The following is a 56351-nucleotide window of genomic DNA, read 5'->3' as shown; positions in this document are numbered from 1 at the left end:
ACAAGCCGTCGACAAACACCGGCGTCCTCGACCGCGACGTCACCTCCGCCTACCTGGCCTCCTTCGGCGACCAGCCCGTCAAGGCCGGCTACTCCAAGCGGCAGACCGGGATGACCGTGGGGCCCGTGTACATCAGCTCAGGCGGCGCACGCAGCACCAACATGGTCTCAGTGACCCTGGACTCCCTGGCCTATACCAACGCCTCCGAGCAGGCCGCCGGTGCCCGGCGCGTGCGCGTGAGCTCGGGGGACAAGGAGATCCTGACCAAGGATCTCGACCTCACTGTCGACCCCGCCGGTCCGACCACCGGGCGGGTCGACTTCAACCTCACGTTCCCGACCGACGCCCCCACGCGCGCCTGCCGCACGGTCCAGGCCACCACCTGCCGCTGGGTCTCCGTCGAGACCCTCGACTCCGCAGGTACGGTTCTCAATCGCTTCTCGGTGGAGATCGAGGGTGAGGCCGCGGCCGACCCTGGTGCTGATGCGGGTGGTGCCGCAGGCGACGGTGCGGACATGGGCGACAGCGCGGCAGAGGGCGCTGACAGTACGGCGGACGAGGCCGTCGGCGAGGCGGCCTCCACCCCGCCGGTCGGCCGTGATGCTGATGAGTCGTCCGTGGGCGGCGGCACCGAGCCGTCCGCAGGTAACGGCGCGCAGTCCGCAGCCACCGCCGCTCCGGTCGTGTCCGGAGTGCCCGGCCGGGCGGCTGGGCCCGACCGTCCGGGCGAGGCGGCAAGTGGTGGGCCTCTGGCCCGTACTGGCGCCTCGCTCAGTGCGGGAGTACTCACCCTCGCCCTGCTCGCCGTCGGCGGCTACCTGATCCTGCGCGGGCGGCGTCAGGCCTGACGCCGACCCTGCGTCGCGGGCGCTCGCACAGCATTCGCACAGTACTGGTGTCCACATCTGCCGCAAAGAGGCTTCCGGGCCTACGAGAACGCCGATAGAACCGAGGAATCATACGGTTCTCTCTCGCCGGTGCGTTCACGTTCGGGGCCTTCGCGACAGATGTGGACACCGCTGTCTCTGCCGTCACTCCTAGTGATCTCCGCCGGGTGAAACCTGTTCTCAGAACCGCCTATGAAATGTATTGTGAGTCACTCAAGGGTAGACGTGGGTGACCGAACGGGCATACACTTACGCCTGTTCAGACATTCAAGATCGAGATAATGCCCGAACGGACATGATCGGTCGTCGACACCGGCGTCAGGGGGTGAACATGCGCATCGAGGACAGGCACCGCCAGATCGTGGAGCAGGTGCGTGGTGCTGGGCGCGTCCTCGTCGTCGAGCTCGCCGAGCGCTTCGACGTCGCCCCTGAGACGATTCGCCGTGACCTGACCGCCCTGGACCGCAGCGGCTCCCTGCGCAAGGTTCACGGTGGCGCGATTCCCGCCCCCGCTCTGCCGGAGACCGGGGTCGCCCAGCGTGAGCAGGTCAACCCCTCGGCCAAGCAGGCCATTGCCTGCGCGACCCTGGAACGGCTGGCCCTGGAGCCCGGCACCACCCTCCTGGTGGACGCCGGCACCACCACCGGGGCCGCCGCCCGGCTCCTGCCCGCCGACCGTGGACTCACCATCATCACCAACTCCGTCCTGACCGCGGCCTCCCTGGCCGCCGCCGGGCACACCCGGGTGCGGATCCTGGGCGGCCAGCTGCGCGGACTCACCCAGGCCGCCGTTGGCCCCGAGGCGCTCGAGACCCTGTCCACCCTGCGCGTCGATGTCGCGCTCCTGGGCGCCAACGGCGTCAGCGCCGCCCACGGGATGTCCACGCCCGACCCCGACGAGGCCACCGTCAAACGCGCCATGGTGCGCAGCGCCCGCCAGGTCGTGGCCCTGGTCGACTCCACCAAGATCGGTCAGGAGCACCTGGTCTCCTTCGCCTCCCTCGACGACGTCGACCTCCTGGTCACCGACGTCGAGCTCCCGCCCGCACTCACCGAACATCTCGCCACCACTGAAACAGAGGTCCTCGTCGCATGATCCTGACCCTCACGCCCAACCCGTCCCTCGACCGTACTGTCTCCCTGCCCGGCCCCCTCCAGCGTGGCACCGTCCAGCGTCTGACCGGTGTTGTCATGGAGCCCGGGGGCAAGGGCGTCAACGTCGCCCGCGTCCTGTCCAACTCCGGACGCGCGGCCACCGCCGTCCTGCCCGCCGCCGAGCACGACCCCATCCTCGCCGCCCTGGGTGCCCTCGAGCTGCCCGGACTCACCGTCCACCCGGTGCTGGTGACCGGAGCCGCCCGCATCAACACCGCGGTCACTGAGCCCGACGGCACCACCACCAAGCTCAACGAGCTGGGAGCGGGCCTGAGCGAGCAGGAGATCGCCGCCGTTGAGCACGCCCTGCTGGAGACCCTGGCGACCACGCCGCTGCCGGTCGGAGCCTCGCCCCACCACTGGGCGGTCCTGTCCGGCTCCCTACCGCCGGGCATCCCAACCAACTGGTACGCACGGCTGGTGGGGCTCCTGCGCGAGGCCGCGCCGGGGCTGCGCATCGCCGTCGACACCTCCGACGAGCCCCTTGCGGCCCTGGCCGCCGAGCTGCCCGACTCGGCCCCCGACCTCATCAAGCCCAATGGTGAGGAGCTCGGCCAGCTCGCCGGCCTGCCGGCCGACCGCGCCATGGTCCTTGAGGAGGGTGCCGTTGAGGGGAACTACGACCCCGTCGTCGACGCGGCTCGCCTTCTGGTGGGCCTGGGCATCGGCGCCGTCATGGTGACGCTCGGGCCCGCAGGGGCCGTCCTGGTGACCGCCGACGGCGCCTGGCACGCCACCGCTCCCGAGGTCCCGGTGGTCTCCACCGTCGGGGCCGGGGACTCCTCGGTGGCCGGCTACATCCTGGCCGATGTCAACGGCGGCGACGAGGCCGAGCGCCTGAGCACCGCCATGGCCTACGGCTCGGCCGCCGCCTCCCTGCCGGGGACCACCCTGCCCACGCCCGCTGACCTGCCCGAGCATCCCTCGGTCGTCACCCGGCTCTCCTGAGCCGGGGCGCCCGGAGGCACCAGGAACGCAGTCCTGCCGCATTCTCCGGCCCCGCACACATCGCCGGCCGCCTGCCGGTCTGCCCGACCACCCCGACCGTCCACGCCAACCACCCACCACATGACAGCCGCCCACCACCCTTGACCACCTCTGACACACCGCCACCGCCCACCGGGCGGCAGCCCCTCGGACACCAAGGAAGACCATGACCGAGAACAAACCACTGATCATCCCCGAGCTGGTCGCGCTCGACGCCGCCGCAGGCCCGGGCAAGGAAGACGTCATCGAGTTCCTGGCCACCACCGTGGCCGGTGCCGGCCGGGCCTCCAGCCCCGACGGCCTGGCCGCCGACGCCAAGAAGCGCGAGTCCACCGCCCCCACCGGGATCCCCGGGGGCATCGCGATCCCGCACTGCCGCAGCGCCCACGTCCTGGCTCCCAGCCTCGGCTTCGCCCGTCTGGCCGAACCTGTCGACTTCGGGGCCGCCGACGGCCAGGCCGCCGACCTCGTCTTCATGATCGCGGCCCCCGACGGCGCCGACGACTTCCACCTCCAGCTCCTGGCCAAGCTCGCCCGCGGGCTCATGCAGTCCGACTTCACCGACGCGCTGCGTCAGGCCGCCGACGCCGAGGAAGTCGCCCGGATCGTCACCGGGCAGGTCCAGCCCGAGCTGCTCGAGGGCGGGGGAGAGGCCGAGGATGGCGCGGTCAGTGAGGCCGCAGGTTCCGCTGACTCGGCCGAAGGGGTCGGTGCCGCGAAGTCCAGGGCCGCGGCGGCGACGTCGGCCCCAGCGGCCGGCGAGACCGTCATTGTGGGGGTTTCCTCCTGCCCCACCGGCATCGCCCACACCTTCATGGCCGCCGAGGCCCTGGAGCAGGCAGGCAAGGACCGCGGCATCACCGTGGCCATCGAGGGACAGGGCTCGGGCAAGATCGACGCCCTCGACCCTGACCTCATCAAGCGGGCCACCGCCGTCATCTTCGCCCACGACCTGCCCGTCAAGGGTCGTGAGCGCTTCGCCGGAAAGCCAGTCATCGACGTCGGCGTCAAGGCCGCCGTCAACGACGCCGGGTCCCTGGTGGACAAGGCCCTGGCCGCGGCCGATGACCCGAGCGCCGCCCGCGTGCCGGCCGGCGGCGAGTCCAGCGAGGAGAGCGAGGAGGGCTCCGAGCACTGGGCGCGGCGCCTTCAGCGCTCGGTCATGACCGGCGTGTCCTACATGATTCCCTTTGTGGCCGCTGGTGGTCTGCTCATCGCCCTGGGCTTCCTCCTGGGCGGGTACGACATCGCCCTGACGCCTGAGGGCGCCGACAAGTCCATGGCCGAGGTTGTCGCTCACGACTACACCCTGTGGAGCCTGCCTGGATCCGTGGAGGGCGCCGCCGGCTCCGGACTGACGCTCTATCTCGGCTCTGTGTTCTTCCTGCTGGGGCAGGCGGCCATGAACTTCCTCGTCCCGGCGCTGGCCGGCTACATCGCCTTCGGCCTGGCCGGTCGGCCCGGCATCGCCCCCGGATTCGCCATGGGCGCCATCGCCGTGTCGGTTGGCTCCGGATTCATCGGCGGCCTCATCGGCGGCATCCTCGCCGGCTACGTAGCCGCCTGGTTCACCGGACTCAACGTTCCGGCCTGGCTGCGCGGGCTCATGCCCGTTGTCATCATCCCGTTGGGCACCACGCTGGCCGTGGGCGCCGTCATGTACATGCTGCTGGGACGGCCGCTGGCCTCCCTCATGACCGCCCTGCAGGACGGGCTGACCTCCATGTCTCAGGGAGGCTCCGCCGTGTTCCTGGGGATCATCCTCGGACTCATGATGTGCTTCGACCTGGGCGGGCCGGTCAACAAGGCCGCCTACCTGTTCGGTACGGCGGGCCTGTCCGCCGCCAGCGCTGCCAACACCGCCCCCTACGAGATCATGGCCACCGTCATGGCCGCCGGCATGGTGCCGCCGCTGGCGATGTCCGCCGCGACCTTCCTGCGCTCGCGGCTGTTCACCAAGGCTGAGGTGGAGAACGGGCGCAGCGCTTGGCTGCTGGGGCTGTCCTTCATCTCCGAGGGCGCCATCCCCTTCGCCGCCGCCGACCCGTTGCGCGTCATCCCGGCCACCATGGCCGGCGGTGCGGTCACGGGCGCGATGACCATGGCCATGCACGTCGGCTCGCGCGCGCCCCACGGAGGTGTGTTCGTCGCCTTCGCCATCACCAACTTCGGCGGCTTCCTCCTGGCGATCCTGGCCGGGGCGGTGGTGAGCACCGCGCTGGTCATCCTCCTCAAGGGACTCGGTCGTCACCAGGGCAGCAAGGACGGTGCCGCGGCGCGGCCCGCCGCCTGATCCGGCTCCCGGTTCCTGTCACGAGGACGGTCCGCCATCTGGGCGGGCCGTCCTCGTCGTTATGAGCTCACGCGCTCGGACTCGGCGCTGGTCGCGGCATAGGCTCCGCATCATGGCTGCTAGACGACGCATCGAGCCCGCCGCGGGTGCCCAGGCCCTGCGCCAGTGGGTCCAGGAGCAGGACGAGTCCCAGGATGCTTCGGCGAACGGTGTCGGGGACGGTGCCGGAGCCGTCAGCCCGGCCGACCGGGCCGCTCGCCGTCGGGTGACCGCGACCGCCGTGCGCTACACCCTTGAGGAGCTCGCCGCCTGCACCCCGGGACGCTCGGTCGAGGTGCGGGTCCCGCCCTTCGGCGTCACCCAGGCCGTCGCCGGAACTGTCCACCGCCGGGGGACCCCGCCCAGCGTCGTCGAGACCGACGCCCCCACCTGGCTGGCACTGGCCACCGGCCGCCTGACCTGGCAGGATGCTCTGGACAGCGGTGCCCTGCAGGCCTCCGGTGAACGCTGCGACCTGTCCGCCTACCTGCCCCTGGTCCGGATCCCCGCATGAGTACCAGCATCTTCGTCACAGGCAACGCGGCTACGCGTCGAATGTGAGGATCACGTCGGTGAGTGGGGTCCGCGCCGGTAGGTTCGTCCCATGAGTCGCAAGCGCCTGAGCACCTACACCGCCCCGCCCGCCGAGGTCGTCCGCGCCCTGGACGAGCTGCGCGCTCGCTACGAGGTGCCCACCGCCTTCCCGCCTGAGGCCCTTGCCGAGGCCGAGGCCGCCGCCACCTCCTGGGCCCAGGACGGACCCGCCCGGCTCCTGGCCGACGGCGCCCGCGACGCCCGTGACCTGGAACTGGTCACCATCGACCCGCCCGGCTCCATGGACCTCGACCAGGCAGTGCTCCTGGAACGACTTCCTGCCTGGAGCGAGGCTGCGGGCACGTCGGTCGGGGACGCGCCCGGATCGGCGGCCACCTACCGCATCCACTACGCCATCGCCTCGCTGGCCACCTTCGTGCCCCCCGGTGGTGCCCTGGACGCCGAGCTGAGCCGCCGCGGCGAGACCATCTACGCCCCAGACGCCGCCACGCCCCTGCACCCCGAGGTCCTCTCCCACGGCGCCGCCTCCCTCCTGGAGGACGTGGATCGCCCGGCTTGCCTGTGGACCATCGACCTCGACGCCCGCGGCGAGGTCGTCTCCGCCCGCGTCGAGCGCGCTCTTGTGCGCTCGCGGGCCCGCCTCACCTACGGTCAGGTCCAGGCCGCCATCGACGGCGAGGGCACCCTGCCGTCGTCGGCTCCCACCGACCTGCCCGGGCTCCTGGCCGAGATCGGCCGCCTGCGTCTGGAACGCGAGGTCGCCCGCGGTGGCATCAGCATGACGACGCCTGAGCAGGTCGTCGAGGTGACCGAGGCGGCAGGGTCGGCGGAGGACTCGGAGTCCGCCGAGGCTCCTGGCCCGTCCGGTTACCGGCTCGCCTACCGCGTGCCCGTGCCCGCCGAGCAGTACAACGCCCAGATCTCCCTGCTCACCGGTATGTGCGCTGCCCGGATCATGGTCGAGTGCGGCGTCGGCATCCTGCGGACCCTGCCGCCGGCGCGCCCTGAGGACTACGCCCGCCTGCGGCGCGTCGCCGCGGCCCTGGGCATCGACTGGCCGGCAGCCCAGCCATACTCCGAGCTCGTGCGCGGCCTGGACCATGCCGTGCCCGCTCATGCCGCCTTCATGGACCAGGCCATGTCCCTCTTCCGCGGCTCGGGCTACCTCGCTTTCGGTGCGGGCGGCGTCGGCGTCCCGGCTGACGACGAGGCCGCCGACGCCGAGGAGGCCGTCCACTCCGCGATCGCCGCCCGCTACGCCCACGTCACCGCGCCGCTGCGACGTCTCGTGGACCGCTACGGCGAGGAGGTCTGCATCGCCGCCTGCGCCCAGGCGCCCGTGCCCGAGTGGGTGCTCCAGGCCCTGCCCGACCTGCCCGACGTCATGGAGCAGACCGGCAAGCGCGCCCGGGCCATCGGTCGCGGCGCCCTGACCGCTCTGGAGGCCCTGGTCCTGCGTGGCCATGAGGGCGAGGTCTTCGACGGCGTCATCACCTCCGAGCGCGAGGGACGCGGCGAGCTCGTCCTGACCGAGCCCGCCGTCGTCACCGAGGTCCGCCGGGGAAGCGGGCAGTCCGGTGACCGCCTCCCGGTCGGTGAGCGCGTGCGGGTCCGCCTCCTGTCGGCCGACCCCGCCGCCGGTATCCGCTTCCAGCTCCTTGCGGCGAGCTGACCGCGGCGGGGCCGGGAACGGGCGAGGAGACACGCGGGCAGGGCCCTCCGGGAACCTTCAGAATTCAATTGCCGTACGCGTCGACATTCTCCAAGACCCCGGAATCACGCAGTTGAAGCCGCGTGCCACAGGCACCTGTCAGTGCCCGCCGATGGGCAGGACCCCTCCGGTCGTGACAGACTGTGCGCGTGCGCACCGGTGAGAACCCCTCGCAGACCGCCTTCGACCATCCTGAGACCGTCCCCGGCCTGACTGCTCTGCCCGATGACCACTCCGACGAGCTCGAGCCCTCGCCGCGAGAGGAGTGCGGTGTCTTCGGTGTGTGGGCCCCCGGCGAGGACGTCTCCCGCCTGAGCTACTTCGGCCTGTACGCCCTCCAGCACCGCGGCCAGGAGTCGGCCGGCATCGCCACCTCCAACGGCTCCCAGATCCTCGTCTACAAGGATCTCGGTCTGGTTTCCCAGGTCTTCGACGACCAGGCCCTGTCCAATCTCACCGGTCACATGGCCGTGGGCCACGTCCGCTACGCCACTCAGGGTGCCACCACCTGGGAGAACGCCCAGCCGATGCTCGGCCCGGCGGCCGGCTCCACCCTCGCCCTGGTCCACAACGGCAACCTCACCAACACCCGTGAGCTCATGGACGCCGTGCGCACCACCTCCGGGGAGGACCTCAGCGGTGAGCTGGGCCGCGGCTCCTCCACGGACACCGCGGTCCTGGCCGCCCTGCTCAACCTCGTCTCTGAGCACGGCGCCCTGGAGGGTTGGGACTCGGCCGCCGACATCCTCACCTCCGGCATCACCGACGACGCCGAGCTCGACGCCGCCTACTCCACGCAGGCCCCCTTGAGCGTCCACCAGGCCGCTCGCCGGGTCCTGCCCATGCTGCGCGGCGCCTTCTCCCTGGTCTTCATGGACGAGGGCACGCTCTACGCCGCCCGAGACCCGCACGGGGTGCGGCCCCTGGTGCTCGGGCGTCTGGAGAACGGGTGGGCCGTGGCCTCCGAGACAGCCGCCCTGGACATCGTCGGCGCCACCTTCGTGCGCGAGGTCGAGCCCGGCGAGCTCATCGAGATCGACGAGGACGGCGTGCGCTCCTCGCGCTTCGCCACCGCACGCCGGGCCGGCTGCGTCTTCGAGTACGTCTACCTGGCCCGCCCCGACACCCGCATCGCCGGACGCAGCGTCATCGCCTCGCGCAACGAGATGGGTGCCGCCCTGGCCCGTGAGTACCCGGTGGAGGCCGACCTCGTCATCGCCACGCCCGAGTCGGGCACCCCGGCCGCCATCGGCTACGCGCAGGCCTCCGGCATCCCCTACGGTCAGGGTCTGGTGAAGAACGCCTACGTGGGGCGCACCTTCATCCAGCCCACCCAGACCCTGCGCCAGCTCGGCATCCGCCTCAAGCTCAACCCCCTGCGCGAGGTCATCGAGGGCAAGCGCCTCGTCGTCGTCGACGACTCCATCGTGCGCGGCAACACCCAGCGGGCCCTGGTGCGGATGCTGCGCGAGGCCGGCGCCGCCGAGGTCCACGTGCGCATCTCCTCCCCGCCGGTCATGTGGCCCTGCTTCTACGGCATCGACTTCGCCACCCGTGCCGAGCTCATCGCCACCGGCATGAGCGTGGAGGAGATCGGCGAGTCCATCGGCGCCGACTCCCTGGGCTTCCTGTCCGTCGAGGGCATGGTGGCCGCCAGCGGTCAGAAGGCCGACGACCTGTGCCTGGCCTGCTTCACCGGTGACTACCCGATCCCGCCGCCGGTGCGCAGCCTGAAGTCCGCCACCATCCCGGTGCGCCGCGTCCCGACCGCCTACCGCGGGCGGCGCCGCGCGAAGGCCGAAGACGCCGAGCGCACCATACCGCCGGGCAGCATCACCCGCCCGGACCTGGCCTCCGGCAGCCCCCTGGGCTCGACGACGTCGTAGCCCGGGGCGGCCGGCCGTGCGCTGACTGGCCGGCCCCGGTCAGCCGCCGGGGACCTGTGCCAGTTACCTGCTCCAACCTCGCCACCGTCCACCACCGCACCTTCCGACCCGAGTCCTCAAGGAGCCACCACATGACCCAGCAGCCCGAGCAGTCCGCCCCGGGAATCACCTACGCCGCCGCCGGCGTCGACACCGCCGCCGGGGACCGGGCCGTCGCGCTCATGAAGGACGCGGTGGCCGCCACCATGACCCCGGCCGTCGTCGGCGGCGTCGGGGGCTTCGCCGGGCTCGTGGACGTCTCTGCCCTGCGCGACTACCGCCGCCCGCTGCTGGCCACCTCCACCGATGGTGTGGGGACCAAAGTTGCCATCGCCCAGGCCCTCGACATCCACGACACCATCGGCCAGGACCTGGTGGGCATGGTCGTCGACGACATCGTCGTGGTCGGGGCCCGGCCCCTGCTCATGACCGACTACATCGCCTGCGGGCACGTGGTCCCTGAGCGGATCGCGGACATCGTGCGCGGCGTTGCCCAGGCCTGCGCCGCCGTCGGAACCCCGCTGCTGGGTGGGGAGACCGCCGAGCACCCCGGCCTCATGGCCCCCGACGAGTACGACGTCGCGGGTGCCGCCACCGGGGTCGTCGAGGCCGACCGGATGCTCGGTGCGGAGAAGGTGCACGCCGGAGACGTCCTGGTCGCCCTGGGCTCCTCCGGCCTGCACTCCAACGGCTACTCCCTGGTGCGCCGGGTCATCGAGCACGCCGGCTGGGACCTGGAGCGCGAGGTTCCCGAGTTCGGGCGCACCCTGGGCCAGGAGCTGCTCGAGCCCACGCGCCTCTACACCCGCGTGTGCCTGGCCATGCTGGAGACCCTGTCCTCGCCGGCCGCCCCGGGGCCGGTCCACGCCCTGTCCCACATCACCGGCGGGGGACTGGCCGCCAACGTCGCCCGGGTCCTGCCAGCCGGGCTCATCGCCGACGTCGACCGGGCCTCCTGGACGGTGCCGCCGGTCTTCTCCACCGTGCGCGAGCTCGGCTCGGTGCCGTGGGAGGACCTCGAGGGCACGCTCAACCTCGGCGTGGGGATGGTTGCCGTCGTCGACCCCAGCGCGGTCGACGCTATTCTGCGGGTGGCCGAGGGATCCGATATCCCCGCCTGGGTGCTCGGCGAGGTGCATGAGGCCAGGACGTACGAGGCGCAGGACCGCGTCGTCTCCGGCACCAAGGGCGTCGACGGGGGCGCTGTCGACATCCACGGCGCCTACCGGACCTCCTGAGAGGCGGGGTGCCGTAAGCGCGAGCAGCGAGGCCCCCGCCGGATGCGGAATGCGTCCGACGGGGGCCTGACGCCACGAAGTGTCACGCTTGGCGACTATTCAATCCCGACTGGGTCGGTTCCGGAGCGGGGCGCCAGGGCAGCACCGCCCTGACCTGGGTCGATGCGACGCAGGCGAATCGGGGCAGGAGTGAAGAGTCGCCGAGAGTGACACGGATGGCTGCCGACAGCCTCGACTCACGCGCTGGTAGGCGCGCTGAAGGGCCGGTAGGTGCGTCCCTCCGGCCCTCCTAGACTGGGGGTGGGGCTACTTGCCGCCCTCGTCCCAGTCGTCGTCGTCGACGGCATACTTGGCGGCCAGTTCCTCGTAGTCGATCTCGTCATCAGGCTCGGATCCCGAGGACGCTGAGACGAGCTCCCGCTCCAGAGCCTTGTAATCGGTCTCCGGGCTGAAGTACTTGAGCTTACGGGCAACCTTGGTTGCCTTGGCCTTCTGACGGCCGCGCCCCATAGGCTCGACCCCCTCCAACGTGTCACGGCGCGCACGTGGGCGCGCTCTTCCTGGTCAAATATGTCGTGGGCCAACCGTACAACGTCAATGCGCGCGAACACCATTCGGACACCGGATGAGAGTCGTGGTGACGCACACCCCACATGCAGGACGTCAGGCCCACATGGCTCTCAGGGGTTGCTCGGTTGATTTTGGGAATTTGTTCAGTGCTCCTGCGGGTTTTGCCCAAGATCAGCCCGAAACCCCTCCTGAGAGGCTGGGGTGCCCGGCGTAGCGGCCTCGAAGGCCCCTGGGAGGGGGCGGGGGAGGATATGGGGCGAGCGGGTGGCAGCGCTTCGCCTGGGGCGTACGTGGCGGGCCTGACGGACGTGTGGGTGGCCTGGCTGGCCGAACCGCGAGGACGCACGACAGGAAGAGGACGCACCTTAAGTGCTGAGAACTGATCCCGGGGGCGCAGTTCTCGAGGCTTATGGTGCGTCCTCGACAGGTGGCCGGTGTGGCCGCTGGGAACGACGTGCGGTCCGGCGGGTGGGTGGAGCCTGGCGCTCGGCGGGCTCGGGAGCCGTCGGTGTCAGCGACGGACGAGGCGGGACAGGACGATGCCGGCGGTCACCACGCCTCCGGCGACGGCGGCCGCCTTGGCGAGCGTGGAGGTCGCCTCGGAGTCGCCCTGCTTGGCGCGCTCCCAGGTCTCTTCTGCCTGCTCGGTCCACCGGCGGGCCTCCTCGCGCAGTCGGCCGGCGCTGGCCTCTGCTTGCTCACGCAACCGGCCGGCCCCGGCGACGGCCTGCTCACGCAGGTGGTCGGCCCGGGCACTCGCCTGCTCGCGCAGATGCTCCCCGGCCTCCCTCGCCTGCGTGCGCGGGTCGACCCGGGATGCGAACTCATCGACGCTCGCCGCCAGGGCCGCGCGCTGGGCGCGCAGCCGCTCCTCGATCTGCTCGGGGCTCAACGACCCGGAGCCGGCAGCCCCGGCGCCATCGGCGCCGGACGCGCCTGCCTCCTGACCGCTGGTCATGCCCGGCCCGCCCGAGCACGGAAAACCTTGACCGCGGCGACGGTCGCCGTCACACTCAGACCCGCCAGGGCGAGCCCCGCCGCCGTGACGATCCCCAGCGAGGCGGGGTCGCCGTCGCGGGCGTCATCGAACAGGCGGGTGACGCGCTGGCCGAGGGTCAGCGTGCCGGGTTCGTAGGAGTCGACACCGCCGTTGGGGTCGGTGCCACCGCCGACCAGCGAGGTCAGACGGCTCTTGACCTGCCCGACCCTTTCCTCGACCTTGCTGACGGCCTGGCTGCGCAGGTCCTGGACCTGCTCGCGGGCCTTGAGCTTGGCGACCTTGGCCAGGTTGTGCGGCGCCAGGCGGGCGGCGAGCTCGTCGACGTCGGCGGCCAGCGCCAGGCGCCGGGCCGCCATGTCGGACAGCACGGCATCGGCCGACGGCGCGGCCTGCGCAGCGGACGCGGGCGTGGGTGCGGTGTGGGTGCTCACTGGGCGTTCCCCCTCTCCAGGCCGGAGGCGACGGCGCCCTTGACGGCGTTGACCGACTCCATCAGACCCTCCTGCGGCGTGGGTGTGTCCGCCTTGGCGGCCTTGAGCCGCTTGATACCGATCAGGGCCATCGGCACGGCGATCACCGTGAGGATCAGTGCCACCACGAGGAAGGCCGCCCACAGCGGCATGACGTTGGACAGCGCCGCCGTCATCGCCCCGAGCAGCAGCCCGAAGATGAACAGGGCCAGAACCCCGGCGGCGCCGAGCAGCCCGGCTCCCAGGCCCATCTCCTTGGCCATGCGCTGGCCCTTGGCCTTGGCCAGATCGATCTCACCTCGCACCAGCGCCGAGATGTTCTCCGAGATACGGGCGATGAGCTCACCGAGCGTGGGCTGGGACCCGTTGGTCCCCCGAGGAGGCGTGGTGGAGGCCGACGGCGTCGCCTGCGACGGCGGGGGAGGTGGCTGGTTGTTGGGCATGAACGGACCTTCTTGTGTGAGGTGCAGCGTTGGGTGCAGTCGACTGACTGCGAGGCGGCGGGATCGCGACAGTGGGACGACCCGCCGACCCAAGAATCTCACAGCGCGCGCCATCGTGGAACAACGCAGGCCTGGGCGGGTTTGTAGGTTAGGGATATGGGGCCCGGCTTTCGCCACCGGCGATCTACGAGGGCGAGCGCTCGGACCCGGACCGCTACTCCTGGTTCCATGCCTGCCACAGGCTCGCGTACTCCCCGCCGAGGGCCACGAGCTCGTCGTGGGTGCCGAGCTCGACGATCCGCCCGTCCATGACGACGGCGACCCGGTCGGCGTCGGCGGCCGTGTAGAGACGGTGGGCCACCTCGATGACGGTGCGCCCGGCCAGCGCCGTGGACAGGGTCCGCTCCAGGGTCCGCGCGGCGCGCGGGTCCAGCAGCGAGGTGGCCTCATCCAGGATGAGCGTGTGCGGGTCCAGTAGCACGAGTCGGGCCAGCGCCACCTCCTGGGCCTGGGCCGGGGTGAGGTTCAGGTGCCCGGAGCCGACCATCGTGTCCATCCCCTCGGGCAGCTCGTCCACCCAGGCGTCGGCCCCGATGGCCTCGATCGCCTCGCGGATCGTCTCATCCGAGGCGCCCGGACGCCCCAGGCGCACGTTGTCCGCCACGGACCCGACGAACACGTGGTGCTCCTGGGTCACCAGGGCCACGTGGCGGCGCAGCTCGTCCTCGGTGAGGTCCGTCAGCGCCACCCCGCCCACGCTCACGCGCCCGGAGGTGGGCGGGTTGATGCCCGCCAGCATCCGCCCCAGCGTGGACTTCCCGGAGCCCGAGGGCCCGACGACGGCCAGCCGCTCCCCGGGCACGAGCTCCAGGTCGATCCCGTGGAGCACCTCGACGCCCTCCCGGTAGGAGAAACGCACGTCGTTAAGCACGATCCGCGTGCCCTCGGGCTCCTCGCCGGTCGGGGTGCGGTCGTCGGGCACCTCCTCAACGCCCAGGATCCGGGACAGGGAGGCCTGGGCGATCTGGACCTGGTCGATCCAGAACATGAGCTGCCCCACCGGCTTGCGCAGCTCCATCGAGTAGAGGGCGACGGTGGTGATCGCCCCCAGGGTCGCGTAGCCGCGGGAGGCCAGGAACCCGCCCCACAGGAGGATGACGACGACGGGCGCCCGCCAGGCGACGTCGAGCACCATGAACAGGCGCACCCGCAGCATGGCCGTGTAGCGCTCCAGGGACCAGGCCTCCTTGATGGAGGCCATGATGGCCCGCTCGCGGCGCGCACCGATGCCCAGCGCGTCCACGGTCTCGGCGTGCTCGACCGTCTCGGAGACCACGCCGTTGAGGCGGGCCTGGGCGGCCGACTCGGCCCGGTAGGCGGGGATGGAGATCGGCAGGTACCAGTGCATCATCGACCACACCGGCGGGGCGATGATGAGCAGCCCGAGCGCCAGGAGGGGGTCGGCGAAGGCCGCGGCCAGGAGGGTGAAGACGATCGTCACCACGCACACGAGGATCTGTGGGATCCCCACCCGGACGAGGAACTCGATGCGGGAGACGTCGGTGGTGGTGCGGCCCACGAGGTCGCCGGTGCCGGCGGACTCCACGGCGCTCAGCGGCAGGTGCACCACCCGGTTCATCATGCGCTCGCGCAGGTCCGCGAAGACCGACTCACCCAGGGTCCGGGCGTACTTCTGGGCGAAGCGGTTGATGAGCGCGCCCACGAGCGAGACCGCGATGATGGTCAGCACGATCCGGTCGACATAGCCGGCGTTGGCCCGCCCGGCCGAGACCCGCCCGACCAGCCGCCCCAGCAGCTGCGGGGCCACGAGCGTGGCCAGGACCGCCGTGATCTGGAGGGCCAGGACGACGGCGAAGTGCCCCCGGTAGGAGGCCATGATCCGGAAGGTCTTGCGCAGGGCGACGGGCCCGGGTGCGACGGGAAGCGCCATCAGCAGCTCACCTCCGCGTCCTCGCCCATGGCCCGGGAGACGACGGCGCGGTAGTCGGCCGCCTGCGCGTCACCGGAACGGGCCATCGTCATGAGCTCGCGGTGCGTGGAGTGCAGGAGCTCGGTGCCGCCGGAGTCGAGGAGGATGACCTCGTCGCAGGCCTCCAGGACCAGCGGCGAGGCGGTGACGACGACGGTCGTGCGCCCGGCGCGGGCCCGGTGCACCTGGGCGGCCACCCGGGCCTCGGTGTGGGAGTCCAGGGCGGAGGTCGGCTCGATGAGCACGAGCGTGGGAGCCTCGGTGAGCAGGGCCCGGGCCAGGGCCACGCGCTGGCGCTGCCCGCCGGACAGGGACCGCCCCTTCTCAGTGATCATCCCGGCCAGGCCCTCGCTGAGGGAGGTGAGAACGTCGCCGGCGTCGGCGATCTCAATGGCCTCCAGCAGCCGGTCGTCGCCGGGCATATCGCGCTCCTGGGCGCGGACCTGCTGGTCGACGTCGGCCCCGGTGGTGCGCTCGGACTCGGCGCGCACGAGATCCGTCAGGCCCGCCGGCTGCGGGTCGGGACCGCCGCGCACGTCGAGGGCCTCGCGCAGGGTCCCGGTGAAGAGCTGGGCGGTCGCCCCGGCGACGACGATACTGGCCCGCACCTGGTCCAGGGGCATGGTGGTCAGCGGCCGGCCCGCCAGGGTCACGGTGGGCCCGGAGTCGGTGAAGCGGCCCAGGCGGGTGGCCAGCTCGGCGGAGACCTCCGGGTCCGGGCACACGAGGGCCGTCATCCGGCCCTCCTCCAGGCGCAGGTCGCTTCCGGTGTCCACGAGGTCGCCGCTGACGGGGTGGGCGGCGGCGGGGTCCAGGTCGAGGCGCTCCACGAGGCTGCCGGCGGCGGGCGTCACCTCAAGCAGACGGCTCAGGCGCCGGGCGCCCACGACGGCTCGGGTGTAGTCCTGCACGGAGTTGGTGAAGACCCACAGTGGCCAGGACAGGTAGGCGGTGTAGCCGTAGAAGGTGATGAGCCCGCCGGGGGAGAGGCTGCCTGCCACCGCCATCCGGGCCGCGACCCACACGACGATCGCGGCGAAGAGCCCGGGCAGCAGGACCTGGAGGGTCATGAGGGTGGCCTGGGAGGAGGCCACCTCGACGCCGCGGCGCCGCAGCTCCTGGGAGGCGTCCCGGTAGCGGCGGGCGAAGACGTCCTCCCCACCGATGCCCCGCAGGATCCGCAGGCCCGCCACCGTGTCGGTGGTGATCGTGGTGACCGCGGACTGGGCCTCGCGCTGGACGGCCTGGCGCTTCTGCAGCGGCCGGATGACCAGGGTGACGATCGCCGCGACCAGCGGCATGCCCAGGATGACCACCAGTCCCAGACTCACCGAGGTGCGGAGCATGAGGACGGCGACGACGATGAAGCTGGCCGCGGCCCCCAGCAGGGCCGGCAGGTGCTGGATGAGCTTGCCCAGGTAGTCGGCGTCGGAGGCGATGATGGTGGCGACCTCGCCGGTGGAGACCTGCCGGGACAGGTCCGCCCCCGTGGCCGAGACCTGGCGGCCCACGAGCCGGTCGACGTCGAAGGCGGTGCGCATCCAGGCCTGGACCCCGAAGTAGGACAGCATCGTGTCGCCGACGGCGTAGACGACGAACAGCACCAGCAGCAGCGCGCCGATCCCCCAGATACGGGCATTGAGGCCGTTCTCGATCCCGGCGTCGAGGGCCTGGCCCAGGAAGGCCGGCACGATCGCCTGGATGATGTTGGAGGTGCAGGCCGCCAGGGTTGCCAGGGTGACCGGGACGGCGGCGCGGCGCAGCAGCCAGCGCAAAAGCGCCCCGGCCCCGAAGGACGGGGGCTGGGGCAGCGCGGTGTCGGGGGACATGGACGCAGGTGACAGGACGGTCCGGGACGACGGGGAGGACGGTTCGGGCATGATCGACCGAGGCTATCGGAGCTGAAACAGGCGCGGCAGGGGGGAGAGCCGGTGATAAGGAAGATATCGGGCGTGGGAATATCCGGTGAGTGCGGCTCGGGGCGGGTTTCAGATGGACCAGGCACACACCGGCGCCCCGGTCCGCCCCCGTCGGGGGATCGGGCCGGGGCGCCGGCGTCAGCGGGTCCGTCACTGTTCCAGTGCCGGCTGGATGATTCAGCCCCGCCGGCTGCCGCCGTGAGGCGCCAGCAGATGTGTGGACGGTGCCGGGCGGAGCCGGCGGACCGCGCTCCCACCTACCGTCTGCTCAGTGCTCACTCGGTGGCGATGGCATCCAGGACCGGGAGCCGGGAGGCCCGCAGCGCCGGCCACAGGGCCGCGACAATGCCGACCACCACGGAGAGCGCGAGCATGCCCACCATCTGGCCCCAGGGGACGCTCAGAGACGTGAGCCCCTGGTCCTCCAGGATCTTCTTGAGCGCCGCTGCCAAGACCACTCCGGTCGCCCCGCCCAGCACAGTGCCGTACAGGGAGGTGAGGACGGACTCGGTGATGATCTCGCCGGACAGCTGGGTCTTGCCCAGTCCGACGGCGCGCATGAGCCCGATCTCCCGGGTGCGCTCCGAGACTGAGAGCACCAGAGTGTTGACGATGCCCAGGATGGCGATGACGATGCTCAGCCCGAGCAGCCCGTAGAGGACGGCGAGCATCTGATTGACCCGCTGGCCGACCTTGTCGGAGAGCTGGCTGGCGTCGTTCACCGAGTACTGGTAGGTGTCAGCCACGATGTCCTCCGCCTTGTGGCGCACGGTGTCGAGGTTCGCACCGTCCTCCAGGGTGAGGAGCATGCCCAAGGGTGCGTCCAGGACGTGGTCCGGGTCGGTGCTGGTCCCCGGTGAGGTCCAGGACCCCACCGCCGCCGCCACCTTGGGGGAGTAGAAGTAGGTGCCGCCGATTCCCTTCGGGTCGACGATGGCGCCGACCGTTGCCTCCACGCTCCCGTTCGGGCCGGTGAGGGTGACCTTGTCGCCCATCTTGAGGTTCTCGGTCTTGTTGACCGCCACATGCGTGGCATCGAGGTCGCTCAACGATCCGGAGGTCACCCGTATGTCGTAGGCACTGGAGTAGGTGGCGGGGTCGATGACGAGGGATGTCGCCGCAGGATTCTGAGAGCCATCGGGTTTGGTGACGGCGTTGACGTAGAGGGTGTAGGAGGAGGTCTCCTTGACGCCGTCGATCGCGGCGAGCTCCTTGGCCTTCTCGCTGGAGAGCTTGGTGTTCGAGCTGCTCATTGTTGCGGGCTGGACCAAGAAGTCGGCCTTGAGGGACCTGTCGATCTCGTCGGCGGTCGAGGCGCTGAAGGAGGCGGCCAGTGTGGCGCCGGCGCACACCAGGGCCATGCCCACCATGAGGGCGCCGGAGGTGTTGGCCGTGCGGCGCGGGTTGTGGACGATGTTGCGCAATGCCAGGCGTCCAGACGGCCGCAGCATGCGGAATGGCAGTCCCAGGACGGCGACCACCGGGCGCGCCAGGGTCGGGGAGACGATGAGCAGTCCCAGGACCACTCCTCCCGCACCCAGGCCCATGATGAGCTGGCGCTGCTCCAAGTTCTCGTTCACCCAGGCGGCGGCGACCGCGGCCGCTCCGGCTGCCAGCAGCAGCCCGCCGATGATCGTGCGCAGCACCAGCGACTTCTCCCGAGAGCCCGAGACCCCGCGCATCGCCTCGACCGGGTGGGTCAGGGCGGCCTCACGCGCCGGTAGCAGGGCGCCGATGATGGTGACGGCCAGTCCCACCACCAGTGAGATCACGATGATCGGCGCGGTCAGGCCGGTGCCCTCCAGCAGCGGCATGCCCATGTTGTCCAGCAGCTTGGCCAGTCCGGCCAGGAGCCCGGCCCCTGCGGCCACGCCCAGGGCGGAGCCGACGATCCCGATGACGACCGCCTGGAGGAACACGATGCCGAACACCGATCCGGGCGATGCGCCCACCGCCCGCAGGAGGGCGAACTCCTTGACCCGCTGGCGCACACTCATCGCGAAGGAGTTCATGATGATGAAGGAGCCCACGAACATGGCGACGACGACGAAGACCATGAGGAAGGTCTGAACGAAGCCCAGCTGGGACTCGATGGTCTTGTTCTGCTCCTTGATGAGCTCGGCGCGAGTCTTCACCTGAGCGTCGTCGGGAACGACCTTGGTGACCTCGGACTTGACTGTGTCCAGCGAGGCTCCTTTAGCAAGGTCGATCGTGATGTTGGAGACCTTCCCGTCCGGGGCGGCGATGGGCATGAGCCAGTCCGGGTCCATTCCCACGACCGTCGCGCTGGCCATGGAGGACTCGAAGTGGAACTCACCGACCACGGTGACCTCGGTGGGCTGACCCTGGATGACGATGTGCGTCTTGTCCCCGACCTTGAGTCCGGAGTTCTTCAGGGCCCCGGACTCCAGGGCGATCTCGCCCCCGCCCTGGGGCATGTGACCCTGGGCCCAGGTCCGGCCCGGCTCCTTGTCGTACAGCGGCAGGAAGAGCGTGGGTGCTCCCATGTTCGAGACCGGGGTGTCGTTGGCGCCCACGAGGACCCCGGTCGTCTGGGCGTCGGGCTTGGCGGCCTCGACGCCGTCGATCTGCTTGATCTGATCGGCCAGGGAGCTGTCAATGGGCTGGGTCTGCGTGGAGTCGGAGGAGCCGTTGTTGCCGTCGGAGGCGATCTTGGCGCCCTCGACGTACAGGTCCGAGGTGATGGTGGAGGAGGTCAGCTTGGAGAAGGTCTCCGACATGGAGGCGCGCAGGGCCAGCGTGCCCGACAGGAATGCCACCCCCAGGACGACCGCGAAGGTGGTGAGGAAGAACTGCTTGGCATGGGCGCGTACGGAGCGCCAGGCGACTCGGTTCACGGCTCAGGCCCCCTTGGTGGCGGGCGCGGAGTCGGCCTCGCTCAGCTCGCGCAGGGCGTCCAGGACCCGGTCGCGGTTGGGGTCGGCCAGCTCGGCCACGACGTGCCCGTCGCGCAGGAAGATGACGGTGTCCGCCCAGGCGGCCGCCTCCGGCTCGTGGGTCACCATGACCACTGACTGCCCCAGGTCGTTGACGCTGCGGCGCAGGATCTCCAGGACCTGCTCGGTGGAGTGGGAATCGAGGTTGCCGGTGGGCTCGTCGGCGAAGACGACTGCCGGCTCGCCCACGAGCGCTCGGGCGCAGGCCACGCGCTGGACCTGGCCGCCGGAGAGCTCGGCGGGCCGGTGGGACAGGCGGTCCTTGAGGCCGACGGCGTCGACCACCTGGTCGAAGCGCTGCCGGTTGACCTTCTTGCGGGCGATGTCCAGGGGCAGGGTGATGTTCTCTGAGGCTGAGAGCGTGGGGACCAGGTTGAATGACTGGAAGATGAAGCCGATGCGCTCGCGGCGCAGACGGGTGAGGCGACGCTGGCTCATGGAGGAGACCATGTCTCCGTCGAGCATGATCTCCCCGGAGGTCACCGAGTCCAGGCCCGCCAGGCAGTGCATGAGGGTGGACTTGCCGGAGCCGGAGGGGCCCATGATCGCGGTGAAGCGGGCTCGGGCGATGTCGACGTTGACGGCGTCGAGTGCTTTGACGGCTCCCGAGCCGCGGCCGTAGACCTTGGTGAGGCTGCGGGCGGAGACCACCGGGTTGTCGACGGGGCGGTGAGGAGCGAGGACGGAAGGGGCTGCTGGTACAGGAACGGAACTACTCATAGGTTCAGTCTGACAGTGGCATGGATCGGTCGAATCCTCCTGACGGAGGACAAGCCCCTGGCCGTATGGCCGAACGACCCTGATCTGCGGTAGGGGACTCCCCTGAGACGAGGGTACGTGCCCGTGACTGGGCGGCGGATTTCCTCGGCCGACATCGTTTCTTGACCCTCGTGGCCGATTCGTGACTACCATCAAGGCTGATCGGCGCCTTTGAAGGACCCGGGACGGGTTGTGACGAGCCTGATCAGTCGAGGTCACCCATACGTTCTCCCGGAAGGGCTCTGCATGGATCCGGTTCAGCTCATGATGGCGGCTCACCAGGCCGACGCGGCGGTTGCCGCCCAGACTCCGGATCAGGCCCTGCAGGCCGCGATCGCGCAGAGCCGGCCAGACCTGTGGGCTCCGTTGTCGACCAACCCGGCGGCCTACCCCGACCTGCTCGGCTGGCTGGCCAGCACCGGGAACGTCGAGGTGCTCGCCAACCTCCGGGCACGTGGCTTCCTGACCGACGACGCGGAGTCTGCTGCTGCCGGTACCGCGGGCGGCGAGCCCGTCGCGGAGCCCGCTACCGCCCAGGAGGCCCCGGCGGAGGCGGAGCCGGCTGAAGAGAAGCAGACGGACGCGGAGCAGAGTCAGGAGCAGACCGAGGCGCCGCAGGCCTCCGAGGAGACCGAGCCGGCTGAGGACGATCCCACGCCGGTGGACGAGGACGAGGCCGAAGCGGCTGAGGGCGGTGAGACTGCCACTGAGACCGCAGAGGATGCAGACGTCACCGAGGATGTCACCGAGGATGTCACTGAGGCTGTCACTGACGAGGCCGTGGGCACCGCTGATGACGGTCCTGGCGAGGCCGATGACGAGCAGGAGACTAGGGAGGCCGAGGAGGGCAAGGAGGCCGAGGAGGACGCCGAAGCGGCTGAGGACCCGGGCCCCGATGAGCCGGATGATGAAGGCTCCGATGAGCCGGCCACCGATCTGACGGCGGAGCCGACCGAGGACGACGAGGCTGCGGACTCCGACGATGATGGTGCCGGCACGGCCGATGAGGAAGCGGAGGCGGACGAGTCCTTCGAGGACGAGTCGGGTCCGGGTGATCAGGCCGTCGAGGACTCAGCAGCCGGCGAGCCGGCTGACGACTCCGGGGATGAGTCGGTCGCGGCTGATGAGGGCCGGACCGAGGACATCCCAGAGGTTGACGACAGTCAGACTGAGCCCGTCCCCGCGGCTGATGAGGGTCAGACCGAGGACATCCCAGAGGTTGAGGCCCCGGCGGTCTTCGCCTCCGCGTCTCAGTGGCCCGAGGTCGGCTCGGCCGAGGCGATGACCTCGGCGCAGTCCGCGGCCCCGGCGGCCGGCTCGGTTGCTTCTGCGGCGGGCTCGGCCGATTCGGTGGCTCTTCCGGTGGCACCGCCACCGTCGGCCGAGGACATTGCCGCCTGGGCGGAGACCCCCAGCGGGGCGCCGTCGGGCTTCTCCGCCGCGCAGCCGGCGGTGGAGCAGGACATGTTCGGGGCCCAGATGGCGGCCCAGATGCCGCCGCCCCAGCAGCAGAAGCAGCCCTCGAGATCCGGCACCGGGCGCCTGGTGGCGATCATCGTGGTTCTCCTCCTCATCATCGCCGGCGGAGGCGGCGTATGGGCCGGCAACTACTTCTCCAGCAAGGACAAGGACGACGACTCCACCTCCCAGGACAAGGCCGGCGAGGGCGGCAACCAGAACAACGGTCAGGCCGACGCTGCCGCCACGTCAACCGCGACGGCCCTGCCCTCGGGGGCGGTCAAGGCCTGCTCCAGCATGCCGACCTTCACCATCACCTCGGTGGAGGACGGCCAGGGTGAGCTGAATGTCCAGGGCAATGTGACGACCTCCTGCGCCGAGGGCGACTTCCTCGGCGGATCGTCCAACCAGGTCCTCATCTACAGCTCCGCGAGCCCGACCGGCGGTGCCGACGTCGACCACCTCGTGGCCTCGGGAACCTTCGACCTCTCCAGCGATCCGCTCATCATCCCCAACGGCGGACGGGCGGTGACGCTGCGCTTCGGTGAGCAGCACTACTTCCGCACCGCCAAGGACCTCGACCTCAAGACCCTCACGGTCAAGCCCTCTTTCGACCGCGGCTCGCAGTCCAGCGTCACCTCGAAGAGCTCGACGAACTCCCCGATGACGATGGCCTCGTCCTCGAACTCCAACGCGAACCAGCAGGAGCAGGACGAGCAGGCCGCCGGCGACGCCCTGCAGTGGCAGGCCAAGCACGACCGCTCCGCCGTCATGAGTAAGTTCCTGGGCAAGTGGACCCCGCAGCTGTCCTCCAAGCAGGTGGACCTGGTCGCCGACGGGCAGACATGGACCAACCGCTCGATCCTCGCCGAGTTCCTCAAGACGCGGCAGGCCAACCCGAATGCCGTGATCGTCAACACCAGCGAGTGGTCGGTGTTCGACGTCGGTGGTTGGTGGGTGACCCTGTCCGGCGAGCTCTACGCGACCGCCGACGAGGCCAACGCCTGGTGCGACTCCCAGGGCTACGACGCCGAGCACTGCCTGGCCAAGCGCATGGAGTCCAGCGGATCGCCGCAGGGCACCACCAAGTCCCGCTGAGGCTCCGCCCTGCGGGGCCGGCCGGGCCGGCGCGCTTCAGGACTGGAGACTGCCCTTGAGGGCCAGCACCCGTGCGGCCGACTCGTCCACCCGCGCCGCGAAGGCGGGGTCGGACTGGGCGGCGGCGATGAGGGCCTTGACCATGTCGGCGGCCACAGCCGGCTCCGCCGAGGCCAGCACGATGTCGCAGCCGGCCCGGATCGCCTGCACGGCCCGATCGCCCGCGGCCACGCCCTGGACCTGGACGGCGGCGGAGACGTCGTCGGTGATGACCACCCCGGAGAAACCCATCTCCGTGCGCAGCATGTCGGTGACGATCTTCGAGGAGAAGACGGCCGGCGCCGAGGCGTCAATGAGCGCGTAGGTGGCCGAGGAGACCATGATGACCTGCGCGCCGGCGGCGATGGCGGAGGCGAAGACGCTGACGGCAGCGTCGGGCAGGCGGCCCGTGGTGCGGTCGACGACGTCGGCGGAGGTGTCCGTGTTGGCCGTGACCCGCCCCAGGCCCGGGAAGTGCTTGTAGGTGGGGATGACTTTCGAGGCCTGCATCCCCGCGGCGAAGGCGCCGGCCTGGGAGGAGACGGTGGTGGCGTCGTGGCCGTACTCGCGCCCCCAGTGGCCGATGGGCTCATTGGTGGTCGGTCGGTCGATGTCGACCAGGTCGACGACCGGGGCCAGGTTCATGTTGACACCGACGTCGGCCAGCTCCTTGCCCCAGGTGCGCGCCGCGGCCTCCAGCTGATCGCGCGGCTGGGTCGACTGGTCCATCGCCGAGGGGATGTCGGAGAAGCCCGAGCCGGACAGGACCTGGACCTCGCCGCCCTCCTGGTCGGTGGCCACGAGCATCGGGGTGTTGTGGGTGGTGGCCGAGCCGACCCTGCCTGTGAACGAGCCGATGACCTTCTGGGTCGCCTGGCTGCCAGCCGTGGTGCGGCCGGCAATGAAGATGTTGCCGACATGGTGGGTGTCGACGGCCTCGTCGGAGGACTGCTTGGGGGCGGTGGCGTCCACCCCGACCATCATGAGCTGGCCGACCTTCTCCTCCAGGCTCCAGCCCTCCAGCGCTCCGCCGGTGGCCGTCGCTGTGGCCGACGGCGTCGCGCTCGCGGCCGCGGTGTGCGAGGGGGCGGCGCTGGGCGATGCCGGCGCCGGGGTGGTGGGCTGCGGGCTGGAGGAGGATCCTCCGGCCGACGAGGAGCCGGGGATGAGGGAGCACCCCGCCAGGGAACCAGCCCCGAGGAGCGCCAGAAGTACTGGCCGCCGACTCACGTGGTGCTGCGGGAACTCACTCGGGGCGATGGGGCTGGGAGGCTCCCCGGCACCCGGAGCGGCAGGCCGATGACGGTCATTCATGCCGGCCACACTAAGGCAGGTCCCTGGGTGCTTGCGAGGTAATGAGTCATCCGGTCTGTTCCGGGACTGTTCCCGGGGCTACGCCCAGCCCAGTTCGTGGAGGCGCTCGTCGGGGATGCCGAAGTGGTGGGCGATCTCATGGATGACGGTGACCGTGATCTCCTCCACGAGCTCCTCGCGGTCGGTGCACCAGCGCTCCAGCGGCCCGCGGAAGATGAGGACGCGATCGGGCAGCACCATGGTCCAGCCCTCGTCGCGCTCGGTGAGAGGGACGCCGTCGTACAGTCCCAGGAGCGTGGGGCGGCCGGTCTCGTCGTAGTCCTCCTCGGTGAGCATCTCCGGGTCGGGCTCGTCCTGGACGAGGACGACGACGTTGTCCATCGCCTCGGCCAGGTCCTCCGGGATCTGGTCCAGGGCGTCGCCGACGACGTCCTCGAACTCCTGATCCGTCATCCGCCCCGAGGGCTGTACCCGGGGCTGTTCCGCCCCCTGCTGGTGCGCGTGGCTCACGGGGCCAGCCTGCCAGACCGGCGGCCTCCGACTCGACTGTCCTGGATGCCCGGAATCTCGCCGGAAACCGAGCGGTGAGGAGGGTCACGTCGTCGGGATTTGCGCTGCGGAAGACTGTCCCCTTAGTGTTCATCCCGGTTCGAGGCGCGACGACGTCGAAGGCCCCTGGCCCCCATCGTCTAGCGGCCTAGGACCCCGCCCTTTCACGGCGGTAGCACGGGTTCGAATCCCGTTGGGGGTACGGATTCGCACAAGTGAATAACACAGTGAATTCACACTGGCCTCGTGGCGCAGTTGGTTAGCGCGCCGCCCTGTCACGGCGGAGGTCGCGGGTTCAAGTCCCGTCGAGGTCGCGGAAAGGATCGGTCCGATCAGAAATGGTCGGACCGATTCCATCCCAAGGCTCTGTAGCTCAGTTGGTAGAGCGTTCGACTGAAAATCGAAAGGTCACCGGATCGACGCCGGTCGGAGCCACCGCGAAAGGCCCGGAACCCACAAGGTTCCGGGCCTTCGCTCTGTCTGCGCGCGCTCCGTCTGGGTCTGTGCTGCAGGTCCGCCTCCTGATGCGCCGGAGCGGTCGTCAGACGCATGGGGTGTGGTCACGTGCGTGCGTCGGGGCGGGCACGCCCGAGCGCGCCAGGCCTCTTCTGCGGGTCGCCTGCGGGATTCCCTCGCCATATCGGTCGCCAAGCAGGCCTTCATAGTGGATGATGGCAGCCCTGCATGTGTGCGACGCCACGTTCGTGAGTGCCAAGAGCCCGTACTCTACGCGGCCCGCACGCCTCCAGACACCCCTCGCCGCGTGACGGCGCCATATTCATACTGCGCAAGGAGGACGCCATGATCTCAAGGACCGTGACTCAGCCCCCGGGCGAGCCGATGGAGGAGCCGGAGGAGACCATCCATCCCGACCCCGAGGTCGTCGCGAACGCCTGGGTCGGCGACTGGCGCGCTCTGGAGGAGCGGGCCGCCGCGGACCTGGAGGGCTACTGGGCCGAGCGCGCCGGCGAGCTGGAGTGGTCCAGGCCCTGGGACACGGTGCTCGACGAGTCCGGGGCCCCTTTCTACCGTTGGTTCGTCGGTGCTAGGACGAATATCGTCTCCAACGCCGTCGACCGGCACCTGACCAACTCCCACCGCAACAAGCTCGCCCTCATCTGGGTGGGTGAGGATGTCGAGCAGGTGCGTACCTTCTCCTACTTCGACCTGGGCCGGGAGGTCGAGAGGATGGCCAACGTCCTCAAGGCCATGGGTGTGGGCAAGGGTGACGTCGTGACGATCTACCTGCCCCGCATCCCCGAGATCTTCTTCGCCATGCTCGCCTGCGCCAAGCTCGGGGCCATCCACTCGGTGGTCTTCGCTGGCTACTCCTCCGACGCCCTGAGCGCGCGCATCGACGACTCGGAGTCCAAGGTCGTCATCACTGCCGACGGCTCGTGGATCAACGGCAAGGTCTTCCCCTTGAAGAAGATCGTCGACGACGCGGTGCGCTTCTCGCCCACCGTCCAGAACGTCATCGTCGTGCGCAACACCGCCACCGAGGCTGTCATGGACCCCATCCGCGACCACTGGTACCACGAGCTGTGCAAGCTCCCAATCGCCCAGGGCCGCTGCGAGACCGTGCAGGTCGACGCCGAGGACCCCCTGTTCATCCTCTACACCTCCGGGTCCACCGGAAAGCCCAAGGCGATCCTGCACTCTCACGGCGGCTACCAGGTGGGCACCTACGTCACCCTCCACGACTGCTTCGACGTCCATGACGCCGACCGCTGGTGGTGCACCTCCGACCCGGGCTGGATCACCGGCCACAGCTACCTCGTCTACGGCCCCCTGCTCAACGGCGCCACCGTCTTCATGTACGAGGGAAACCCGACCTTCCCCTACCCGGACCGCTGGTGGAACCTCATTGAGCGCTACGGCATCAACGCCTTCTACACCGCCCCCACGGCCATCCGCACACTCATGCGCTTCGGCGAGGCCTGGGTGCGGCGCCACGACCTGTCCAGCCTGCGGCTGCTGGGCAGCGTCGGCGAGCCCCTCAACCCCGAGGCGTGGCGCTGGTTCCACCACGTCGTCGGCGCCGACCGCTGCCCGATCATCGACACCTGGTGGCAGACCGAGACCGGCATGTTCCAGATCACGACGGTCCCCTCCATGCCTCAGAAGCCCGGCGCGGCCGGCCGGCCGGTGTTCGGCCAGGAGGCGGCCGTCGTCGACGAGGAGGGCCGGGAGGTCCCCGACGGCGTTGAGGGGAACCTCGTCCTCAAGCGGCCCTGGCCCTCGATGATGCGCACTCTCTTCCGTGACCCGCAGCGCTACGTGGACACCTATTGGAGCAAGTACCCGGGCCTGTACCTGACCGGGGACTCGGCCAAGCGCGACGCCGACGGCTGGTTCTGGATCATTGGGCGCACCGACGACGTCATCAAGGTCTCCGGCCACCGTCTGGGTACGGCCGAGGTCGAGTCGGCGCTCGTCTCCCACTCCGCGGTGACCGAGGCCGCCGCCGTCGGGCTGCCCCACGAGGTCAAGGGGCACTCCGTTCACGTCGCCGTCGTCCTGGCCACCGGGGTCGAGCCCTCGCGTGAGCTCGAGGCCGAGCTGCGCCAGCACGTGGCGGCGACCCTGTCGCCGATCGCCAAGCCGGAGTCCTTCTGCTTCCCCGAGTCGCTGCCCAAGACCCGTTCGGGCAAGATCCTGCGCCGGGTGCTGCGGGCCCGGGCGCTGGGGCAGGACGAGGGAGACCTCTCCACCCTCGCCGAGGAGTGAGCGCCTCGGCCCCGGCCGGGCCCCTGATCCGGGGCCCGGCCGGAGCCGCCGTGAGGGCCCGGGACCTGACGGGTCCCGGGCCCTCGTTCACGCCTGGGCGAGCCCCGGCTGAGGTGGGGGGGGGAGAGTCTTCACTTCCGACTGCGCCGATAGGCGTGGCCGGTGGCGAAGATCCCGAAGGCGATGGCGGCGACCGGCCAGATGATCCATGAGATGTCCCAGGCGTCGAAGACGAAGCTCCACAGCAGGTAGATGATCACCGTGGCCGGCCAGTAGATGCTGGCCACGAAGCTGATGAAGGGGTCGTCCTTGTCCCCGTCCTGCTCATTGTGCTGCCAGGCGGTGTAGTTGCTGGGGCTGACGGGCGTGGGCGCGGGGCCGGCGGGCCGACTGGGCTCGGTCGGGGCGCCGGCTGCGGGAGCGGCCTGCGGAGCACCGCCGGGCTGGATGTCGGCCGCGATGCCCAGCGTCGGGGCCAGCTCCTGAAGGTTGCCGAAGTCGGTGATGACCTGACCGACCGCCTCGTTGTGGGTCTTGCCCTGGGCGATGGCGTCGTTGTAGGCGTCCTCCATCATGGCGCGCAGCTCGCTGCGGGCCTCGGTCAGGCGCGGCGTGGCCGGGTAGGGGGCGAACATGTTGTCGAGGAAGGTCTCGATGGTGTCCATCAGTGGGTTCCTTTCGCGAAGCGGTCGACGAGGGTCTTGGTGTCCTCCCACTCGGAGACCTTGGTGGTCAGGTGGGCGGTGCCCTCGGAGGTGAGGCGGTAGTAGGTGCGGGACTTGCCGGACTCGGACACTCCTGCGTAGGAGGCGGCCAGGCCGGTGGACTCCAGGCGCTTGAGGGCGGTGTAGAGGGTGGTCTGCTTGATGGTGTACTCGCCGTCGGAGACCTCGGTGATGGTCTTGGCGAGATCGTAGGCGTAGGACGGTTGCCGCTTCAGCAGGGACAGCACGATGAGGTCGATGTAGCCGCGAATGGCATCTGCGCTGATCATGTGACCCTCCTTCCTTGGCTTGCTGTGAGGGTGACCCTGAGGTCCTTGTGTGCATCTAACGTACTACGGCACGCGTAGTACGTCAAATGGAATTTGGGCGGGGGACTTCATCGTCACTCGTGGCCGTTCGTCACAGCCGGGGTACAGCCCCGCTGCCTACGCTGGTCCCATGCTCTTCGCAGCCACCACTCCACCCGCGTCCCCCAGCGCGGATCCTTCGGCGACCCCGACTCCCACGCCCACCCCCGGTCCCACGGGCATACCGTCCCTGAACGTCGACCAGACGGTCGAGGTGGTCTCCAAGACGACGAACGACCTCGCCGCCATCGGCCTGCAGGCCGGTGTCGGCGCCGCCATCGGCATCCTGGTCGCCGTCGTGCTCATGTCGATCCTCAGCTTCATGGGCAGGCGCCGCCTCCTGTACCGCGAGATCGTGGACTTCGGGCGCCGCCCCGCCTACGCCGTCGGTGCCATGACCGGGGCCTTCCTGGGCACCCAGATCGCTCTGACCGGGCTGCGGCAGACCAAGGAGGACTCGACGACGATGGTCGTCATCGAGCGGGGGGTGACCATCGCGCTCATCTTCTCGGTGACCTGGCTCGTCGTCGCCTTCGCCAAGGCCATCGAGTCCACCGTCGTCAAAGGGGTGCAGGCCAGCGAGAACCAGGGGCGCGCCAACCGCGTGACCACCCAGAGCCAGATCATCCGGCGCGTCGCCCAGGTGGTCATCGTCATCGCCGGGCTCGTCAGCGCCATCATGACCTTCCCCAGCGTCCAGCTGGCCATGGGCTCCCTGCTCGCCTCGGCCGGTCTGGCCTCCGTCATCGCCGGTATGGCCGCACGCTCCATGCTCGGCAACGTCTTCGCCGGCCTCCAGCTGGCCACCACCGACGCCATTCGCGTGGACGATGTCGTCGTCGTCGACAACGAGCAGGGCACCATTGAGGAGATCACCCTGACCTACGTGGTCATGCGCACCTGGGACGAGCGGCGCCTCATCCTGCCCTCGACCCACTTCACCGAGAACCCCTTCGCCAACTGGACGCGCGGCGGCTCCCAGAGCACCGGCACCTTCACCCTCGAGCTGGACTGGCGCGTGCCCGTCGCCGCGCTGCGCGCCGAGCTGGCCCGGCTCGTGGCCGCCTCCACGGTCTGGGACGGGCGCCAGGCCTCTCTCGAGGTCTCCGACGCCGTCGGCGACCACGTCACCGTACGCGTGGTCCTCACTGGAGCCAACCCGGGCGACGTCGGCACCCTCAAGTCCTATGTGCGCGAGGAACTGGTCGCCTGGCTGCAGCGCGAGGCCCCCTACGCCCTGCCGCGCACGCGGGTGGAGGTCGAGCAGGTCGAGGTCACCCAGGACCTCGGCCCGGAGGAGGTCGCCCGTGCGGCCGAGGAGATCGTCGCCAAGCAGAAGGCCGAGGCCGACACTGCCATCAAGACGGTGGCCGGTGACGACGATACGGCCACCGAGGCCGCAGGGGAGACCGCGGCGCACGGCCTAGGGGCCAGGCGCGCCGTCACGCTGGGGCGTGCCATGGGCCGCTCCCTGCTGCACCGCGCCCGGCGCGGGGGCCTGGGCCCTCGGTGAGTCGGGCCGGGGCGTGCTACGTTGCCGGCACCTGAGCGGATTGGTGCGTTTTCGCTGCGTGAACGCGGTTCGCCCGGCGCCGTCGTGCGGGTGACGATGGGGCCATGAGTACTGACACGAGCGGTGAGCCCTCCGTGACGCCTGCCTCCACGCCCTCCGAGCCGGTTGTCGACCTGGAGGCCGCGGTGCGCACCGATGCGCAGTGGCGCGCCGCCCTGAGCCCCATGGAGTACCACGTGCTGCGCGAGGCCGGCACCGAGCGGCCCTTCACCGGCGCCCTGCTCGACGAGCACCGCGAGGGTGTCTACCGCTGCCGCGGCTGCGGCGCCGAGCTGTTCCGCTCCACCACCAAGTTCGACTCCCACTGCGGCTGGCCCTCCTTCTACGACCCTGCCAGCCTCGAGGCGGTCACTTTGAGCACCGACACCTCCCACGGCATGGTGCGCACCGAGGTCCGCTGCGCCACCTGCAACGGCCACCTGGGCCACGTCTTCGACGACGCCCCCCAGACTCCCACCGGACAGCGTTACTGCATGAACTCCGTGAGCCTGACCTTCGAGGAGGAATGAGCATGATCCGGGTCCTGAGCCTCAATCTCCAGCACGGTCTGCCCGGCGCCGGGGCCGGGGACGGCAGCGCCGCCACCGGCTCGCTGGCCGGCGCCGACATCTCCGACCCCGCCACCGCCCGCGCCGTCATGCGGGCCACGGCCGAGCAGATCGCCGAGCTGGCCCCCGACATCGTCGCGCTCCAGGAGGTGGACCTGGGCCAGGCCCGTTCCGGGCGCCTTCACCAGGCCGCCTTCCTGGCCGAGGAGCTGGGGATGCCCACCTGCCGCTTCGCCGCCAGCTACGCCGGACCGGCCGTGGGGCTGCGCCGTCGGCCCCTGCGCAGCGCGCTCGGCTCGCCGACCGACGATGTCTTCGGGCTGCTGCGCGCCGCCGTCGGGGCCGGGCCGATCGGTTACGGCAATGCCCTCATCTCCCGCTTCCCGGTGGCCGGCTGGCACGTCAAGCGCCTGGGGCGGGGGCCCTCCAGCATCGTCAAGCGCGGTGAGCGCGCCTGGGACCCGCGCTCCTACAAGGTCTTCACCGCCTCCAGCCGTGTCATGGTGGCCGCGACCCTCGACCTGCCGGAGGATGTCGGTGGGCCGGCTCGCCGGCTCTCCGTCGCCTCCACGCACCTGGCCACCCGCGGGTCCATGGCGGCACGTCAGCTCGCCGCCGCCTGGGCGGCACTGGCCGGGCTGCCCGGACCGCACCTGCTCGTGGGCGACTACAACCTGGGTGCCGAGCAGGTCGAGGCCCTGGGGCTGGGGCGCACCGTGGGGGAGGGGCATACCTTCCCGGCCGCCGACCCCACGAGGCGCATCGACCACGTCCTCACCGACCTGTGGCCCACCGGCCCCGACGGTCTTCCGCTGACCGATGAGGCGGCCGTGGCCGCGGCGGGAGACGGGGAAGCCGGGAGCCCGCTGCTGCGTGCCGTGGACTGGGGGACGGCCTCCTTCATCATCTCCGACCACGTCGGCACCTGGGTGGACCTCGAGCCGGTCGGCTAGCCGCTGCGTGCCCCCGCGCCTCAGCTACGGGGCGTGTACCCGGCCCCGTTGCGGTCCCGCGCCCTCATGCGGTCCTTCCTTGAGGGGCGCGTTCGAGGCGCAGAGGGTACGAAGGCGCGCTCTACCCTACGAACTCGTCGCGCCGCGTCCTATGATCTCAGTCGGATTATCTCCGTCGAAGCGGCCGATGAGAGGGGGACGCCGAGGCTATGGGCGATGTCGTCGCGGGGCTGGCCGTCTTCGGGGTGGTCATCGCCGTCGGCTGGCTGCTGGTGCGCACCCGGGCCGTGCCCGCCGACGCCGACGGGGTCCTCACCCGCGTGTGCTTCTTCGCCGCCACCCCGGCGCTGCTGGTGACCACCCTGAGCCGAGCGGACCTCACGGCCGTGGTCTCGCGGACCACCGCCGTGGCCGTGGCCGCCGAGCTCGTGGCCATCGTCTCCGCCTGGTGCCTGCACCGCCTCGTGCTGCGCCGCTCCACCGCCGAGGCCACCATCGGCGCGCTCGCCTCCGGCTACGTCAACGCCGCGAACCTGGGCATCCCGGTGGCCGTCCTCGTCCTGGGCGACGCGGCCACCATCGCCCCGATCCTTCTGCTCCAGCTCTTGGTGCTCACCCCTGTCACCTTCACCGTGCTCGACGCCGTCACCCGCCGCGGTAACCCGTCTCGCCTGGCGACCCTGACCGTCCCGCTGTGCAATCCGCTGCTGTGGGGTGTCGTGGCCGGGACCGCGGCGAACCTGAGCGGCCTGGACCTGACTGCCTGGTGCGGGGGCTACCCGGCCCAGGGCCTGGAGATGCTCGGGCGCGTCGCGGTGCCGCTCATGATGCTGGCGCTGGGCATGAGCCTGGCCGGGGCGCCCCGGCCCCTGCGGAGTCCTGAGCCGGACGCTTCTGTCCGAGGCGCGGGCCGGCGCAGCGGCCTGTGGCTGGCCGTGGGCTGGAAGCTCGCTGTCATGCCGGGGCTGGCCGTCGTCGTCGGGCTGGCGACGGGACTCAGCGGAGCACAGCTGCTGACCCCGGTCGTCACCGCCACCCTGCCCACGGCGCAGAACGTCTTCATGTACGCCTCGCGCTACGGGGTGGGTAAGGACCTGGCGCGTGACGCGGTCCTGCTGACCACCGCCGGGTTCGTGCCCGTGGTCCTGCTCGCCGCCGCGATCCTGCGCTGATCGCGGCGGCGCGGGCTCATCGTCTCAGGGCAGCTCGTCGCGGGTGGGCGGATTGGCCCCGGCCCGCGAGACCGTGATGTCGGCGATGGCCGCGGCGTGACGCACGATCCGCTCCAGGGTCTCGGCGTCCACGGCGCGCAGCGCCTCGCGCCGCTCCGCGCCCACGAGGTCCTCGCTCCACAGGGCGTCCTCCAGGCCGCCCATGAAGGAGTCGCCTGCGCCCACTGTGTCTGCCACGACGACGCTCGGGTCGGCGGGCACCTCCAGGCGCACCCCGGAGGCGGACAGGGCCAGTGCCCCCTCCTTGCCGCGCGTGACGACCACGACGGCCGCCCCCGCCTCCAGCCAGGAGCGCAGCACCGTCTCCAGGTCCGCGTCCTGACCGTAGAGCCAAGCGATGTCCTCATCGGAGCACTTGACCAGGTCGGACAGGGCCACGAGGCGCTCGACGATCCGGCGGGCGTCCTCGGGCTCACCCATGAGCTGGGGGCGGGCGTTGGGGTCGTAGGCGATGGTGGATGTGGCGCGGGTCGCGCGCAGCAGCTGCTCCACGGTGGCGGCGCCGGGGGCCAGGATCGCCGCGATCGAGCCGGTGTGCACCAATAGTGGCGCCTCACCGTCAGCCAGGTTCGGGCGCGGCGGGTTCCAGTCCAGGTCGAAGACATAGGTGGCGGCGCGGTCCTCACCGATCGTGGCCTGCGCCGTCGAGGTGCGCTCGGCGCCGTCGGCGCCCGCAGCCAGGCGGACCCCGGAGGCCTCCAGATGGGCGCGCACGGCCTTGCCGCGCTCATCGGTGCCGATCCAGCAGTGCAGCTCGGCGTCGCGGCCCAGGCGCGCCAGCCCCAGGGCGACGTTGGCGGGCGAGCCGCCGGGGATGTCCACGGGCTCCTGCCCGGGGTGGATGACGACATCGACCAGCGCCTCGCCGATGACGAGGGCGGATCCTTGGCGGCCGGGTGCGGTCATGGTGACTCCTTTGTGCGGGACCGGGGACCGGTCGCTGTGAGTGAGGTGAGAGGGAGAGACGGCGAGGCGTGATCCGGGCAGAGGGGGGACGCGTCGGCGCGAAGCTCCCCGTGGATGGTCGGCAGAATGGTCGATGAGTGGGGCCGAAGGGTGAACACTCACAGACTACCGATCCGGCACCGCCCTCAGGGCGTGTCTCGCCCGACGATGTCCGAATCCGCGACAAAGGAGCTCCAGGTCCCGGAACGCATGAAGGGAAACCTTGGAATCATGCAGTTGCACTCCGTCTGAATGAGAACGATCCGAGCGTTTGTCACAGATTTGGACATCCACGGCTCCCTTCCGGCTCCTGTTCTGGTTCCCGGTGTCGCCCGATCAGCGCACCGCTGCCAGCCGGAGCCCCGGTCCCTTCGTCGCGCGGGCGGGCACGAGCGCGGCCTGGAGCCGCTGATCCGGGCGGGTCATGCCTGTCAGTCCGTGGACTCGTCCTGAGCGACAGCGGCCAGGCGGGCGCGGGCATCGTCGAGCCAGGTCTGGCACCGCTGGGCCAGGGCCTCGCCGCGCTCCCACAGGGCCAGGGAGTCCTCCAGCGGGACGGATCCCGCCTCGAGGCGCTGCACGACGGCCACCAGCTCCTCGCGGGCCCGCTCGTAGCTGAGCGAGCCCACGTCCTCGTTGGCGCTGGAGGCACCATCACCGGAGGATGCCGAAGACGGTGAGGACCCTGACGATGCCGAGTAGGCGCTGTTCTGGGGTGAGTACTCGTCTGGGTACTGGTCGGAGTATGGGCCGGGGTTCATCTCGGAGCTCACATGCCGATTCTCGCACGGGCCGGGCTACAAGCAGAGCGGGCTGGGCGGTCTGAGGGGTGCCCTCGGTGCAAAAGTGTCCAAGAGGGACGACTTTGACGGGCCCCGTCTCAGTGGCGTTCGCATCTGTGCTGGCCAGAGCGTTTTGGTGCGGTGTCGTCTGGTTGTGGAAGCTCCAAAGTCGTCCCATATGGACAAAATCCCGGCCTGAGTCTCTCCTTGACTCCTGCTGGTTCCGGCCGAAGAGCACCGATGCGTCAGACCACACTTCTACCCCGCTGTGCCGTTGGAGGTCGTCTCATCGAGGTGTGTCAGCGCTTCCGCCAAACCTGCCTGCGCCAGTGCCTCGCGGCCGACCTCCGTAACCTTGACGGCCCGGCTCCGCCCGATGCGCGTGATCCAGGCCCGATCGAAGAACGCCTGCGTCAGTGCGGTCCCCAGCGGCCCGCCGAGGTGGAACCGCCGCTCAGTGGAGTCCATGCACGCCTCCCCGCGGGAACGAAGCGGCTTCTCCAGCCCCCAGGTGGCCAGCAGATCCCCTCCGGAATCGGTCAGCCGCCAGGAGGGATCCAGGTGGCCGCGCTCCTGGAGGTACTCGGCCAGACTCACGCCGAGTCGCCCCGCCAGGTGGCGGTAGCAGGTACGGGCTGCCAGCAGCCGCTTGTTGGCGGTCCACGCATTGAGGCTGTGCGCCGTGGGCAGTACTGATGCTGACATCGCCCCCAGTGCCTCGATGACTCGAGCCGCCTCGGGTCCGGAGATCGTGACGTAGCAGTGCCGCCCCTGGCGGACCCTCGTGATGAGACCGTGCGCTTCCAGCACGTCGACATGCTCGCTGGCCGTCGATCGCGCGGTCCCGGCGTATGAGCCGAGCTCGCCCACCGTCCAGGCACGGCCGTCCATGAGCGCCGCGCACATGGCGGCCCGCGACGGGTCGGCGAGCGCCGCGGCCGTGCCGGCGACGTCGGGAACCGCCTCGGGGAAGAAACGGCCGGGAATCCGTGACATGTGGCCAGTATGCGCCCGCGCCGGTTCGGTGAGCGCCGAACGATTGCGGCTCTAACCTGCCGGTGACCGGCATCAGCCGGCAGACGGGGCCAGGGGGCCCGAAGCGACAAGGAGACCACTTATGAGCGGATACCGACGGTGCGGCGCCCTCATCGCGGCGCTGCTCGGGTTCTTCGTCGTCATGCTCGACACGACGGTCGTCAACGTGGCACTGGCGCGGATCGGCACGGACCTGGGCGCTCCGGTCGCCTCCCTGCAGTGGGTCGTCGATGCCTACGCCCTCACCTTCGCCGCCTTGCAGCTGTCGGCAGGGGCGGCCTGCGACCGGATGGGTGCTAGGAGCGTCCACCTGCTCGGCCTGGCGGTCTTCGGCCTGCTCTCGGCGGCCTGCGCCCTGGCTCCTGCCGGCGGAGCACTCATCGCCTTCCGGGCGCTGCAGGGTGTCGGCGCCGCAGCGATCGTCCCGGCCTCCCTGGCAATGCTCTCCCTCATCCATGATCGCCCCGCCGACCGAGCCCGAGCCATCGGCCTGTGGGGAGGTGCCGGCGGAGTCGCCGCGGCCGTCGGCCCGGTGGCCGGGGGACTGCTCGTGACCTTCACCGGCTGGCGGTTCGTGTTCTGGGTGAACCTGCCCCTCGTCGCGGTCGGCATGTGGCTCACCGCCCGCTGCCTGCCCGAGCCGGCGATCCGGTCGGCACGGCGAGGAGGAGGCGGCGACCTGCCCGGACAGACCCTCTCCGTCGCCGGGCTCGCAGCCGCCACCTACGGGATCATCGCCGCCGGTGAGCACGGGTGGAGCCCACCCGTTGTCGCCTCGACCCTCGCCGGACTGAGCTTGTTGACGGCCTTCGTCCTGGTTGAACGGACCGCGAGCAGGCCGATGCTGCCGACGACGGTGTTCTCCCGACCGCGTTTCGCCGTGGCCGCTGTGGTCGGGCTCGTGCTCAACACCGGCTTCTTCGGCCAGCTCTTCGTCCTGGCCCTGTTCCTCCAGCGCTACCTGGGCTACTCACCCTGGCTCGCCGGCCTGGCCCTGGCGCCGCAGGCGTGCAGCGCCGTCGTCGCCTCCCCGCTGGGAGGCAGGATGACCGCCAGGATCGGGGCGTTCCCCACGATGCTGATGGGCCTGCTCACCGGTGCTGCCGGATTCGCGGGGCTCGCTCTTGTCACGGCCTCGACGCCGTACCCGGTGGTGGCGGCCCTGACCTTCCTGGGAGGTTTCGGCACCGCACTGACCATGCCGGCCGCGACCTCGGCCGCCGTCGCCTCCGCACCGGCGGGTTACACCGGCGTGGCCGGCAGTGTCATCAACGCGGCCCGACAGACCGGCAGCGTCGTTGGTGTGGCCGTCCTTGGCGGCCTGATCGCCTCAGGCGACTTCCTGACCGGATTCCATAGGGCGGTGACTGGGGCGTCGGCCGTCTTCGCGGTGGCCGCGATCGCCGTCGCCGTTGTCCTTGTGGCGACCGGTCGCCCGAAGCGCGCGGACGCACCGTAGGTCTCGATGACTGGCCCCGGGACGCTGTCCACGAGCCCTATGGTGCGTCCACGATGCCTCCGGATGCCGTCAGCGAGCGTCCCTAGGGCGTCGCCGGCGCCCAGCCGCTACTCAGTCGATATTGGCGGGCCGGGGCTTGGTGGCGCCGACGACCTGGGCGACGAGACGCCCCTGGGCCAGGACGCCCTCGATGAGATCGCCCTTCTTGACGTCCTCGGCGCCGGTGATGACCTTCCCACCGGGGGTGCGCAGGATCGTGTAGCCGCGATCCAGGACGCCCTGCGGCGACAGGGCCGTCAGCCGGGCGTGATCGGCGCGCAGGTCCGCGGCCGCCAGCGACAGGCGGTGGCTGACCGCCCGGCGCATCCGGTCACGGGCCTGGTCGAGCTCGATGACCCGGTCGCGCACGATCGAGGTGGGGTCGGCCATGACCGGCCGGGCCCGCAGCTGGTCCAGGGCCGCCTGCTCGGCGTCCAGCCGCGAGGTGAGCACGCTGCGCAGGCGCTCACGGGCCGAGTCCAGGCCCACGGTCTCCTGGGCGAGGTCGGGGACGATCCGACGGGCGGCGTCGGTGGGGGTGGAGGCCCGGTAGTCGGCCACCAGGTCCAGCAGGGGGCAGTCGGTCTCGTGGCCGATCGCGGAGACCAGCGGCGTGCGGCAGGCTGCCGCGGCGCGCACGAGCCCCTCGTCGGAGAAGGGCAGCAGGTCCTCGACGGCGCCGCCCCCTCGGGCCACGACGATGACGTCGATCTGCGCATCAGTGTCGAGCTCCTGGATGGCGCGGGTGACCTCGCCGACGGCGCGCGTCCCCTGGACGGCGACCTCCCGGATCTCGAAGGGCAGTCCGGGCCAGCGCAGTCGGGCGTTGACCAGCACGTCGTCCTTGGCCTTGGCCTGGCGGCCGCACACGAGGCCCACCTTGCGCGGCAGGAAGGGAAGGGGCCGCTTGCGCTCGGCGTCGAACAGTCCCTCGGCGGCCAGGACGCGGCGCAGCTGCTCGATGCGGGCCAGCAGGTCCCCGACGCCGACGGGCCGGATGTCGTCGGCCTGCAGCTGGAGGGAGCCCCGCTTGGTCCAGAAGGTGGGCTTGGCACGAATGACGACGCGGGCGCCCTCGTTCAGCTCGGCGCCGGTGCGGGCCAGGACGGCGTCGAGGACGCGCGCGTAGATCGCCACCGACATGGAGACATCGGCGTCCGTGTCCCGCAGGGTGAGGAAGGCCATGCCGGCGCCGGGGCGGCGGTTGAGCTGGATGATCTGGCCCTCCACCCACACCTGACTCATGCGGGCGACGTACTGGTCGATCTTGGAGGACAGCAGCCGCAGCGGCCAGGGGTTCTCCGCGGTGGTGAGATTCGCGCGCGGCGCCAGTTCCTGCGGGGCCCCGTCTGCGGCGGAGGCGGACGCCGGGCCGCCGGCGGGGGAGGACTGCGGGCTGGGCTGGGTGGGGCTCTGGCCTGTCACATGCACCACTGTGCCACGTCCACCACTGGGGACCTGGGTCCCACTGTGGCACAGTGGTTGCCGTGACGATGACCGAGCTCGCCAGCGAGCAGACTGACGCCGCCGCGCACACCATCAGCCCCGTGTCCGCCCCCGAGGCCTCGCCCTCCGCCGCGAAGAGCGGCAAGCGGATCCTCATGGCTGCCCCACGCGGCTACTGCGCCGGCGTGGACCGCGCCGTCGACGCCGTCGAGCAGGCCTTGGCCCACTACGGGGCGCCGATCTACGTGCGCAAGGAGATCGTCCACAACAAGTTCGTCGTGGACGCCCTCTCGAAGCGCGGAGCCGTCTTCGTCTCCGAGACCGACGAGGTTCCGGTGGGGGCCCGCGTCGTCTTCTCCGCCCACGGCGTCTCCCCGGCCGTCCACGCCGAGGCCGCCGAGCGCCGGCTGGCCACCATTGACGCGACCTGCCCGCTGGTGACCAAGGTCCACAAGCAGGCCGTGCGCTTCGCGGACAAGGACTACGACATCATCCTCGTGGGCCATACCGGCCACGAGGAGGTCGAGGGCACCCAGGGGGAGGCCCCCGAGCACATCCAGGTCGTCAACGGTCCCCACGAGGTGGACCAGGTCGAGGTGCGCGACCCCTCCAAGGTCGTGTGGATCAGCCAGACCACCCTGAGCGTCGATGAGACCCTGGAGACGGTGCGCCTCCTGCGCGAGCGCTTCCCGGAGATGATCGACCCGCCCGGCGAGGACATCTGCTACGCCACCCAGAACCGTCAGGGCGCGGTCAAGCAGATCGCCCCGCAGGTGGACCTCATGATCGTTGTCGGCTCGGGCAACTCCTCGAACTCGGTGCGTCTCAAGGAGGTGGCTCTGGAGGCCGGGGCCGGCGCCTCCCACCGGGTGGACTTCGCCAGTGAGATCGACCCGTCCTGGCTCGACGGCGTTGAGACGATCGGTCTGACCTCGGGCGCCTCGGTGCCGGAGATCCTCGTGCGCGAGGTCGTTGAGCGCCTGGCCGAGTTCGGCTTCGACGATGTCGAGGAGGTGCGCACCACCACGGAGAAGATCTCCTTCTCCCTGCCCAAGAACCTGCGCGCTGACCTCATGGCAGCCCAGGGAGGCCCGGCGACCCACAAGCGCCGCGAGCCGGGCGCCGACCACACCTGCTGAGACCGCGGCCGCCCCGGCAGCTCCGTCGACCGTGAGCGTCAGCACAGGCCAGGGCGCGTGAGACAGGCCGAACGTGAACGACGGGTTGCGTGCTCGACGATTACCCTCGGTTGGGTGACACACTCCCACGACGAGTCGGCCCCTAGCAGCCCTCCTTCCGTCGGGTCTGGCGGACGGCCCGGCGCTGGCGGCGACGTCCCTGTAGAGGCGCTGGTTTCCGGCGCCCCCGACCAGGTCTCCAACGAGGCGTTGGAGGAGGAGAGCGGGCTGCAGCGCAGCCTGACCAACCGGCACATGCAGATGATCGCCATCGGTGGCGCCATCGGTACGGGGCTGTTCGTGGCCTCGGGCGCCACGGTCTCCACGGCCGGGCCGGGCGGCGCCCTGGTGGCCTACGCGGCGATCGGCCTCATGGTGCTGCTCCTCATGCAGTCCCTGGGGGAGATGACCGCGCACATGCCGGTGGCCGGCTCCTTCCAGACCTATGCCACCCGGTTCGTCAGCCCCTCCTTCGGTTTCGCCATGGGGTGGAACTACTGGTTCAACTGGGCGATCACGGTGGCTGCTGAGCTGGTGGCGGCGGGGATCGTCATGGCCTACTGGCTGCCGGGGGTGCCCTCATGGATATGGGCGGCGTTGTTCCTGGCCCTGTTGACGACGCTCAACGCCCTGTCCGCCCGAGCCTTCGGGGAGGGCGAGTTCTGGCTGTCGGCCATCAAGGTGGTCACCGTCATCGTCTTCCTGATCGCGGGCGTGGCGATGATCGCCGGCATCGTCGGCGGCAGGCCGGCGGGCTTCGGCAACTGGACCACTGGCGACGCCCCCTTCCACGGCGGGATGCTGGCGATCGTGTCGGTGTTCATGGTGGCCGGGTTCTCCTTCCAGGGCACCGAGCTCGTGGGTGTGGCGGCCGGCGAGGCCCGTAACCCCCGCCGCGACGTCCCCAGGGCGATCCACACGGTGTTCTGGCGGATCATGATCTTCTACATCGGGGCGATCGCGGTGGTCGGCTTCCTGGTGCCCTACACCGACCCCAACCTGCTGCGCTCGGAGACCTCCGACATCTCCTACTCGCCCTTCACCCTGGTCTTCGAGCGGGCGGGGATCGGGATCGCGGCCGCCATCATGAACGCGGTCATCCTCACCGCCGTGCTCAGCGCCGGGAACTCGGGCCTGTACGCCTCGACCCGCATGCTGCACTCGATGGCCCTGCAGGGCCAGGCACCGGCCTGGTTCGCCTACGTCAACCGCCACGGGGTCCCGGTGAGGGCTCTGGGGGCGACGGCGCTGGTGGGCGCCGCCGGCTTCCTCACCGCCGTGGTGGGGCAGGACACCGCCTACACGTGGTTGCTCAACGTCTCCGCCCTGTGCGGTTTCATCGTGTGGCTGGGGATTGCCGTGTGCCACTTCCGCTTCCGGCGCGCCTACGTGCTCCAGGGCAACGACCCGGCCGACCTGCCCTATCGGGCGCCCTGGTTCCCACTGGGGCCGATCCTGGCCTTCACCCTGTGCGCTCTGGTGATCCTGGGTCAGAACTACGAGGCCGTCTTCAAGGGCCAGCTGCTGGAGGTGCTCTCCTCCTACATCGGTCTGCCGGTCTTCGGGGCCATCTGGCTGGGGCACCGGATCGTCTCCGGCTCGCGCGTGGTGCGCCTGGAGGATGCCGACGTCTCGGGCGTGGTCGTCCGCGAGCGTCACTGAGTAGCGCCCTCCTCACCCCATATCCGACGTCGGGCCACCGGTCAGCCACCGGTGGCCCGACGTCGGCTCGTGCTGGGATCTGCACGAGGGCGGGGAATCGCTGCGGATCGGGTGCCTACAGCAGGGACTGCACCCGCACTGTGACCTGGGGAGTGCTCCGGCCCCCGACGCCGGGGGAGCCGTAGTCCTCGCGTGCCTCGGAGGTGTCGTCGGGCTCGCCCGCCTCCGACAGAGACTGAATGATGGTCTCCTGGACGTCGTGCACGATCTCCCTGACGGGCCGTGAGCCGTCGATACCGATCTCGATGACGGCCCTGCGTGAACCCGCCTCGACGACGACTCCGAAGCGGGCCTGACGAGGGTCCTGCTGCCGGATGTGACTGCCGATCGCCCTCAACGTGCTGCCTATCCCCGGCTCGATTCCTCGTACGCCGGGGACAGCAGTGACCAGGTTTGCCAGCTCGGCTGCTGAGAGGCTAGTCGTCATCGTGGAGATCCTCGATGTGGACGTTGACGGTCGGGGACACTCCTAGGTTCTCATGGCAGGCTCCTCGAACGGCGTCGCGGACCCGCTGGGCGAGCTGCGGCAGGCTGCCCGCGTTGACGTGGGCGGAGATCCGGCAGGAGATGGTCTCTGGAACCCCCAGGCCGCGGTGATCCTCGCCCGAAGGCGCGTGCTCGAAGGAGGACCGCAGGGCGCGCGCGCCGGGTACGGAGTCCACAGCTCGTCGGATGAGCGCTCGCAGCGAGAACTCGGACATGCTGTAGGGCCCCAGATCGGTGGCGGGCATCTGCACCTGGGCGCCGTGACGGGTCTCGGCGATGACGGCTTCCATCAAGTGGCGCTGCGGCATGACCGAGGCGCTCGCCTGAGACTCCAGCCGGTCCCACTCCTCGTGGAGGGAGGCGATCAGGCGCAGGTACTCCCGCGTGTCCGCGTCATCCTGCTCGTGAGACCGGGTGAATGGCCTGGCCGACGCCGTCGAGCGTCGGGCGCTGCGTGAGAGCTGGTTGGCAGTGCTCATGACCACTCCTTCATCTGGCGCATGACGAGAGCGCGAGCGCGTGCCAGCCTCCCGCGGACGGTGGACTCGGTGAGATTCAGGGCCTGGGCGATCTCCTCGTAGGACATGTCGTCGACCTCTCGGAGCACCCAGACGATGCGCAGCTCGGGCCGCACGGAGGCCAGCAGGTCGGCCAGTGCCTCGATCTGGGCGTTGACCTCGCTGGACTCGGCCGGGTCAGTGGTGCTGCTCGAAGTCGTTCCCGCCATGGCGCTCGCGGTCTCGAGGCTCTCGGAGTCGTAGGGATCGGTAGCCCGACGCTGACGCTTGCGCGTCATGCTGGTGGCCTTGTTGGTGCAGATCCGCATGAGCCAGCTCCGAAAGGCGGCAGGCTCTCTGACCAGGTGAAGACTGCGCCAGGCCTGGATGAGGGTCTCCTGGACGATGTCCTCACTGTCGTGACGGTTTCGCACGATCATGTAGGCGGTGCGGAACAGACGCCCCTGGTAACGCTCGACGAGCTGTTCGAAGGCGTTGATGTCTCCGTCCTGGGCGCGCAGGACCAGGTAGCGGTCCCTGTCATAGGACGAAGCGCTCGGTGGTGCGGCGTGGTGTGGACGCGGGCGAGGTGCCGGCACTGCCTCGTCCTGCTTCTCATGTGTCATCGCCGTCCCCGGTGCTCTCGGGCGCATGCCGTCCTGTGACGGTCTGCGAGATGTTGCGCGAGTTCGAGGAGCGCTCCAGACGCACCAGGATGTCGACTTGTCTGGGGCGCGTATCCAGGGACGTGGTCACGTCATCCTCGAGTCGGCGCCTGAGAGCGGCGACGGTCCACTCGACCTCGCAGCCCTGGGACACAGTGGCGACCCCTTGGAGCCACAGACTGCTTGGGGAACCAGTGACCCACACCGAGCACCGCTCCACCCCGGGGACGTCCTGGGCCCGCTCGGACAGGGCCTGTGCCAGGACGTCGGGGCTGACGGTGGCCAGCAGGACGCCCTCGGAGTCGCTGAATCTCAGGGGCGAGGCGGCCGCCTTGCGGGGGACTTGCATGGCGAGTAGGACCAGCCCAGCGATGAAGGCGAGCACTGACGCCAGCGCGGTGGTCGGCAGGAGCCAGTGCGCCTGGGGCGTGATGAGGCTGTCCACCCGGTCCTGCGCAGTGGCCAGGAGCGGGGCGACGTCGGGCCATGACCGACCGGTACCGAGGCCGGAGGCAAGCAGCCAGGATGCCGCTGCCGTGATGAGAAGGCCGCAGCCGGCCAGGACTGTCCTGTTGAGGACTCCGGAGACTGAACGCATAGTGTTCTCCCTTTCAGCTCGTGTGCCTGATCCGCACTCGGCTGCGTGCGATGCCCTCGGGCTTGAACGCCTGCAGGGCCTCATCGGCCTTCTTGCGGGCGGCTTCTCGTACCGGGGTGAGGTCGTCCAGGACGCTGAGGACGACGACGTCGACCCGTGAGCGGCGAACTCTGACGGTGGCGCTGTGGACCCCGTCGACCTGCTCGATCTGGGTTCTCACCAGTCCGGACAGGTCCCGGCGCGTTACTGCGGTCTGGCCGGGGACGGCGTCGGGGAGGATCTCGACGCGCTCGGGGACCCCCGGCCACAGGGCCATGAGGATCATGACCAGGCCGCATACGGCGGCGATCCCGGCGGTTATGAGTACTGTGGCGGATCCGAGGGTGGTGGATTCGATGGCGTCGAGTGTGGAGGCGGCCCGGTCTGGCCAGGTGCCGTTCACGATCCGGTGCCCCAGCAGCCAGGCCCCCAGTCCTCCTGCGGTGAGCAGCAGCAGCGCCAGGATGACACTGGGCACGCTGCGGGACGGGCGACGAATGAGTTTCTGGATGGGTGCTCTCATTTCAGGCTCTTCCTGACGTGGCTGCTCGGATTGAGCCAGGAGATCTCGATGGCGATCTTGCCGACGCGCAGCCCGGTGAGGTGCTCGACGCGGCTGCGCACGTGCGCGCGCAGGTCCTCGATGGTGGAGGTCAGTGGCGTGGGGAAGACCAGGCCGAGGTTGAGGTGGAGGACAGCGACCTGTCCGTAGAGCTCGCACTGGGCTTCAGGTCGGGAGGCGAAGTTGCGGCGGGTGCCGATTCCCAGGAGCCCTCCGGCGTTGGAACCGACGTTGCCGGTCTCATAGGCGGCCTGGGCGGCGATCTGGGCGACGACTCGGGCCGGAATGGTGGTGACTCCGCGCTGCTCCCGGGAGGAGTCCTCATCCCGGGAGGGCCCCGGCTGCGTGATCGCCGGCTGGGTCGCGATCGCCATCTTCACTTCCTTCGCCGATCCAGGATGCTTCGGACATCGACCCGGCCCTCCAGGTAGAGGCCCACCGCCAATCCGGCCAGGCCGCACAGGGTCACCAGGACGAAGTCGGCGAAGGAGCCGAAGGCGAGGATGGTTCCAAGGAACAGGCCCACCAGGAGGGCCAGGTGCGTTGTCTTCATGAGGACTCCTCAGATCAGGCGTCGGGATGGATCACTTGAGGTCGGTGGCCTCGGCGACGTCGGAGTCGTCGTCAGGCAGGTGGACGTCGGTGACGTTGATGTTGACCTCGACGACCTCCAGGCCGGTGGTGCCCTCGATCTGCTCGATGATGTTGCGGCGGATGGCGTCGGCGACCTCGACGATGGAGACGCCGTACTCGACCACCACGGTGACCTCGACGGCGGCCTGGGTCTCGCCCTTCTGGACGCTGATGCCACCGGCGACGTTGGTCTGGGCGTTGGGGATGCGGTCGGTCACCGCACTGAAGGCGCGGCGCACGGCGTTGCCCATGTCGTAGACGCCGGGCACCTCACGAGCGGCCATACCGGCGATCTTGGCGACGACGTTCTCGTCAATGGTGGTCACGCCGTGCGAGGTCTGGAGGGGACCGCGAGGGGACTTGTCCTCCTCGGCCTGCTCGTTGCGCTCGCGCTGCTGGCCGGTCTGGGGAATGTCGTTGTTGCTCATGAGAGCCTCTTTCGTTGATCCGTGAGATGGATAGTGACGGAATGTGGTGGTGCGCGGGCCAGCAACTGTTCTGTCAAGGTGCCCGGTGGCTTCCGTGGCCGGCTCGTGTAACTGGCCGTCTTGACCGACTGTCTTTGCTATCCGTCATGACTGCCGCGCTGATAGGAGGACGTTGCCGGCCGGGGAATCCTCACGCCTCCAGGCCATGGCTTGCGTCACAAGAACGGCGAAGCGGGTTTCATGGAGGCGATGAGTGCCTCCATGAAACCCGCTTCGGGGCGCCGAGGGTCTACTTCCGGCCGGTGACGCTCAGGTAGATGGAGATCGCGACGATGGCGGCGATGATGGACAGGGCCCAGCGGATCCAGTCGATGCCGGCGGTCTGAGCGACGCCGAAGAATCCGGCAACCGTGCTTCCGATGAGTGCGCCCACGGCGCCCAGCACGATGGTCCACAGCACCGAGATGTTCTGCTCGCCCCGCATGATGAGTCGAGCCAGGGCTCCGATGATGGCGCCGGCGATGATCATTCCGATGATTGACAGCATGGTCTCTTCCTTCGACGGTGTCCGATGAAGCGGGGTGCGCCTCACTCACATGGACATGAGTACGGTTGTGGAGCGTGTCAGCCAGTCATGAGATGAGAGGCAACACTCCCTGATAGACGCCATGGAACGGTTAATCGTCATGGTCCGGAAGTGTGGCACGCATTACAGCGCTGTCGGGTCGGTCTGTCCTTCGGCGGTGAGCTCGGGCGCGGTGAAGGTGCGCACCTGGGCGGCATCTGCGCCGATGAGTGTGGGGGAGTCCACCTGCTCACCGAGAGTCTCCAGGGAGCGGGCGGTCACCAGCAGCCGGTTCTCCATGGAGCCGACCGCCTTGTTGTAGGCGGTCACGCTGCGCCGCAGCGCCCCACCCAGGGCATCGAGATGGCTGGCGACGGTCCCCAGCCGCTCGTAGAGGGTTCGGCCGAGCTCCAGCAGCTCGCGGGCGTCGTCGTTGACGGCGGTGCGGGCCCAGGCCGTGGCGCAGGTGCGTAGCAGGGTCAGTAGCGTCACCGGTGAGGCCAGGGCGACTCCGCGCCCCAGCGCGTGCTCCAGAAGCGCGGGGTCTGCCTCCAGAGCGGCCGAGAGCACGGCCTCAGCCGGGACGAAGAGCACCACGAGCTCGGGCGAGTCCCCCAGAGCCCGGTCGTATCGGCGTGTGGCCAGCTGGTCGACGTGTCCGCGCAGAGCCTTGGCGTGAGCGGCTAGGAGCTCGCCTCGCTGGGACTCGTCCTCCGGGCCGGCGCCCTGGACGGCGGTGGCCGCCAGGTAGGAGTCCATAGGCGCCTTGGCGTCCACGGCCAGGTACCCGTCCCCGGGCAGGTGGACGACGACGTCGGGCCGGGACCGGCCTGCAGCGCCCTCACCGGAGGCCGGGCCTGTCAGGCCGCCGCGCCTCTGAACCAGTGCCCCGATGGTGCGCTGCTCGGAGAAGTCCACGTGCCGCATCATCCCGGAGGCCTCCAGGACCCTGGCCAGCTCGACCTCGCCCCACATGCCACGCGCCGAGCGCGAGCGCAGCGCACCCTCCAGGGAGGCGGTGGAGCGGGCCAGGTCCTGCTCGCGCAGCGCGGTGGCCCGCAGCTGCTCGGCCAGGGCCGCGTGCTGCTCGGCTCGCTGTTTCTCCAGGGACTCCACCCGGGTCCCCACCTGCTCGAGCTGGCTGCGCACCGGTGCCAGGGCCCGCAGCACGGAGCCGTCCCGCTCGGCACGTTCCTCGGCCACCTGGGTGCGCGAGGACAGCTCCTCGGCCCGCGCCTGCCACTGGGCGGCCTGGGCCCGCAGCTCCGCCACCTGCTCGTGGTCCGAGCGGGCCGCGGTGGTGCGCCGGGCGATCGCGCCGATGTAGCCGATGACCACCCCGATCGCCAGACCGACCAGGAGCAGCAGGATGGGAAGAAGGACGGGTGAGGAGCTCATGAACCGATGGTGCCCCAGAGGTACGACATCTATCTCGCCCCCTTAAGCGCAGTGGCGCCAGGCGGCTGCCAGTCGCCGCTCCTGCCCGCCCCGACGTCGTCGGCCAACCCTTCGCAGCCGCATGTCAACCAACCGCTCGGACCTGGGTCAACAGTCCTGAATCCCGACCTCTCGACCAAGCGGTCACCGAGAAGAGACCAACGGCACGGCGCCTCTGCTACTTGAGGAGGATGGGTATCTGCGCAGGCAGTGCCATGCTTAGTAGACGTGAGCGTCCTGCGTGGTATCGAACTGACCAGTTTCAAGCTGATCCTGGCCGTCGCCCTTCTCGCCCTCCTGACCGCCGTCATCGCGGCAGTACTCCTGCCACGGACGGTCCCGGCCGCCACGCGGGAGAAGACCGCTGACGGCCCTGCCCACCCCGCGCTCCGAACGGTGCTGCGCGCCGTCGGACGCTACACGGCTCGCACCGTCATGGTGAGTGTGCCGGTGCTGCTCGTCATGGTGCTCGCGGGGCTGCTCATCAACCGGCCCATGCACTACGTGCGCACTGTCGGCGACGTCATCGAGGCGGCCTCCCCACGAACCCAGGTCGTCTCGCGCGTCACGCCCCTGCCGGAGGCCTCCGCCTACGAGGCCGCCCCAGCCTCGGCCTGGAAGGCGTCCTTCCACGATGCCGGCGACGGCTCCCAGGAGGCCACCTGGACCGGTCCGGTCAGCGGCATCACTCTGCCGGTGCGCGTCATCGTGCCGTCGGGCTACAGGCCTGATGACGGCCGCACCTACAACGTCATCGAGGGCATCCACGGCTGGGTCGGTGACCCGCAGTCCCTGGTGACGGGCATGGCCTCGCCCAAGCGGCTCCAGGAGGCGATCGACGCCGGCCGCATCCCGCCGTCGATCATGGTGATCCCCTCGGTCAACGTGGACGGCAGCCAGCACGACTGCGTCAATATCGCCGGCCGCCCGCCCGTGGAGACCTGGACCGCCGAGGAGATCCCCCGCATGATTCAGGCCACCTTCCCCAATGTCTCCACGCAGCGGGCCGGATGGATGCTCATGGGTATCTCAGCGGGCGCCTACTGCGCGGCCCGGACCGCCTATGACGTCCCGCAGCGATTCGGCTCGGTGGGCGTCATGTCCGCCTTCGACCACCCCGATGAGGGGGCACTGGCTCACGGGGGCAAGCAGCTCCAGGCGCAGAACACGCTGTCCACCATGCTGGAAGCGCGTAAGCCCGACGGCCTGCGCTTCTACGTCATGGGGGCCCAGGACGACTCCACCGGCTCGGCCCGGGCCGCCTGGTTCATGGAGGACGCGGCGCGGGAGCCCGACTCGGTAACGATCGACACCCCGGCTCACGGCGGGCACTCCTGGGTCCTGTGGAACAACTACTTCCCGTCGCTGCTGACGTGGTGGGGCTCGGACCCGGCGGTCTTCGCCGCGGCCGGTCTGCCGGCGCAGGAGGGCGATGTATGGGCCAAGGCCACCGCCGCCGGCGTGAGGCCTCTGACGGAGACGCCCAGGGACCAGCGTGTGGTGGGGTCCCTCTCGCCGACGCGTGCCAAGCCCTTCGAGATCAACGGTCTGGGCACCATCACCGTGGCGGTGGTCGCCGCGCTGGTCGCGCTCGGAACCGCCCTGTTCTGGTCGCCCCGCTGGGGTCGACGGCGTGACGGCGGCAAGCCGTCGGTGGCGCGGCTGGGCGGCGCGATCCTGGGACGCATCGTGGTGGTGATGGTGACGGCGGGCCTGGTCGCGCTGGCGGCGGGAATCGGCGTCAACGCCGGCGGGGGCTTCTACACCTCGTGGCGTGATCTGCGGGCCTCGGTCCGGGTGAGCAACACCGCCGGGAAGTGAGTGGTGCTCCGGCGGCCTGATCCCGCCGGGGGACGCCGTCGGGGCGCACGGTGTCGGAGGGGCCGTCTAAACTCTCCTGCGTGGCACTTACCATCGGAATCGTCGGACTGCCCAACGTCGGCAAGTCCACCCTGTTCAACGCCCTGACCCGTGCGACCGTCCTGGCCGCCAACTACCCGTTCGCAACCATTGAGCCGAACGTGGGGGTTGTGCCCCTGCCGGATGCGCGCCTGGACAAGCTCGCCGAGCTGTTCCACTCCGCGAGGGTGGTCCCGGCGACGGTCTCCTTCGTGGATATCGCCGGGATCGTGCGCGGCGCCAGTGAGGGCGAGGGGCTGGGTAACCAGTTCCTGGCCAATATCCGTGAGGCCGACGCGATCTGCATGGTGACGCGCGCCTTCGAGGACCCGGACGTGGTCCACGTGGACGGCAAGGTGGAACCGGCCGGGGACATCGAGACGATCAGCACCGAGCTGGTGCTGGCGGACATGCAGACCCTGGAGAAGGCGATCCCGCGCCTGGAGAAGGAGGTGCGGGGCAAGAAGACGGAGCCCGTGGTGCTGGAGACGGCGCAAGCGGCCCTCAAGGTCCTGGAGGAGGGGACACTGCTGTCCGCCGGGGCGCAGGCCGCAGGGATTGATGCGGAGGTGCTGGGGACCTTCCAGCTCATGACCACCAAGCCCTTCATCTACGTGTTCAACATGGACGACGCCGGGATGAGCGACGAGGCCCGTCAGGCAGAGCTGCGCGAGTTGGTGGCGCCGGCGGAGGCGATCTTCCTGGACGCCCAGTTCGAGGCCGAGCTCGTGGAGCTGGAGCCGGAGGAGGCAGCGGAGATGCTGCATGAGAACGGGCAGGAGGAGTCCGGTCTGGACAAGCTGGCCAGGGTCGGCTTCGACACCCTGGGGCTGCAGACGTACCTGACGGCGGGGGAGAAGGAGTCCCGCGCGTGGACGATCCGCAAGGGCGCGACGGCGCCTCAGGCAGCGGGTGTCATCCATACTGACTTTGAGCGGGGTTTTATCAAGGCAGAGATCGTGAGTTATGATGATCTGGTCCAGTACGGCAGCGTTGCCGAAGCCCGCGCTCACGGCCGAGTGCGCATGGAAGGAAAGGACTACGTCATGGCAGACGGGGATGTCGTCGAGTTCAGGTTTAATGTTTAGGTGCATAAAAGTAACAAAATTCTTTGAGGCATACTTTAGTCCTCTAGCCGACTCCGAATTTATGTGATTATGTTTATGTGTCCCGCCATTCCAGGCGCTGATCTTTAGCGTGGCCTCATTAGCGAAAAGCGCATACTGCTCCTGACTGAGCTTACAGCAGGCGTGGCGACGTAGGTGCCGCTACAACAGTACTTCCCGAACAATCTATCCAATATTCACAATAGGGAGGGTAGTGGCAAAAAGGCTTTAGAATCGATCTAAATGCAACTTCGGTGCAAGTCCACGTGAAAAAATAACCATGCTTATGCGAGGTGTGATGGATAGTCTTGGAAGGCGAGCTGATTTTTCTGAGTCTACATCGAAAAGAGGATATTGGGGAGACGTTCCTCTCAGAGTTAGAATTGTAGAATACCTAGTCTTGATTGTTGTTCCAATTCTTATTCCCAATTTCTCTATATGGCTGTTTAGGTACAACCAGATGGGGGTATTTAATCTATCAATTGGGGACTGCGGTGCGACTGTCTGTGCAGTAATGATAGCGTTGCTCGCCCGAAATTGGGGAAAACCTAAGGAATCGCACGGTTGGCTTGTCGCATTTCTGTCCGGCATGTTTTTAATGATTGAAATGACCGTTTTGGTGGCTTGTGATTCTACAGCGCAGGTAACAAGATTGTTGGCGGCGGTAAAGTCAAGTGAGCAAGATGGGAACATTCAGATTGCTCAATCATTAGCGACAGAGGTGACTCAACATTCTCCGGGAGTTCTTTATTGGATACTTAGCTATACGTCCTTAGCGATTGTCGCAATCTATGAAGGGTGGATTATTCTCGGAGGTCAAGAAAATGCCTGAAATTCAAGACTATGAAAAACGATCACCTGAGTCGGTGGATATCAAGAGACGTCTACAACGAATAGACATATTTGCTGTGGTAGCATCACTCATTTCTCTGCTTTGCGCGTTGGTTACGTTGTTCCCGGCGCTCGCTAGCTTGAGCGGGGGCGAGTTTTCAGATTCGCGACGCTCTTTGCTGGCGTCCATGCTTATTGTGTACATAGCATACATTATTTTTGCCTTCATCTTGATACATCGTCGAATGCATCGTCGCCGTCGCTATAGGATGAGAATATCTCTTACCGGACGACCTAGGGTCGGGAAAACGGTATTTTCTGTCCTGCTTTACTATATTATTTCCTCCTCTCCTCCGGAGGATGTAGAATTCTCGGGGGAAACGGATAACATAATAAAGATGTTTCGAATGCTGAAAGGCTTTGACTTGGGTGACTGGCCTGTGGAAACCAGTGCCGATGGAGTGTCGGTGGTGAAAGGAGAACTTTCGCGTCATACAAAGTATAGTGGTTCTAGCATATACGAGATATCTATTGCTGATACAGCCGGCGAGAATTGGGCTAGTTTAGAGGAAACAAGTTCGTCTGAGCGTCCGTATCTGACGTTGGTGGCGTCTTCTGATGCGTTGGTGCACGTCGTTTCTGTTCCAGAACTGCGCAGCGGTAAGAGTGGTTTGGTTGATGATGTGTCAGATCTTGAGATGGCGGCAAAGTTAATTAGTAACTCACGGAGAGGCGCTAAGAGTGCAATTCCGTTACTCGTAGTGTTCAGCAAGTTTGATGGTGAGGCTGTCCGACATTCTTCAGATTGTGGAGCTCTGTTTCGGGTATTCGATCGCACTCAAATCGTTCAGGAAAGAGAAATTAAGGATGAAGACATCGTAAGCTACGTGAATAATTTTAGCGAGAGATTGTCGTCAGAGTTTGTGATCCGCTATACCGTTTCTTCGGCTTTACAGGCAAGGAATCAGCAACTATCTTCAGATCTCGTAAAATGGTTAATGTTGTCTGCTGAATAGTTTCACGAGTGTCTTCTTGAGTTTTCAAGGGGGTGGATGAATTCCTTTGTGGTGTGTAGGGGGTAGGGGTGCTGGAATGAGTGTCGGCAGTGACGATGGGGGTTGAGGTGCTTGTATGGTTGAGTCGAGTATTGCTCGTCGGCCGCCCATAAGTTTCCGCAGTGTGAGCAAGTGAGCTGACTCTCGGCATGTGAGGTGAGGTGGGTTTGTTTGAGGTTCCGACTAGCAACGAAGTTTGGTAGAATGTTGATCTACACCTTGCAGGCAGTTCATTTTGGAAAATACAACGATACCCTGTTTAGATATACTTCAGGTGTGGTGGTAAAAGCAATAATGGGGTGGTTGGATGCAATCAGTCGTCGTTTCAGGATTGCATGCCTCGATGTCTTTGAATCGGTCGCTCGTGGTGAGGATCGGCCAGGAAGCGACGCCGATCGTCTTACGAACTTGCTCAGACTCGGTCGAGAGTTTGAGGGCCTGTCTCAAGATCTTGCTAACCTATTCGGACGTCCAGTTGACCTGGTGTCACGAAACTCGTTGTACCCACTGATTCGTGATCAGGCCCTTGTGGACGTGGAGACATTTTATGGTGCGGCCTGAGTGTTTGTATCTGAGAGACACACGAAAAGCAGACGATCGCATTATTGCCTTTGTCGACGAACCCCTGGCCGGCAGTTACCTCGAGAATGGTTGACTGAGTAGTGAAGATCCGCAGAGACCCAGTTCAGGAAGCCGTCACCACCGGCTGGCTCTCGCTGGGTTGGACCACCGCGAAGCCCGGACCATGGAAGGCCAGATGGAAGGAATCGCCCGACCTGCGTTCAATGAGGGAGATCATCTTGAAGTTGCTCTTGATCTGCGGCTGCAAGTTCGTTGACTCGCAGGTCGCCTCCTGTGTGTCAGCGAAGGTCGGTTGCTGCGAGTTGTCCAGACGTGCAGGCAGCCCGTTATCGGGGCCAGGCACCGTCTCATCCCTCGATGGTGTCTGGTCAGAGCCCGATGAGATTAGGCGGGATATGAATCGTTTCCGGTGCAGGTCGTCTTTGACTCAACGTCAGTGCTGTGGACTCTTGTTGTCTTTCCTGGCTGCGGCGTTGATGGCTTCAGAAAGTTCTTCGTACGCAACTGAGGGACCGGCAAGTTTCTCCAGGGTTGTCAGGCCAATGGAGTCCTGACCAAGATCCTCTATCGTCCGTTTAGGAAGGACGTGGAAGCGCCATTGCGAGGCCAGGAGCGGGTTGTACTCCTCGTGGGTGCGCGCTGTCTGGATCGCGAAGACGTACACAGCGGCGTTGTAGGTGGGAACTGGCGTCAGCCCACCCTCTGTGGACCAGATGCGACTGCGAAGCCCCGTGAACTGGATCGTTGAGAGCTTGTACTGGTCCCACGCCTGGAGGTAGGCAGAGGTCTTGACCTCGATCGTGGTCCCATCCGGCGCCAGAACATCGTAAGGATCCCACTCGATCCGCAGTCCGGTCGAGCCGACCGCCTTCGCCACCAGGAACTCAGCCAGGTAGCCACGGGCATTGTTCATCCGGAGATTTGACAGAGCGAAGCGCCAGAAATCCACGACCGTCGCATCCGTACCGGCCACCACCTCCTCACCCGACAGCGGCGTGGGCCTGGGTGCGCGGATCGGCGGGGGAGTAGTCACAGAGCCATTGTCTCAACAAGAACAGGGTGGTTACTCAGCCCTCAGACATGGGCAGGAGAGAAGCGATGACCGCCTCCCGCGAACGCCTCTTCGCGGTTGTCGGTCGCTCACACAGATCCTGACTGTCGAGCGCTCCGCCGTCATCGCCCTCGCTCAGGACGACGCCACCACCGGCTGGCCCTCGCTGGGCTGGACCACCACGAAGCCCGGCCCGTGGAACGCCAGTTGGAAGGACTCGCCTGAGCCGCGCCCAATGAGGGAGCCCATCTTGAAGCTGCTCTTGATCTGCGGCTGCAGGTTCGCCGACCAGCAGATCGCCGCCTGCGGGTCAACGAAGGTGGGCTGCTGGGAGCAGTCCAGAAGCAACGGTGGCCCGTCGGAGGACACGGCCACCACGCCCTGCCCCTGAACGACGAGGTTGAACAGCCCTCCGGCAAGGATCCCGGCATTGCCCAGCATCCTGATGTCATAGCCCAGGTGCGCGTCGAAGGCCAGCAGGGACGGCGTGTTCACCGTGATCGCATCCCCCTCCAGCTGAAGCAGGAACACGTTCTGGGCACTGCGGGCGAAGAACACCTCGCCCTGACCCGAGACACGCATGAGGTTGCCGCCCTCCCCGGTGGCGGCCTTCTTAATCATGCCGCCCAGGCTCCTCGACCCCTGGTAGGAGAAGTCAATGTTTCCCTGGTAGGCGACCATCGCGCCCTGCGCGGCCAGCACCTCCGGGCCCAGGGCCACACGAAGCATCTTGCTGGACTGGACAGTCCAACGCTGACCGGTCTCCTGCTCACGGTTGGCCTGCTCAAAAAGGGGACTGCGCATGGAAGGTACCTCTGTTTCATGGGGCGGTACGGATACGGGGCCTTGTCGGCTTCAGACTTCCGACTGGTCCATCGTCGTCGGCCGCGGAGTCGCAACGCAATGGGGATCCCTACCCACACGGGTAGGGATCCCCTCACTCAGCAGCGTTGCGGCTGCCGGCTCTCAGCGCCTTGGCTTAGGCTCTGCGGCGGTAAGCCAGCAGCACACCTCCTGCGATCGCGGCCAGCGCCAGGACGAGCGGGATTCCCACGTACGCCCCGGTCCGGGCGAGGGGCGAGCCGGAGCCGTCCTGTGCCGGGGCACTCGGTGCTGATCCGCTTGACGTCGGGTCACTTGGTGCCGATCCGCTTGGCGTCGGCTCACCTGGCGTCGACTCGCTCGGCGTCGCCTTACCGGACGCAGAAGGCTGAGGGGTCGCCGACGGCGAGGGCGTGTCAGCGACCGCGGTGTAGGTGTTGGTGAAGGAGGTGTTGACTACCTGGTCCTTCTCCGAGACCGTCACCTTCTGGGCCTCCGGAGCCGCCAGCGTGTAGCCATCAATCGCGGCCGCCTTGGCGTCCTCGGTCACGGTGCACTGCGTGCCTGTGGGGACCTTCGGTCCGGTGACTGCCTTGCCGTCGGCCTTGGCCTTCAGCGTGCCCTCGGTCCCGTCGGAGCAGGTGTAAGCAAAGGTGAACTCCCTGTCGCCGACCTGCGCACCCGTCACCGTCTTGAGCACCGAGAAGGAGCCGGTCTGACGCGTGTAGGTGTTGGTGAAGGACAGGGCGGCGTCCTTCTCCGCGATCGTCACGTTCTGCGTCTCAGAGGCCTTCACGTCAAAGCCGTTGACCTGGGCCGACGACGTCTTCTCCGACACCGAGCACGTCGCCCCGACCGGCAGCGCGGGTCCGGACACGGCAGTGCCGTCTCCACGAGCCGTCAGCTCACCCTTCACTTCGCCCTCGACGTCGGACGTGCAGCTGTACCCGAAGGTGAAGGTCACGTTCTTGTGGGTCTCGGCGCCGTCGCCCTCCACCTTCTTCGACACGGTGAAGGTGCTGCGG

General features: G+C 68.8%; 52 protein-coding genes and 3 tRNA genes (1 of these 55 running past the window's edge). 25 read left to right on the top strand and 30 right to left on the bottom strand.

All coding sequences use genetic code 11. The features are described from left to right. The 8 genes from BKH33_RS07435 to purM form a co-directional block, all read left to right on the top strand. Positions 1–848: the final stretch of a bifunctional metallophosphatase/5'-nucleotidase gene (locus BKH33_RS07435; RefSeq protein WP_003781443.1), read on the top strand. It extends 1630 nt beyond the left edge of the window; only the last 848 of its 2478 coding nucleotides appear in the window; the start codon falls outside the window, past its left edge; its stop codon occupies positions 846–848. 370 nt (positions 849–1218) lie between these two features. After that, positions 1219–1983 (top strand): DeoR/GlpR family DNA-binding transcription regulator, encoded by a 765-nt coding sequence (locus BKH33_RS07430; protein ID WP_043538966.1) that lies wholly within the window; start codon positions 1219–1221, stop codon positions 1981–1983. Beyond that, the gene (locus BKH33_RS07425; RefSeq protein ID WP_003781448.1) at positions 1980–2990 is read left to right on the top strand and encodes a 1-phosphofructokinase family hexose kinase; all 1011 of its coding nucleotides are present in this window, start codon (positions 1980–1982) and stop codon (positions 2988–2990) included. Before BKH33_RS07430 ends, BKH33_RS07425 begins: the two co-directional genes overlap by 4 nt. A gap of 205 nt (positions 2991–3195) precedes the next feature. Continuing rightward, positions 3196–5322: a PTS fructose transporter subunit IIABC gene (locus BKH33_RS07420; RefSeq protein ID WP_003781436.1), complete on the top strand. Its 2127-nt coding sequence runs from the start codon at positions 3196–3198 to the stop codon at positions 5320–5322. Between the two features lie 112 nt (positions 5323–5434). Next, the gene (locus BKH33_RS07415) at positions 5435–5875 is read left to right on the top strand and encodes a sterol carrier family protein (protein ID WP_003781461.1); all 441 of its coding nucleotides are present in this window, start codon (positions 5435–5437) and stop codon (positions 5873–5875) included. Positions 5876–5965: 90 nt separating this feature from the next. Continuing rightward, positions 5966–7588 carry an RNB domain-containing ribonuclease gene (locus BKH33_RS07410; RefSeq protein ID WP_003781463.1) on the top strand — a complete coding sequence of 541 codons (1623 nt, stop codon included), beginning with the start codon at positions 5966–5968 and terminating at the stop codon, positions 7586–7588. A 188-nt stretch (positions 7589–7776) separates the two neighbouring features. Continuing rightward, positions 7777–9513: an amidophosphoribosyltransferase gene (purF, locus tag BKH33_RS07405; RefSeq protein WP_076142681.1), complete on the top strand. Its 1737-nt coding sequence runs from the start codon at positions 7777–7779 to the stop codon at positions 9511–9513. Between the two features lie 131 nt (positions 9514–9644). Then, on the top strand, positions 9645–10790 hold the full coding sequence (gene purM / locus BKH33_RS07400) for a phosphoribosylformylglycinamidine cyclo-ligase (RefSeq protein WP_003781438.1): 1146 nt from the start codon (positions 9645–9647) through the stop codon (positions 10788–10790). 306 nt (positions 10791–11096) lie between these two features. Here purM and BKH33_RS07395 read toward each other — a convergent pair whose 3' ends face one another. The 8 genes from BKH33_RS07395 to BKH33_RS07360 all read right to left on the bottom strand — a co-directional run bounded on the left by BKH33_RS07395 (position 11097) and on the right by BKH33_RS07360 (position 20859). Then, a complete protein-coding gene (locus BKH33_RS07395; protein ID WP_003781441.1) occupies positions 11097–11300 on the bottom strand; it encodes a DUF3073 domain-containing protein in 204 nt (67 codons plus the stop codon). A gap of 571 nt (positions 11301–11871) precedes the next feature. Further along, a complete protein-coding gene (locus BKH33_RS07390; RefSeq protein ID WP_076142672.1) occupies positions 11872–12318 on the bottom strand; it encodes a DUF3618 domain-containing protein in 447 nt (148 codons plus the stop codon). Beyond that, entirely contained in the window at positions 12315–12791 is a 477-nt protein-coding gene (locus BKH33_RS07385) for a DUF3618 domain-containing protein (protein ID WP_003781462.1), read from the bottom strand. The genes BKH33_RS07390 and BKH33_RS07385 overlap by 4 nt, the downstream gene beginning before the upstream one ends. Beyond that, positions 12788–13273: a phage holin family protein gene (locus BKH33_RS07380; RefSeq protein WP_003781447.1), complete on the bottom strand. Its 486-nt coding sequence runs from the start codon at positions 13271–13273 to the stop codon at positions 12788–12790. The genes BKH33_RS07385 and BKH33_RS07380 overlap by 4 nt, the downstream gene beginning before the upstream one ends. Positions 13274–13487: 214 nt before the next feature. After that, positions 13488–15224, bottom strand: coding sequence for an ABC transporter ATP-binding protein (locus BKH33_RS07375; RefSeq protein ID WP_003781459.1), 1737 nt, complete (start codon positions 15222–15224; stop codon positions 13488–13490). After that, positions 15224–17092: an ABC transporter ATP-binding protein gene (locus tag BKH33_RS07370; RefSeq protein WP_003781446.1), complete on the bottom strand. Its 1869-nt coding sequence runs from the start codon at positions 17090–17092 to the stop codon at positions 15224–15226. The genes BKH33_RS07375 and BKH33_RS07370 overlap by 1 nt, the downstream gene beginning before the upstream one ends. A gap of 365 nt (positions 17093–17457) precedes the next feature. Then, on the bottom strand, positions 17458–20040 hold the full coding sequence (locus tag BKH33_RS07365) for an ABC transporter permease (protein ID WP_003781451.1): 2583 nt from the start codon (positions 20038–20040) through the stop codon (positions 17458–17460). 3 nt (positions 20041–20043) lie between these two features. Then, positions 20044–20859 (bottom strand): ABC transporter ATP-binding protein, encoded by an 816-nt coding sequence (locus BKH33_RS07360; protein ID WP_100219012.1) that lies wholly within the window; start codon positions 20857–20859, stop codon positions 20044–20046. 285 nt (positions 20860–21144) lie between these two features. Here BKH33_RS07360 and BKH33_RS07355 point away from each other — a divergent pair, with 285 nt between their 5' ends. Beyond that, on the top strand, positions 21145–23454 hold the full coding sequence (locus tag BKH33_RS07355) for a variant leucine-rich repeat-containing protein (protein WP_003781442.1): 2310 nt from the start codon (positions 21145–21147) through the stop codon (positions 23452–23454). Positions 23455–23490: 36 nt separating this feature from the next. On the opposite strand, the gene BKH33_RS07350 is transcribed toward BKH33_RS07355, so the two are convergent. Both BKH33_RS07350 and BKH33_RS07345 read right to left on the bottom strand, forming a co-directional pair. Then, positions 23491–24816: a glycoside hydrolase family 3 N-terminal domain-containing protein gene (locus tag BKH33_RS07350; RefSeq protein WP_003783369.1), complete on the bottom strand. Its 1326-nt coding sequence runs from the start codon at positions 24814–24816 to the stop codon at positions 23491–23493. 69 nt (positions 24817–24885) lie between these two features. Continuing rightward, positions 24886–25260, bottom strand: a complete 375-nt coding sequence (locus BKH33_RS07345) for a metallopeptidase family protein (protein WP_003783363.1) — start codon at positions 25258–25260, stop codon at positions 24886–24888. A 225-nt stretch (positions 25261–25485) separates the two neighbouring features. On the opposite strand from BKH33_RS07345, the gene BKH33_RS07340 reads away from it, so the two are divergent. From BKH33_RS07340 to acs, 4 genes are all read left to right on the top strand, one after another. After that, positions 25486–25558: transfer RNA gene (locus BKH33_RS07340), tRNA-Glu, on the top strand. 38 nt (positions 25559–25596) lie between these two features. Then, positions 25597–25670 (top strand) — tRNA-Asp (locus tag BKH33_RS07335). A gap of 48 nt (positions 25671–25718) precedes the next feature. Continuing rightward, positions 25719–25791, top strand: a tRNA-Phe gene (locus BKH33_RS07330). A gap of 366 nt (positions 25792–26157) precedes the next feature. Continuing rightward, positions 26158–28086, top strand: coding sequence for an acetate--CoA ligase (gene acs, locus BKH33_RS07325; protein WP_003783349.1), 1929 nt, complete (start codon positions 26158–26160; stop codon positions 28084–28086). A gap of 131 nt (positions 28087–28217) precedes the next feature. Here the strand turns inward: acs and BKH33_RS07320 are convergent, their stop codons facing one another. Next, positions 28218–28751 carry a permease prefix domain 1-containing protein gene (locus tag BKH33_RS07320; RefSeq protein ID WP_003783346.1) on the bottom strand — a complete coding sequence of 178 codons (534 nt, stop codon included), beginning with the start codon at positions 28749–28751 and terminating at the stop codon, positions 28218–28220. Continuing rightward, the gene (locus BKH33_RS07315) at positions 28751–29080 is read right to left on the bottom strand and encodes a PadR family transcriptional regulator (RefSeq protein WP_003783351.1); all 330 of its coding nucleotides are present in this window, start codon (positions 29078–29080) and stop codon (positions 28751–28753) included. The genes BKH33_RS07320 and BKH33_RS07315 overlap by 1 nt, the downstream gene beginning before the upstream one ends. Before the next feature lie 169 nt (positions 29081–29249). Between BKH33_RS07315 and BKH33_RS07310 the strand changes: the two genes are divergently transcribed. The 4 genes from BKH33_RS07310 to BKH33_RS07295 all read left to right on the top strand — a co-directional run bounded on the left by BKH33_RS07310 (position 29250) and on the right by BKH33_RS07295 (position 33404). Beyond that, positions 29250–30671, top strand: a complete 1422-nt coding sequence (locus BKH33_RS07310) for a mechanosensitive ion channel family protein (RefSeq protein WP_003783357.1) — start codon at positions 29250–29252, stop codon at positions 30669–30671. A gap of 104 nt (positions 30672–30775) precedes the next feature. Continuing rightward, positions 30776–31240 carry a peptide-methionine (R)-S-oxide reductase MsrB gene (gene msrB / locus BKH33_RS07305; RefSeq protein WP_043539386.1) on the top strand — a complete coding sequence of 155 codons (465 nt, stop codon included), beginning with the start codon at positions 30776–30778 and terminating at the stop codon, positions 31238–31240. Between the two features lie 2 nt (positions 31241–31242). Continuing rightward, entirely contained in the window at positions 31243–32232 is a 990-nt protein-coding gene (locus BKH33_RS07300) for an endonuclease/exonuclease/phosphatase family protein (protein WP_043539384.1), read from the top strand. A 209-nt stretch (positions 32233–32441) separates the two neighbouring features. Next, a complete protein-coding gene (locus BKH33_RS07295) occupies positions 32442–33404 on the top strand; it encodes an AEC family transporter (RefSeq protein WP_003783365.1) in 963 nt (320 codons plus the stop codon). Between the two features lie 24 nt (positions 33405–33428). On the opposite strand, the gene BKH33_RS07290 is transcribed toward BKH33_RS07295, so the two are convergent. From BKH33_RS07290 to BKH33_RS07280, 3 genes are all read right to left on the bottom strand, one after another. Continuing rightward, complete coding sequence (locus BKH33_RS07290; RefSeq protein ID WP_003783371.1) at positions 33429–34370, bottom strand: carbohydrate kinase family protein; 942 nt, start codon at positions 34368–34370, stop codon at positions 33429–33431. Between the two features lie 470 nt (positions 34371–34840). Continuing rightward, the gene (locus BKH33_RS14110; RefSeq protein WP_232621519.1) at positions 34841–35182 is read right to left on the bottom strand and encodes an exodeoxyribonuclease VII small subunit; all 342 of its coding nucleotides are present in this window, start codon (positions 35180–35182) and stop codon (positions 34841–34843) included. A gap of 267 nt (positions 35183–35449) precedes the next feature. After that, positions 35450–36187 (bottom strand): ArsR/SmtB family transcription factor, encoded by a 738-nt coding sequence (locus BKH33_RS07280; protein WP_003783367.1) that lies wholly within the window; start codon positions 36185–36187, stop codon positions 35450–35452. Between the two features lie 121 nt (positions 36188–36308). Between BKH33_RS07280 and BKH33_RS07275 the strand changes: the two genes are divergently transcribed. Next, the gene (locus tag BKH33_RS07275; protein ID WP_003783362.1) at positions 36309–37685 is read left to right on the top strand and encodes an MFS transporter; all 1377 of its coding nucleotides are present in this window, start codon (positions 36309–36311) and stop codon (positions 37683–37685) included. 111 nt (positions 37686–37796) lie between these two features. Here the strand turns inward: BKH33_RS07275 and xseA are convergent, their stop codons facing one another. Beyond that, a complete protein-coding gene (gene xseA, locus BKH33_RS07270; protein ID WP_076077372.1) occupies positions 37797–39158 on the bottom strand; it encodes an exodeoxyribonuclease VII large subunit in 1362 nt (453 codons plus the stop codon). Between the two features lie 59 nt (positions 39159–39217). Here xseA and BKH33_RS07265 point away from each other — a divergent pair, with 59 nt between their 5' ends. Both BKH33_RS07265 and BKH33_RS07260 read left to right on the top strand, forming a co-directional pair. Continuing rightward, on the top strand, positions 39218–40309 hold the full coding sequence (locus BKH33_RS07265; protein WP_171973403.1) for a 4-hydroxy-3-methylbut-2-enyl diphosphate reductase: 1092 nt from the start codon (positions 39218–39220) through the stop codon (positions 40307–40309). Between the two features lie 114 nt (positions 40310–40423). Next, positions 40424–42010 carry an amino acid permease gene (locus tag BKH33_RS07260; protein ID WP_003779611.1) on the top strand — a complete coding sequence of 529 codons (1587 nt, stop codon included), beginning with the start codon at positions 40424–40426 and terminating at the stop codon, positions 42008–42010. Between the two features lie 115 nt (positions 42011–42125). Here the strand turns inward: BKH33_RS07260 and BKH33_RS07255 are convergent, their stop codons facing one another. The 10 genes from BKH33_RS07255 to BKH33_RS07215 form a co-directional block, all read right to left on the bottom strand. Beyond that, positions 42126–42497, bottom strand: a complete 372-nt coding sequence (locus BKH33_RS07255) for a hypothetical protein (RefSeq protein WP_043538525.1) — start codon at positions 42495–42497, stop codon at positions 42126–42128. Further along, a complete protein-coding gene (locus tag BKH33_RS07250; RefSeq protein ID WP_003779602.1) occupies positions 42487–43035 on the bottom strand; it encodes an Asp23/Gls24 family envelope stress response protein in 549 nt (182 codons plus the stop codon). Before BKH33_RS07250 ends, BKH33_RS07255 begins: the two co-directional genes overlap by 11 nt. Then, positions 43032–43679, bottom strand: coding sequence for an RNA polymerase sigma factor (locus BKH33_RS07245; protein WP_003779617.1), 648 nt, complete (start codon positions 43677–43679; stop codon positions 43032–43034). Before BKH33_RS07245 ends, BKH33_RS07250 begins: the two co-directional genes overlap by 4 nt. Further along, positions 43669–44316 carry a hypothetical protein gene (locus BKH33_RS07240; RefSeq protein ID WP_003779604.1) on the bottom strand — a complete coding sequence of 216 codons (648 nt, stop codon included), beginning with the start codon at positions 44314–44316 and terminating at the stop codon, positions 43669–43671. The genes BKH33_RS07245 and BKH33_RS07240 overlap by 11 nt, the downstream gene beginning before the upstream one ends. 13 nt (positions 44317–44329) lie before the next feature. Beyond that, entirely contained in the window at positions 44330–44878 is a 549-nt protein-coding gene (locus BKH33_RS07235) for a DUF6286 domain-containing protein (RefSeq protein ID WP_003779608.1), read from the bottom strand. Continuing rightward, positions 44875–45291 carry a hypothetical protein gene (locus BKH33_RS07230; protein ID WP_003779626.1) on the bottom strand — a complete coding sequence of 139 codons (417 nt, stop codon included), beginning with the start codon at positions 45289–45291 and terminating at the stop codon, positions 44875–44877. The genes BKH33_RS07235 and BKH33_RS07230 overlap by 4 nt, the downstream gene beginning before the upstream one ends. Positions 45292–45293: 2 nt before the next feature. Continuing rightward, positions 45294–45470 (bottom strand): hypothetical protein, encoded by a 177-nt coding sequence (locus BKH33_RS13875; protein WP_003779638.1) that lies wholly within the window; start codon positions 45468–45470, stop codon positions 45294–45296. A gap of 31 nt (positions 45471–45501) precedes the next feature. Next, positions 45502–45978 carry an Asp23/Gls24 family envelope stress response protein gene (locus tag BKH33_RS07225; RefSeq protein ID WP_003779634.1) on the bottom strand — a complete coding sequence of 159 codons (477 nt, stop codon included), beginning with the start codon at positions 45976–45978 and terminating at the stop codon, positions 45502–45504. A gap of 289 nt (positions 45979–46267) precedes the next feature. Beyond that, a complete protein-coding gene (locus BKH33_RS07220) occupies positions 46268–46525 on the bottom strand; it encodes a GlsB/YeaQ/YmgE family stress response membrane protein (protein ID WP_003779628.1) in 258 nt (85 codons plus the stop codon). A 162-nt stretch (positions 46526–46687) separates the two neighbouring features. Next, on the bottom strand, positions 46688–47941 hold the full coding sequence (locus BKH33_RS07215) for a DNA recombination protein RmuC (protein WP_003779614.1): 1254 nt from the start codon (positions 47939–47941) through the stop codon (positions 46688–46690). Positions 47942–48208: 267 nt separating this feature from the next. On the opposite strand from BKH33_RS07215, the gene BKH33_RS07210 reads away from it, so the two are divergent. From BKH33_RS07210 to BKH33_RS07200, 5 genes are all read left to right on the top strand, one after another. Next, a complete protein-coding gene (locus BKH33_RS07210) occupies positions 48209–49801 on the top strand; it encodes an alpha/beta hydrolase (RefSeq protein WP_076142671.1) in 1593 nt (530 codons plus the stop codon). A gap of 80 nt (positions 49802–49881) precedes the next feature. Then, positions 49882–50967 (top strand): redox-regulated ATPase YchF, encoded by a 1086-nt coding sequence (gene ychF / locus BKH33_RS07205; RefSeq protein ID WP_003779606.1) that lies wholly within the window; start codon positions 49882–49884, stop codon positions 50965–50967. A 418-nt stretch (positions 50968–51385) separates the two neighbouring features. Then, complete coding sequence (locus BKH33_RS13650) at positions 51386–51817, top strand: hypothetical protein (protein ID WP_143229002.1); 432 nt, start codon at positions 51386–51388, stop codon at positions 51815–51817. A 397-nt stretch (positions 51818–52214) separates the two neighbouring features. Further along, entirely contained in the window at positions 52215–52832 is a 618-nt protein-coding gene (locus BKH33_RS13645) for a hypothetical protein (protein ID WP_143229001.1), read from the top strand. A gap of 243 nt (positions 52833–53075) precedes the next feature. Further along, positions 53076–53432, top strand: coding sequence for a nucleotidyltransferase family protein (locus BKH33_RS07200; RefSeq protein WP_003779636.1), 357 nt, complete (start codon positions 53076–53078; stop codon positions 53430–53432). Positions 53433–53556: 124 nt separating this feature from the next. Here the strand turns inward: BKH33_RS07200 and BKH33_RS07195 are convergent, their stop codons facing one another. From BKH33_RS07195 to BKH33_RS07180, 4 genes are all read right to left on the bottom strand, one after another. Next, a complete protein-coding gene (locus tag BKH33_RS07195; protein ID WP_003779609.1) occupies positions 53557–53796 on the bottom strand; it encodes an AIM24 family protein in 240 nt (79 codons plus the stop codon). Positions 53797–53886: 90 nt separating this feature from the next. Then, entirely contained in the window at positions 53887–54486 is a 600-nt protein-coding gene (locus BKH33_RS07190) for a hypothetical protein (protein ID WP_043538524.1), read from the bottom strand. 153 nt (positions 54487–54639) lie between these two features. Then, complete coding sequence (locus tag BKH33_RS07185) at positions 54640–55308, bottom strand: AIM24 family protein (RefSeq protein ID WP_003779612.1); 669 nt, start codon at positions 55306–55308, stop codon at positions 54640–54642. Between the two features lie 175 nt (positions 55309–55483). After that, positions 55484–56351 (bottom strand): DUF5979 domain-containing protein (locus BKH33_RS07180; RefSeq protein WP_244157424.1); only part of this gene is annotated, 868 nt, incomplete at its 5' end.

The sequence above is a fragment of the Actinomyces naeslundii genome (assembly GCF_001956585.1).
Lineage (GTDB): Bacteria > Actinomycetota > Actinomycetes > Actinomycetales > Actinomycetaceae > Actinomyces > Actinomyces naeslundii.
Note: the sequence above shows the minus strand (reverse complement) of the source record. Positions and strands in the feature narration are given on the sequence as shown.

What these genes read in the sequence shown, in the direction of transcription:
- BKH33_RS07430 (WP_043538966.1), top strand. Translation starts at nt 1,219, where the DNA reads ATGCGCATCGAGGACAGGCACCGCCAGATCGTGGAGCAGGTGCGTGGT.
- BKH33_RS07425 (WP_003781448.1), top strand. Translation starts at nt 1,980, where the DNA reads ATGATCCTGACCCTCACGCCCAACCCGTCCCTCGACCGTACTGTCTCC.
- BKH33_RS07420 (WP_003781436.1), top strand. Translation starts at nt 3,196, where the DNA reads ATGACCGAGAACAAACCACTGATCATCCCCGAGCTGGTCGCGCTCGAC.
- BKH33_RS07415 (WP_003781461.1), top strand. Translation starts at nt 5,435, where the DNA reads ATGGCTGCTAGACGACGCATCGAGCCCGCCGCGGGTGCCCAGGCCCTG.
- BKH33_RS07410 (WP_003781463.1), top strand. Translation starts at nt 5,966, where the DNA reads ATGAGTCGCAAGCGCCTGAGCACCTACACCGCCCCGCCCGCCGAGGTC.
- purM (WP_003781438.1), top strand. Translation starts at nt 9,645, where the DNA reads ATGACCCAGCAGCCCGAGCAGTCCGCCCCGGGAATCACCTACGCCGCC.
- BKH33_RS07395 (WP_003781441.1), bottom strand. Translation starts at nt 11,300, where the DNA reads ATGGGGCGCGGCCGTCAGAAGGCCAAGGCAACCAAGGTTGCCCGTAAG.
- BKH33_RS07390 (WP_076142672.1), bottom strand. Translation starts at nt 12,318, where the DNA reads ATGACCAGCGGTCAGGAGGCAGGCGCGTCCGGCGCCGATGGCGCCGGG.
- BKH33_RS07380 (WP_003781447.1), bottom strand. Translation starts at nt 13,273, where the DNA reads ATGCCCAACAACCAGCCACCTCCCCCGCCGTCGCAGGCGACGCCGTCG.
- BKH33_RS07375 (WP_003781459.1), bottom strand. Translation starts at nt 15,224, where the DNA reads ATGGCGCTTCCCGTCGCACCCGGGCCCGTCGCCCTGCGCAAGACCTTC.
- BKH33_RS07370 (WP_003781446.1), bottom strand. Translation starts at nt 17,092, where the DNA reads ATGTCCCCCGACACCGCGCTGCCCCAGCCCCCGTCCTTCGGGGCCGGG.
- BKH33_RS07360 (WP_100219012.1), bottom strand. Translation starts at nt 20,859, where the DNA reads ATGAGTAGTTCCGTTCCTGTACCAGCAGCCCCTTCCGTCCTCGCTCCT.
- BKH33_RS07355 (WP_003781442.1), top strand. Translation starts at nt 21,145, where the DNA reads ATGGATCCGGTTCAGCTCATGATGGCGGCTCACCAGGCCGACGCGGCG.
- BKH33_RS07345 (WP_003783363.1), bottom strand. Translation starts at nt 25,260, where the DNA reads ATGACGGATCAGGAGTTCGAGGACGTCGTCGGCGACGCCCTGGACCAG.
- acs (WP_003783349.1), top strand. Translation starts at nt 26,158, where the DNA reads ATGATCTCAAGGACCGTGACTCAGCCCCCGGGCGAGCCGATGGAGGAG.
- BKH33_RS07320 (WP_003783346.1), bottom strand. Translation starts at nt 28,751, where the DNA reads ATGGACACCATCGAGACCTTCCTCGACAACATGTTCGCCCCCTACCCG.
- BKH33_RS07315 (WP_003783351.1), bottom strand. Translation starts at nt 29,080, where the DNA reads ATGATCAGCGCAGATGCCATTCGCGGCTACATCGACCTCATCGTGCTG.
- BKH33_RS07310 (WP_003783357.1), top strand. Translation starts at nt 29,250, where the DNA reads ATGCTCTTCGCAGCCACCACTCCACCCGCGTCCCCCAGCGCGGATCCT.
- msrB (WP_043539386.1), top strand. Translation starts at nt 30,776, where the DNA reads ATGAGTACTGACACGAGCGGTGAGCCCTCCGTGACGCCTGCCTCCACG.
- BKH33_RS07300 (WP_043539384.1), top strand. Translation starts at nt 31,243, where the DNA reads ATGATCCGGGTCCTGAGCCTCAATCTCCAGCACGGTCTGCCCGGCGCC.
- BKH33_RS07295 (WP_003783365.1), top strand. Translation starts at nt 32,442, where the DNA reads ATGGGCGATGTCGTCGCGGGGCTGGCCGTCTTCGGGGTGGTCATCGCC.
- BKH33_RS07290 (WP_003783371.1), bottom strand. Translation starts at nt 34,370, where the DNA reads ATGACCGCACCCGGCCGCCAAGGATCCGCCCTCGTCATCGGCGAGGCG.
- BKH33_RS07280 (WP_003783367.1), bottom strand. Translation starts at nt 36,187, where the DNA reads ATGTCACGGATTCCCGGCCGTTTCTTCCCCGAGGCGGTTCCCGACGTC.
- BKH33_RS07275 (WP_003783362.1), top strand. Translation starts at nt 36,309, where the DNA reads ATGAGCGGATACCGACGGTGCGGCGCCCTCATCGCGGCGCTGCTCGGG.
- BKH33_RS07265 (WP_171973403.1), top strand. Translation starts at nt 39,218, where the DNA reads ATGACCGAGCTCGCCAGCGAGCAGACTGACGCCGCCGCGCACACCATC.
- BKH33_RS07255 (WP_043538525.1), bottom strand. Translation starts at nt 42,497, where the DNA reads ATGACGACTAGCCTCTCAGCAGCCGAGCTGGCAAACCTGGTCACTGCT.
- BKH33_RS07250 (WP_003779602.1), bottom strand. Translation starts at nt 43,035, where the DNA reads ATGAGCACTGCCAACCAGCTCTCACGCAGCGCCCGACGCTCGACGGCG.
- BKH33_RS07245 (WP_003779617.1), bottom strand. Translation starts at nt 43,679, where the DNA reads ATGACACATGAGAAGCAGGACGAGGCAGTGCCGGCACCTCGCCCGCGT.
- BKH33_RS07240 (WP_003779604.1), bottom strand. Translation starts at nt 44,316, where the DNA reads ATGCGTTCAGTCTCCGGAGTCCTCAACAGGACAGTCCTGGCCGGCTGC.
- BKH33_RS07235 (WP_003779608.1), bottom strand. Translation starts at nt 44,878, where the DNA reads ATGAGAGCACCCATCCAGAAACTCATTCGTCGCCCGTCCCGCAGCGTG.
- BKH33_RS07230 (WP_003779626.1), bottom strand. Translation starts at nt 45,291, where the DNA reads ATGGCGATCGCGACCCAGCCGGCGATCACGCAGCCGGGGCCCTCCCGG.
- BKH33_RS13875 (WP_003779638.1), bottom strand. Translation starts at nt 45,470, where the DNA reads ATGAAGACAACGCACCTGGCCCTCCTGGTGGGCCTGTTCCTTGGAACC.
- BKH33_RS07225 (WP_003779634.1), bottom strand. Translation starts at nt 45,978, where the DNA reads ATGAGCAACAACGACATTCCCCAGACCGGCCAGCAGCGCGAGCGCAAC.
- BKH33_RS07220 (WP_003779628.1), bottom strand. Translation starts at nt 46,525, where the DNA reads ATGCTGTCAATCATCGGAATGATCATCGCCGGCGCCATCATCGGAGCC.
- BKH33_RS07215 (WP_003779614.1), bottom strand. Translation starts at nt 47,941, where the DNA reads ATGAGCTCCTCACCCGTCCTTCTTCCCATCCTGCTGCTCCTGGTCGGT.
- BKH33_RS13645 (WP_143229001.1), top strand. Translation starts at nt 52,215, where the DNA reads ATGTTTCGAATGCTGAAAGGCTTTGACTTGGGTGACTGGCCTGTGGAA.
- BKH33_RS07200 (WP_003779636.1), top strand. Translation starts at nt 53,076, where the DNA reads ATGTTGATCTACACCTTGCAGGCAGTTCATTTTGGAAAATACAACGAT.
- BKH33_RS07185 (WP_003779612.1), bottom strand. Translation starts at nt 55,308, where the DNA reads ATGCGCAGTCCCCTTTTTGAGCAGGCCAACCGTGAGCAGGAGACCGGT.